This is a genomic window from Bradyrhizobium sp. WSM1743, from assembly GCF_000473065.1.
Classification (GTDB): Bacteria; Pseudomonadota; Alphaproteobacteria; order Rhizobiales; family Xanthobacteraceae; genus Bradyrhizobium.
Genome location: NZ_AXAZ01000023.1, coordinates 54,686 through 111,498, shown reverse-complemented (window position 1 = coordinate 111,498; position 56,813 = coordinate 54,686). Strand labels below are relative to the sequence as shown.

Sequence of the window (56,813 nt, the reverse complement as noted above, 5' to 3'; positions counted from 1 at the left end):
AGTTCCCGCGCCCAGTAATGCGCCCCGCCGCAGGCTTCCATCCCGACCTTCGTCGCCGGCAGCCGTGCGAAGAAGGCCAGCATGTCACGCCGGCGCAGTTTCTTGCGCAGCACCGGTTGCTCCGCTGCGTCAACCCCATGCAGCTGGAAAACACTCTTGGACGTATCCACTCCAATTCGGATAACCTCGCTCACGGACGGCTCCCTTGTCTGAGATCTAAACCGACCTCATTCTGGCACACTGATGCCGTCGGGGGGCCGTCCACCCCAACAGGAGCACGGGCCCCGGCTCTGCGTCGCCATAGCGCGTCGAAGACGCGCGTAAACGCGCTTACGTCACGCTGCGCCGCGTCCGGGCACGAGACCTATGACTTCTCCGCTAGCGGATGCAGATCCCGCACCAGGCTCTTCAGCCGCTCCTCGACCACATGGGTGTAAATCTGGGTCGTGGAGATGTCGGTGTGTCCGAGCAGGGTCTGCACGATGCGCAAGTCCGCGCCGTTGTGCAGCAGATGGCTGGCGAAGGCGTGGCGCAGCACGTGCGGGGAGACCAGCCGGGCCTGCAGGCCGGAGGCAACCGCAAGCTCCTTGAGGTCGCGGGCGAAATGCTGCCGCGTCAGATGCCCGCTCTCGCCGAACGAGGGGAACAGCCATTTCGAGGCGGCCACGCTGTTCTTCTTGTCGGCCTTTGCAGCCTCGGTCGCGGCGAGATAGTCCGCCATCGCCTGCCGCGAGGCGTCGTTGAGCGGCGCCAGGCGTTCCTTATTGCCCTTGCCGCGCACCACGATCATGCGGGCGTCGCGCTTGGCCGCCGAGCGCGGCAGCGCCACCAGCTCGGAGACGCGCAGGCCCGTGGCATAGAGCACCTCCAGCAGACAATAGAGCCGCAAGGCGCGCAGCCGTTTCGAGGGCGAAGCATCTTCCGCCTCGCTCAACTCCTTGGCGCGGCGGAGCATGCGGTCGACATCGGCGATCGACAGCACCTTCGGAAGGCCGCGGCCGCGCTTGGGCCCGGACAGGATCGCCGCGGGATCGTCGGTGCGGATGCGCTCGTTCAGCAGGAAGCGGTAGAGATGCCGCATCGCCGACAGCCGCCGCGCGACGCTGGTGGATTTGAAGCCGCGGGTATCGAGATCGGCGAGGTAGTCGCGCAGGATCTGCGTCTCCGCGTCCGCGAAACTATGGCCGACGCGGCCCAGAAATTCCGAGAAATCAGTGAGGTCGCGCCGATAGGCGTCGAGCGTATTGGGCCCGGCGCCCTGTTCCGCGGCGAGCATGTCGAGGAACAGGCCGGTGAGCTTGGTGTCGGAGGGCTTTGCGCGCATTCCCTGGAGGCTAGCTCCTATTTCTTGAGAAACTTATCCGGCGGGATCGTCACCGTCATTTCCCGCGGCTTCGGATTGACGAAGTTCGCCAGCGCGAAGACCACGCCATAGACGATGCCGGCGATCACGGCGACGACCGTCAGGAAGCGGAACAGGCTGGGCATCGTTCTGGGGTCTCTGTACGGGACTTGGCCGGCAAATTAACCAATGAAATCATCCAACATGTTCGCCGTTTCGTGGCAAGAGTCCACTGGCGAGGGCCCCTGCGGGGTCGTATAGGTGGCCAAACCATGCCGCATTCGGCGGCAGTTCGAGCGAGATCCAATCGAGCGAGACAATGTCCGACGCCGCGTTGCCGATTCCTGCTTCGCCTGAGGCCGACATCCTGTCGGCGCTCGGTGCGCGCTCGATCGTGCTCGTCGGCATGATGGGCGTGGGCAAATCCACCATCGGCCGCCGCATGGCGCTCAGGCTCAAGCTGTCCTTCGTCGATGCCGACACCGAGATCGAGGCGGCGGCCGGCATGACCATACCGGAAATCTTCGAGCGCCACGGCGAGACGCATTTCCGCGACGGCGAAGCCCGCGTGATCGCGCGCCTGCTCGAGGGTGGCCCCGTGGTGCTGGCGACCGGCGGCGGCGCCTTCATGCGCGAGGAGACACGGACCCGCATCGCCGCCAAGGCGGTCTCGATCTGGCTCCGGGCGGACCACGACGTCATCATGCGCCGCGTGCGCCGCCGGGCCGACCGTCCGCTGCTTCGGACCGCCGACCCCGAGGGAACCGTGACGCGCCTCCTCACCGAGCGCGAGCCGGTCTATGCCAATGCCGACCTCACGATCGCCTCGCGCGACGTGCCGCACGACAAAATCGTCGAGGAATGCATCGCGGCGCTGCACGCCCATCTCTGCGGCGGACAGGCCGCCCAACCACCTGCCGACGTTGCGAGTGCCGTACGATGACTGCGCCGTTGAAACATTCCGATCCCGTCAAGGTCGACGTTGCGCTGGAGAATCGCGCCTATGACATCGTCATCGGCCGCGGCGTGCTGTCGTCGCTCGGCGAACGCGTCGCAGCCTTGCGCCCCGGTGTTCGCACGGCCATCGTGACCGACCGCACCGTCGCAAAACACTGGCTTGAGCCGACCGAAGCGTCGCTCGCAGCAGGCGGTATTCCGACCTCGCGCATCGTCGTCGAGGAAGGCGAGATCTCGAAAACCTATGCGGGTCTGGAAAAGGTCAGCGAGGCCCTGATCGCCGCCAGAATCGAGCGCAACGATCTCGTCATCGCGCTCGGCGGCGGGGTGGTCGGCGATCTCGCCGGCTTTGCCGCCGCGATCCTGCGCCGCGGCGTCGATTTCGTGCAGGTGCCGACCTCGCTGCTGGCGCAGGTCGATTCCTCGGTCGGCGGCAAGACCGGCATCAACTCGCCGCAGGGCAAGAATTTGCTCGGCGCCTTCCACCAGCCGGTGCTGGTCGTCGCCGACACCGCCGTGCTCGACACGCTGTCGCCGCGCCAGTTCCGCGCCGGCTATGCCGAGGTCGCCAAATATGGCGTGCTCGGCGACGAGGCCTTCTTCACCTGGCTGGAAAAGAACCATTCCGACATCTTCAAGGGCGGCTCCGCGCGCGAGCATGCGATCGCGACCTCCTGCCGCGCGAAGGCGGGAATCGTCTCGCGCGACGAGCGCGAGACCGGCGAGCGCGCGCTGCTCAATCTCGGCCACACCTTCGGCCATGCACTGGAAGCGGCGACCGGTTTCTCCGACCGCCTGTTCCACGGCGAGGGCGTCGCCATCGGCATGACGCTGGCGGCGCAGTTCTCGGCGAAGCTCGGCATGATCGGCGAGGAGGATGCGGCGCGCGTCGAACGCCATCTCATCGAAGCCGGCCTGCCGACGCGCTTGCAGGATATCGCGGGCTTTGCGCAGGAAGGGCTCGCCGATGCCGACGCGCTGATGGCGCTGATGGCGCAGGACAAGAAGGTCAAGCGCGGCAAGCTCACCTTCATCCTGCTGGAGGCCGTCGGCCGCGCGGTGATCGCCAAGGACGTCGAGCCGGCGCCGGTGCGCGACTTCCTGAAAGAGAAGCTCGCGCAAAAGGCCTGATGCGCGGCTGAGCTTTATTTCGCCAAAGCGTTTTCGAGCGAAGTGGATACAGGTCGCGTCAGGAAAACGCGTCAAAAGTAACTAGAGTGGTGCATGGACTGGCTCGGATTCACCATCGTCGTCCTCTGCCTGCTGGTCTCGGCGTTCTTCGCCGCGAGCGAGACCGCGCTGACCGGCGCCTCGCGCGCCAGCATGCTGCGGCTGTCCAAGCAGGGTAATCGCGACGCCGACGTCGTCTCGGACCTGCTCGACATGCGCGAGCGCCTGATCGGCGCGCTCCTGCTCGGCAACAACATCGCCAATATCGGGGCATCCGCGCTCGCCACTGCCATCTTCACCTCCTGGTTCGGCGATGTCGGCGTGCTCTACGCCACCGGCGTGATGACTGCGCTGGTCGTGATCTTTGCGGAAGTGCTGCCGAAGACCATTGCGATCAACGCGCCGGATCGCATGGCGCTCGCGGTCGCGCGCCCGATGCGGCTGACGATGTACGTGCTGGGGCCGCTGCTGCGCATCGTCGAGGTCATCGTGCGCCTGCTGATGCGGCTGTTTGGCTTGGCCGGCGAGCATCAGGCCATTCTGTCTCCGACCGAGCGCCTGCGCGGCGCGGTCGACCTGTTGCACCACGAAGGCAAGTTCGAGAAGCAGGACCGCGACATGCTCGGCGGCCTCTTGGACCTGCGCGAGCTCCAGGTGTCCGACGTCATGATCCATCGTACCGAGATGATGATGATCAATGCCGATCTGCCGCCGGAAGAGCTGGTGCGCGAGGTGCTGGCGACCGAATACACCCGCATTCCATTGTGGCGCGAGAAGCCGGAGAACATCATCGGCGTGCTGCACGCCAAGGATTTGCTGCGCGCGATCCGCGCCTCCGACGGCGATACCTCGCGCATCGACGTCTCCACCATCGCGCTGCCGCCGTGGTTCGTGCCGGAGATGCGGCCCGTCTCCGAGCAGCTCAAGGCGTTCCGGCGCCGCAAGACCCATTTCGCGCTCGTCGTCGACGAGTACGGCGAGGTTGAAGGCCTCGTGACGCTGGAAGACATCCTGGAAGAGATCGTCGGCGACATCTCCGACGAGCACGATGTCGTGGTCGCCGGCGTGCGCGCCCAGCCGGACGGCTCCGTCGTGGTCGACGGCTCGGTGCCGATCCGCGATCTCAACCGCGCCATGGACTGGCACCTGCCCGATGAAGAGGCGACGACAGTCGCGGGCCTCGTCATTCACGAGGCGCGCTCGATCCCCGACCGCGGCCAGAGCTTCACCTTCCACGGCTTCCGTTTCCGCGTGCTGCGCCGCGAGCGCAACCGCATCACCGCGCTCCGCATTTCACCGGTGCCGCGCGAGGCCGAGCTGGAAGAGGCAAAGCCAAGAAGGGCCGGGACGTCGTTTTAGTCTGCTTACATTGCTGACTTGCATCGTCATTCCGGGGCGCCCGAAGGGCGAACCCGGAATCTCGAGATTCTCAGGGGCGCAATTGCGCCCCGTAGTTCGATGCTTTGCATCGCCCCGGAATGACGGAGGCTACCCTTCCCCCGGCGCCTGCGCATTGATCGCGAGCGCGTGCACGCCGCCGGAGAGTTCCGCGGCCAGCGCCGAATTTATCATGCGATGGCGGTCGACCCGGCTCTTCCCTTTGAAGGCGGCAGACACGATATATACACGGAAGTGCGTCTCGCCGCCCGGCCGATGGCCGGCGTGGCCCTCATGCAGATGTGACTCGTCGACGACTTGCAGGCTTTCAGGCAAGAAAGCTTCCTGCAACTTGTTGCTGATGGTATCTTTCATAGCCATGTGTGCCATTAAGGTGCGCGATCGCGACCCGTCAATACCCGGACGTCCGAGGTAAGAGCGACCGGGTGCTCAGCGAATTGCAATGTCAAGACTTGAAGGTTTTTGCATTGCGTAGTCAAAGTCAGCCATGCCGATCGATTCATCAAAGTTCTTCGACTCCATCCGCGTGAAGCCGCGGGGCAAGCAGCCCGAGGTGAAGCCGCGCGACACCGTGGTCAACTGCGAGTGGGCGGGCTGCGCGAACAAGGGGTCGCATCGGGCGCCGAAGGGACGCGAGAACCAGCGCGAGTACTGGCACTTCTGCCTGGACCACGTGCGCGAGTACAACCAGAACTACAATTTCTTCTCCGGCATGAATGCCGAAGCCGTCGCGCGCTATCAGAAGGATGCGCTGACCGGCCATCGCCCGACCTGGAAGATGGGCGCCAATGGCGGCAAGAAGGGATCGGAGGCCGAGATCGATGGCGCCTTCGATCCGTTCAGCATGTTCTCCGAGATCAACGGCCGCGCCAGCTGGCGCCGCGGCCCCGAAGCTCAGCCCAAGGCCGAGACGCGCAAGGTGATGAACGCCGAGCGCAAGGCGCTCCAGGTCATGGGCCTCGGCCCCGATGCCACGCTCGCCGACGTCAAGACCAAGTACAAGGCGCTGGTCAAGCAGCACCACCCGGACGCCAATGGCGGCGACCGCTCCACCGAAGACCGCCTGATCGAGATCATCAAGGCGTATAATTATCTGAAGACGGTGGTGCGCGAGGCGTAGGCCATCTTGCCGCAGCTAGCTCCACGCGCTCGGTCTCCACTTCTCCCCTTGTGGGAAAGGTGGCGCGAAGCGCCGGATGAGGGGTTGCTTCCGCAAACTTCACTGTAAGAGTTTCACTCGCGGACAGAACCCCTCACCCGTCTCGCCGCTGAAGCGGCGAGCCACCCTCTCCCGCAAGGGGAGAGGGAAAGTACGCCGCTCCATCCTGGCTTCCTCACGCTTCCGGCATCGCCCCCACATAGGACGAGCTCGGCCGGATCAATCGTCCCGTGCGCTGCTGCTCGCGCGCGTGCGCGGTCCAGCCCGCGGCGCGTGCCATCGCGAAAACCGGCGTGAACGCCTGCCGTGGAATCGCCAGCGCATCGAGCAGGATCGCGGTGAAGAACTCGACATTGGTCTCCAGCGGCCGATCTGGATTCTTCTTGCGCAGCGCGCTACGGATGTAGGCCTCGACCTCGCCGGCAAAGGGCAGGTCGGCGCCTTCAGCTGAAAGCCGCTCGATCGCGGCCTTGAGCACGTCGGCGCGGGGATCGCGCACGCGATAGACGCGATGGCCAAAGCCCATCAGCCGTTCGCCGCGCGCCAGCGCCGCATCCACCCATGGCTGGATGCGCTCGCTGGAGCCGATCGCATCGAGCATCTCCAGCACCGGCTCCGGCGCGCCGCCATGCAGCGGACCGGTGAGTGCGCAGTAACCGGCGGTGACGGCGGCGAACAGGTCGGCCTGGGTCGAGGCCACCACGCGCGTGGTGAAGGTCGAGGCGTTCATGCCGTGATCGCAGACCGTGACGAAATAGGCATCGAGCGCGGCGACTTCGCGCGGCTCCGGCGCGGGGCCGCGCAGCATCCGCAACGTATCGGCCGCATGGCTCGCATTCGGATCAGGCGCGACCGGCGGGAGTCCCTTGGCGCGACGAACCAGCGCGCCCGCAATCACCGGAAACGCACCGACGATGGTCGCCTCGTGCTCGAGCCCGTTCTCCGTGCGAAGCCCGGCGACCGCGGCGCGGAACCCGTCGACAATGCCCATGCCGTGCGTCGCGGGTAACAGGTCGGGCAACCGCGCAAAGGCGCGCTCGCGCGCCACGCCGAGGCTTGCCCGCACATTGGCTTCGCTCAAGCCGGTCTTGCGCGCGCCATTCCAGAGCCGGGCGGTGACGCCCTCGAAACTCGACTGGCTTGCCAGCCGGCCGACATGCTCGCCGGCGACGATCAGCTCGCCGCGCTCGCCGTCGACATGGCTCAGCACGGTCTCGGCCGCGGGAACGCCGTCCAGCCCGATCTGGCTTTTGGCGAGGTGGATGTTCATGGCCTGTCTCCTTTCACGGTGGAAAGGTCGGACGTCTCGACAGATTGATCAATCTTGATTACATAAATCAATATGAAAAATTCCGATGGGCTGTACCTCTCCGCCCGGGAAGCCGCCGCCGAGCTCGCGATCTCCCCGGCCACCCTCTATGCCTATGTCAGCCGCGGCCTGATCCGCTCCGAGCCGACGCCGGACTCGCGCAAGAACCGATATCGCGCCGAGGATGTCCGGGCGCTGAAGGAGCGCCGCGTGCCGTCGCCGGAGCCGCGCGGCCTGCGCAGCTTCGACGCCGACCTGCCGGTGATGGACACCGAAATCTCGACCATCACCGAGGAGGGCGCGATCTATCGCGGCGTCAATTGCGTCGATCTTTCCGAGAGCGACACGCTGGAGCACACCGCGACGCTGCTCTGGGACGTCTCCGGCGTCGATCCGTTCGATCCGGACAATCAGCCGGAGATCTCCGAGGAGATGCGCACGATCGCAGCGGCCGCGCGCCGGGCGGCGCCGATCGACCGCGCCATCGCCGTGCTGGCGCTGGCCGCGAGCGCCGATCCGCGCGCCTTCACCCGTGCACCTGATGGCCGCGCCATGGTCGGCGCGCGCATCGTCCGCCTGCTGGTTGCGACCATGCTCAATGCCGAGCCGTCGGCCGAGCCGCTGCATCAGCAGGTCGCGCGCGCCTGGGCGGCGGACAACAAGCACGCGGGCGATCTGATCCGCCGCGCGCTGGTGCTGCTCGCCGATCATGAACTGAACGCCTCGACCTTCACCGCGCGCTGCGCGGCCTCGACCGGCCTCAATCTCTACGATGCCGTCATCGCCGGGCTCGCCGCGTTGAAAGGGCCGAAGCATGGCGGCGCAGGCGTCTTGGCCTCACAACTCGTCAAGACGCTGGTCGACCGCGACGTCGAGCCGATGGTGCGCGAGCGCGTCGCGCTCGGCGAGCGTTTCGCCGGCTTCGGCCATGGCGTCTACAAGCGCGGCGACCCCCGGGCGCAATCGCTGCTCAACGCCCTATCGCGCGCCGGCGCGCCGCGCAAATTCACCCGCGAGGTGCCGGAGCGCATCGCGGAAGCGACCGGCGAATTCGTCAACATCGACTATGCGCTCGCCGTCCTCGTGCACGCGCTGCGGCTGCCCGCCGGCAGCGAGCTCGCGCTGTTCGCGATGGCCCGCAGCGTCGGCTGGATCGCCCATGCCAGCGAGCAATTGCAGTTCGGCAAGTTGATCCGGCCGAGAGCGAGGTATGTCGGACCGGCGCCGGGACGGAGGGCGGGGAGTTCGTGATCGCTCCCGCTTGCGGCCCGGTTCACGGCGGCAGCAGGAGCGCTTAATTGCTTTCCGTCGCGTCCACCTCCGGGCACGCTTGCAGCACCTTCGATCTTCTCGGGAGCCATTTGTGTCGCAAGCCGCCGCCCTAACTCGCCGCCGCCGCCCCCTTCGCACCTCGGCCGAACTGAGCTCGGCGATCGCGACGGCATATGAGCGCATCGAACGTGACCAACACCGCAATTGCTGGATCTATGTGAGGCCCATGGAAGAGGCGCTGGCGGAGGTCGAGGCTCTCGCACGGCGAGGCGCACAAGGCGAATTGCTGCCTTTGCTCGGTGTGCCTTTCGGCGTGAAGGACAACATCGACGTGGAGGGCATGCCGACCTCGGCGGCCTGTCCGTCCTTCACCTATGTTGCGGAGCGATCGGCCCGGTGCGTCGAGCGCCTCGCCGCGGCCGGCGCAATCTGTCTCGGCAAGACCAATCTGGATCAATTCGCAACCGGGCTGTCCGGCGCCCGGTCACCTCACGGTGCCTGCCCAAGTGCGGCCGATGATCGCTATGTCTCGGGCGGATCGAGCTCGGGCTCGGCCGTCGCCGTGGCGGCCGGTCACGTTGCCTTTTCACTTGGCACCGACACTGGCGGCTCAGGCCGGGTGCCGGCAGGTTTCAACGGCATCATCGGAATCAAGCCGACGGTCGGACTTGTCTCGTCCCGCGGGCTGGTTCCGAACTGCCCCACCCTCGATTGTCCGTCGATCTTCTGCAATTCCGTCACCGAGGGCAAATTGTTGCTGGAGCTCATCGAGGGCTTCGACGAAGAGGATCCCTACAGCCGCGAAGCGCGCGGCCCGTCATCCGCTGTCCCCAACGAATTCCGCTTCGGGCGCATTTCCGCCCGTCAGCTCAATTCATTCGGGTTGCCCGAATGCGACGCGCTTTACGAACAGGCTTGCGAGGGGCTGGTGGGACTGGGAGGCGAGGCCCTCGAGATCGACTTCACGCCTTTCGCCGAGGCCGGCGAAATGCTCTTCTCGGGGCCGTGGATCGCCGAACGCTACGCAGCGGTCAGCAAGCTTTTTGACATCGATCATGGTGATCTGCTGGAGGTTACGCGCAAAGTCCTGCATTCTGCAGCGCAATTTTCAGCGGCCGACGCATTCGCGGCGCAACATCGTCTCCTGAAGTTGCGGCGCCAGGTCCAGCTCCTCTTCAAGCGGATCGACGTCCTGGTCGTGCCGACTGCGCCGCGTCCTTTCATCATTGCGGAAATGCTGAAAGACCCCATCGCGCTCAATACGCGTCTTGGTCACTACTCCTATTCCGTCAATCTTCTGGATCTGTGTGCGGTGGCGCTTCCCAATGCGACGCTCACCAGCGGCATGCCGATGGGCGTCACCCTGCTGGCACCCGCATGGCACGACCACGCTCTCCTGGACTTCGCCTCGCGATGGCAGCGGGACGATGGCGGCGCTCTGTTCGGGCTGAACGTCTATTCGCGTACCTTCAGCTAAAGCATGACGAGATGAGGCTTGATCGCGGCAACGAGGCCAGTGCACTCCCTCTCCCGCTTGCGGGAGAGGGTTGGGGAGAGGGTGCTTCGGCAATCGAGAACCCCCGTTTGGACAGAGCCCTCACCCGGCGCTTCGCCATAGCCGAGGCTTTGCCTCGGCGTCTTTTGAGATGACGGCCGCCGGAGGCGGCCTACGCCTCTCCCGCAAGCGGGAGAGGTGAACGACCGCCGCGGCAATCATTCAATCTAAAACCATTCTGCTTTAGACGATTTCGAGGTCGAGCGCGCGCAAATTCAGAATGACGATCAGGCCCCTGTCGTAGCGGATGATGCCTCTCGCCTGCATGCGAGAGAGCTGTACCGTCACCCATTGTCGCGTCGCTCCGATCAGGTTGGCGAGATCGCCATGGGTGAAAGGAATGCCGAGCACGATCTCGCGGCCGTGCTGCGAGCCATAGATATTCGAGAGAAAGATCAAAAGACGCTGCAACCGCTCGGTCACCGATCGTGTGCCGAGCATTTGCGCCATGGCCGAGTAGCACCTTGCCTTGAAGGCCAGCGCATCCAGCAGCGCCACCGCGATGGTCGCCGACTGAAGCGCAAGCTCGCGCAGCGTGGGGCCAGGCAAAAACAGGAGCCGGCTGCGCTCGATGGCAACTGAAGACCACATATGCGCTCCGGAGCCGAAGAGGTCGGGCCCGCCGACGAAATTGCCGCCGAACCAGTAGGCGAGCGTCACCTCACGCCCCGAAGGTGCTGCGTAATAGCTGCGGATCCGGCCGGATTCGATCAGATATATGCCGTTCTGCGTGTCTCCCTGGCGCCAGATATGCTTGCCGGTATCCAGAACCTCGGGGCGACCGATTGCCAGCACACGATGCCGGTCGGCCTGGCTCAGATGGTCGAGCAAGCCTGGCAGCGATCTGACCAAAGCGTCCGACTCCGCCAGCATGATCCCCGCTGTCGTCTTGAGAGTTGCCGCTGACATCTGCCCGCTCCCTCGTAGCTGGGGCAGATCCATTCAAGAGCTATGCCAGCCTTCGCAACGGCCAAATTGGAGCGAGCCCATCGCGCTTTAGGTCACCGCTTCCATTTGCTCGAACGCCTTGCGGCCTTCGGTCCGGATCAGGTCAAGGCAATCCCGCTTGAGCGCGAGATAGGCGGGGTCGGTCAGAATAGCGCTGGAGCGCGGGCGCGGCAGGTCCACGGAAAGATCCCGCAGGATGCGGCCCGGCCCGGCGCTCATGATCAGCACGCGATCCGACAGGAGAATGGCTTCGTCAATGTCATGGGTGACAAAAACGATCGTGGCGTTGATCCGGTCGCGCAGTTCGAGCAGGTTATCCTGCATCACGGCCCGGGTCTGCGCGTCCAAAGCACCGAAGGGTTCGTCCATGAGCAGCACACGCGGCTGGTTCGCGAGGGCGCGAGCAATCGCCACCCGCTGCTGCATGCCGCCTGAAAGCGTATGCGGATAGGCGCTCGCGAATTTTGTCAGCCCGATCATGTCGATCAGGTCGTCGGCGATTCGAAGCGCCTCCGTTTTCGACTTGCCGAGCGCGCGCGGTCCGTGAGCGATGTTACGCCGCACCGATTTCCAGGGGAACAGATGCGGTTGCTGGAAGACCATCCCGATATCCGGTCGAGGTGCCAGCATCGGCTTGCCGGCCACCGTGACCTCGCCTTCGAACGGCCGCTCGAGGCCCGCCATCGCGTTCAAGAGCGTAGACTTGCCGCAGCCCGACGGACCAACCAGCGAGACGAACTCACCCGGCATCACGGCCAGGGACACCCGGTCCACCGCAATGACCTCGCCGCGCGGCACATCGAACACGATGCTCAAATCCTCGACCCGGATGATCGCTTCCGGCACTGCCGATGAAGGCTCCGGCACAGCGTCCACGAGCCGGAGCGGTGAGGTCGGGCGAAGCGGGTTGTGCATCATCGCCACCATACGGCGCGCTCGGCAATGGCCGCGAAGGAACGATCGGCGACGAAGGAGAGCAGTCCGAGTGCCGCCAGCCCTCCCATGACCTGTCCGGTCTGCATGTTCTGTTGCGCAATCTCGATCCGGTAGACGATGCCGGCGAACGCGCCTGCCAGCTCGGCGGCGACAAGCGTGTAAAAGGAGATGCTGACGGCGGTGCGCAGGCCGACAACGATGTAGGGAAGCGCCCCGAGCAGGATGATTTCCGAAAGCATCTGCCGACGCGGCGTGCCGAGCATCAGCGCGGCGCGAATGAGGCCGCGATCGACCTTCTGAACGCCGATATGGGTCGCGAGCCATACGGTGAAGAACACGCCCCAGACGACCAGAAAGAGTTTGCCGGCCTCCGACAAGCCAAACCAGAGGATCACGATCGGCACGAAGGCGATCGGGGGGATCGGGCGAAGGATATGAAACAACGGCGAGAGCAGGCTCGAGAGTAGCCGGAACCGGCCCGTCAGCACGCCGAGCATGATCCCGCCCGTCGTCCCGATCAGAAAACCCACGGTGACGCGGAACAGGCTCGCTGAAAGGTCGCCGAAAAACTGGCCGCTGTGGATCCAGTCAAGGACGGCGACAGCGACCGTCGACGGCGGCGGGAAGAGCACCGCGTTGACGATCCGCGAGCGCGCGATCAATTCCCATACGCCGACGAAAGCCGGCACGGAGAGCGCGCCGACAAGCACGCTCAGGCGTCCGGCCATCGTCGCACGGTTGTGCCCGCCGGTGCTCATGGATTGGCCGACAGTGTCACACGCGCGGGATCAAGCGCCTTCAGCGGCGCCGCCGCAATGACCTTCGAGAAATCAGGCATCCCCGCCCCCGGCGGGTGATTGCCGGTCTCTAGCCGCCAGGCCGCGTGCGTCTTCAGCGTCTCGAGCAGCTTGTCGTCGAGGCGCACGTGATAGACGTAATCCGACCAGATCGGCGCCAGCTCGTCGCGCTTCATGCCGGTTGCGGTGGCAACAATGTCGATCGCTTCGTCCGGATGGGCCTTCACCCAGCCTTCCGCTTCAATGAGAGCCGCCAGGAATTTGCTGACGATTGCCGGGTTTGCCTCCAGATAGGGCCGCGTCACGACGATGTTGAAGGTCTCCGAGTAGAGACCCCTGGTATCGAGCAGGACGGCCCCCTCGCCGAGCGCCTTCTTTGCATTGGCCAGGTGCGGCTCCCAGGTGTCGAACGCCTCGATGCTCCCGGCCGCCAGTGCGGGAAGCATCTCCTGGGGGCGAAGGTTGACGAGCGTGACGTCCTTGGCGGTCAATCCCGCCGCCTTCAGCAAAGCAGAGGTATAGACCTCGCTCCCCGTGCCGGCTGTGAAGCCGATGCGTTTGCCGCGCAGATCCGCTTTGGTCCTGATCGCGGCGGACGCGGCCGTCATCGTCTTCAGATCCGAGTACTCCATGCCGGCGACGAAGGCGATCGGCTGCTGGGCCATTGCGGCCGCCGTGACCGGGGCTTCGGCCGTGGTCGCGATATCCGCTCCTCCTCCCATCACCGTGTCGAGGCACTGCTTTCCGCTGGTGAAATTCGAGACCGAGATATCGAGTCCCTGCTTGCCGAACAGGCCGTTCGCCTTGGCGACAATCGCGAGGGCCGAGATCGGTGCGAGGTTCTGCGCAAGCCGTGCCTTAAGGACCTCTTCGGCTTTGGCCTGGGAAGCCGGATTCAAGATGCCCGCACAGGCCGAGATCGCAAACGAGACCATGCGAAGAGCTGTTTTCGCGCGCATGCAACCACCTCCGGTCATGTCGGCGGCCGCAACGGCCAGCCTGTGATTGGAGGGTCATCCGAAGCCAATGCGCCGTGAAGCAATTAATCGACAACGTGTCCCGCTGACGAACATTTGCGCATCGCGGATCCGTAGCGGATCGCAATTTGAGCAAGGGAGAGCTCTGTTTGCCCGCCTCTTGTGCGTGCTGGCCGGCCTGCGGTCCTCATCCAACGCCGGCTATTCGGCTGTCGTGCTTGAGAGGAGCAAGGTCGAGGCCGCGACCGGACGCCGGGCGTCGCGCCATCAGGCCCGTGGTTTGGCTTCCGCGACCGCGCTGCCGTGCCGGCGGCGGATGGTCCAGATCGCAAGGCCGACTACGATCGCAACCCCCACCACGGTCAAAATCCAGATGTGCTTGCCCACATGTCCATGATGATGCAGCCCGGCATATTCGTGCAGCGCCGAGATCGCCAGCACGCCCGGCAGCACATGCGCCGGCGCCCAGAGCAGGATCGCGGGAACGTTCACCGCGTAGAATTTCGCCGGCGCCATGCCCAGCGCGCCGGCGGTAACAGGCACGAAGGCGCGGATCGGCGGCACGAAGCGGGCGAAGAACACGGCCCAGGTGCCGAAGCGGTTGAAGAAGCTTTCGCTCTCCGCGACCACGCGCGGATAATTGGTCAGTGGCCAGGTGTTGAGGATCTCGCGCTGCTGCCGGTGCCCGATCCAATAGGCCGATCCGTCACCCAGCACCGCGCCCAGCGCCGCCGCCAGGAGCACCCATGGCAGCTGCAGCTCGCCGCCCGGCACCAGGGCGCTCAGCGCCAGGATGATGGTCGAGCCGGGGATCACCGATCCCACCACCGGCACGGCTTCGAGCAGCGCCGCCAGGAACAGGATCAGATAGGCCAGCCACGCATGGGCCGAGACGAAGGAGATGAGGGGATCGAGGAAGGACGTCACGTCGTCTCTGTGGCGGGCTGGCGTGCGGGGCTTTGGACCTTACATAGATAAGGAGAGCCGGCGAAAGTGCCATTCGCGTAGGCTGGGCCGTTCCCCAGGTGCGAAATGCGGGCGTGATTCGCAAGGCAGCCCTCCAAAATCTGCGTTCCTTGCCTATCTAAATGAAAAGACAATGGAACTTTGATTGGAGGGCGGGCTTCTGCCCGCCACTTGTCTCTGATAGGTTGTTTTCCAGCACCCAGCCGCAGCCAACGTGCGAATAACTGGTTTCGGGACCGCCCGGGACCTCGGAGGATTGATGACGACCGCCGCCCTGTCCAAAGTTGAGGAAGTTTCCGGTCAGCCCGACATGAAAGTGTCGGTGCGCCAGGTGTTCGGGATCGACAGCGATCTCGAAGTCCCGGCCTATTCCGAAGTCGATCCTCATGTGCCCGAAGTGGATTCCGATTACCGCTTCGACCGCGCCACCACGCTCGCCATTCTCGCCGGCTTCGCCAAGAACCGCCGCGTGATGGTGACCGGCTATCACGGCACCGGCAAATCCACCCATATCGAGCAGGTCGCCGCCCGCCTGAACTGGCCCTGCGTGCGCGTCAACCTCGACAGCCACATCAGCCGCATCGACCTCGTCGGCAAGGACTCCATCGTGGTCCGCGACGGCAAGCAGGTCACCGAATTCCGTGACGGCATCCTGCCCTGGGCGCTGCAGAACAACGTCGCGCTGGTGTTCGACGAATACGATGCCGGCCGCCCCGACGTGATGTTCGTGATCCAGCGCGTGCTGGAAGTCTCCGGACGCCTGACGCTCCTGGACCAGAACAAGGTGATCAAGCCGCACCCGGCGTTCCGCCTGTTCGCGACCGCCAACACGGTCGGCCTCGGCGACACCTCGGGCCTCTATCACGGCACCCAGCAGATCAACCAGGGCCAGATGGACCGCTGGTCGATCGTCACCACGCTGAACTATCTCAGCCATGACGAGGAAGTGGAGATCGTGCTGGCCAAGGCCAAGCATTATCGCAGCCAGGAGGGTCGCGACATCGTCAACAAGATGGTGCGCCTCGCCGACCTCACCCGCAACGCCTTCGCCAATGGCGACCTGTCGACGGTGATGAGCCCGCGCACGGTGATCACCTGGGCGGAGAACTCCGACATCTTCGGCGATATCGGCTTTGCGTTCCGCGTCACCTTCCTCAACAAGTGCGACGAGCTCGAACGTCCCCTGGTCGCCGAGTTCTACCAGCGCTGCTTCAATGCGGAGCTGCCGGAATCGGCGGTGAACGTCGCGCTGAGCTGAGCTTTGAGATGTCGTCCCGGCCTTCCGGGACGACGGACAGGGTGAGATGACCACCTCCAACTCCAAATTCCGCAGCAACAAGGAAGCGCCGACCGAGCCGTTCAAGCGCTCGGTCGCCTCCTGCCTCAAGGCGATCGCGAAATCGCCCGAGCTCGACGTCTCCTTCGCCGCCGAGCGCCCGGGCCTTGCGCCGGGCAAGGCGCGGCTGCCCGAGCCGGCGCGCAAGATGACCAAGCGTGATGCCGCGATCGTGCGCGGCCACGCCGATTCCATCGCGCTCAAGCTCGCCTGTCACGATCCCAAGGTTCATCGCAAGCTGATGCCCGGCAATCCGCAGGCGCGCGGCGTGTTCGAGGCGGTGGAGCAGGCTCGCGTCGAGGCGATCGGCGCGCGCCGCATGGCCGGCGTTGCCAAAAACCTCACCGCGATGCTCGACGACCATTTCCATCGCGGCAAGTTCGACGAGATCACCGACCGTGCCGACGCGCCGCTGGCGGACGCGCTGGCGATGCTGGTGCGCGAGCGCCTGACCGGCATGGCGCCGCCGACGGCGGCGAAGAAGATGGTCGACCTCTGGCGTCCCATCCTCGAAGACAAGATCGGCAGGCGGCTCGACCGGCTCGACGGCGTGCTCGAGGACCAGACCCGGTTCGGCGACGCCGTGCACGATCTGTTGTCGGCGCTCGAGCTCGGCGACGAGCGCAACGCCGACAGCGAGGACAATGACGAGAACGACGAGAACCAGGACGGCGACAACGATCAGTCCGGCGCCGAAGGCTCGCCCGATTCCGACGCCGCGCAGGAGATGAGCGCCGACCAGGCGCAGGCAACAAGCGAGGAGATGAGCGAGAGCGCGATGGAAAGCGCGCAGGCCTCGACCTCGGATACGTTCGACGACGGCGAGCTCGGCGACGACGAGACGCCGGGCGAGGCGACGCGTCCGAACGCGCATGGCAGGAACGAGCCGCGCGGGCCGGAATATCACGCCTTCGCGCCCAAGTTCGACGAGGTCATCGCGGCCGAGGATCTCTGCGATCATGACGAGCTGGAGCGGCTGCGCGCCTATCTCGACAAGCAGCTCGCGCATCTGCAAGGCATCGTCGCGCGCCTCGCCAACCGGCTGCAGCGCCGCCTGATGGCGCAGCAGAACCGCGCCTGGGAGTTCGACCTCGAAGAGGGCATCCTCGATCCCGCGCGCCTGTCGCGCGTCGTCACCGATCCCTATCACCCGCTGTCCTTCATGCACGAGAAGGAGGCGACGTTCCGCGACACCGTGGTGACGCTGCTGCTCGACAATTCCGGCTCGATGCGCGGCCGCCCGATCACGGTCGCCGCGACCTGCGCCGACATTTTGGCACGCACGCTGGAGCGTTGCGGCGTCAAGGTGGAAATTCTCGGCTTCACCACGCGCGCCTGGAAGGGCGGGCAATCGCGCGAGGCGTGGCTTGCCGCCGGCAAGCCGGCCAATCCCGGCCGCCTCAACGATCTCCGCCACATCATCTACAAGTCGGCGGATGCCCCCTGGCGCCGTGCGCGAAAAAATCTCGGCCTGATGATGCGCGAGGGCCTGCTCAAGGAGAACATCGACGGCGAGGCGCTGGACTGGGCGCACAAGCGCCTCTTGGGCCGGCCCGAGCAGCGCAAGATCCTGATGATGATCTCGGACGGCGCGCCGGTCGACGATTCCACGCTGTCGGTCAATCCCGGCAACTATCTCGAGCGGCACCTGCGCCACATCATCGAGGAGATCGAGACCCGCTCGCCGGTCGAGCTGATCGCGATCGGCATCGGCCATGACGTCACGCGCTACTACCGCCGCGCGGTGACGATCGTGGACGCCGAGGAGCTCGGCGGCGCCATCACCGAAAAGCTCGCCGAGCTGTTCAGCGAGACCAACACCGCACCAACACAAGCGGCCGGTCGCCCGCGACGCAAATTGCATTCGTGAGCACGCTTTCATCCCGCCGCAGCTTTCTTGGGCACGCAGCGGCGGGATTCTCCACTCTCGCGCTCTCCCGCCTCGCGCAGGCGCAAGCGGCGACCGAGCCACGCGAGCTCCAGGTCGAGCACGCCGTCGCCGCGCCTCGCAGCGTCGAGGTCAACGCGCGTCCGATTCCCAATTTCGAACCGCGCGACCGCACGCGCACGCGCTTCGGCTCGCTGGAATATCGCAGCGGCCTGGTGTTGACCTCGTCCTATCGCGGCTTCGGCGGCCTGTCCGGCATCCGCTTCCTCGACGGCAAGGGTGAGCGCTTCGTCGCGATCTCCGACCAGGGCGGCTGGTTCACCGGCAGCATCCGTTATTCCGGCCGCGACATGGTCGGGCTCGCTGACGTCGAGGCCGCGCCGCTGCTCGGCGCCGAAGGGCGGCCGATCACGGACAAGCACCTCTGGTGGGATTCGGAATCGATCGCGCGCGACGGCAACCTCGTCTATGTCGGGCTCGAGCGCGTCAACCAGATCCTGCGCTACGATTTTGCCAAGGGCGGCACCCGCGCCCGCGGCGAGGTGATCAGTGTCCCGCCGGCCTTGCGCAAGCTGCCCTCCAACAAGGGGCTGGAGGCGATGGTGGTCGTGCCGAAAGGCAAAGACCAGAACTTGCCGCTCGCGGGCACGCTGATCGCGTTCTCCGAGCGCGGGCTCGATGCCGACGGCAACCTCCTCGCCTTCCTGATCGGCGGTCCCGCGCCCGGCCAATTCAGCGTGCGCCGCACCGAGAAATACGACATCAGCGATGCCGTGCTGCTGCCCTCCGGCGAGCTCTTGATCCTCGAACGCAAATTCTCCTGGTTCACCGGCGTCAACATCCGCATCCGGTCGATCCCCCTCAAATCCATCGCGCCGGGTGCGCTGGTCGACGGCCCCGCGCTGTTCGCCGCCGATCTCGGCCACGAGATCGACAACATGGAAGGCATCGACGCCCACGTCACCGCCGACGGCGAGACCGTGCTGACGCTGGTGTCGGACGACAATTTCTCGATGCTGCAGCGGACCTTGCTGCTGCAATTCACGCTGGCGGAGTAGGGCAGTCGCTCTCCCCGTCATTGCGAGCGCAGCGAAGCAATCCAGAATCTTTCCGCGGAGGCAGACTGGATTGCTTCGCTGCGCTCGCAATGACGATGGGGAGGCTGGCTCGCCTCACACCGCCATTGCGGAAATGCACGCCGAGGCGACCCGCTATTCCCCCGCGCGCCTAGCAATCCGCGCGTCGCTCACTACACTCCCTGCATTGCCCCTCCATCTCCCGGAACTCCCCGCATGAGCACCCTGTTTAACCCGATCAAGCTGCGCGGCCTGACCTTGAAGAACCGCGTCGTGGTGTCGCCGATGTGCCAATATTCGGCCGAGGACGGCGTCGCCACCGACTGGCACTTTACCCACATCAACAATCTCAGCCTGTCGGGCGCTGCGATGTTCTGCATCGAGGCGACGCATGTCGAGGCGATCGGCCGCATCACGCCGGGCTGCCTCGGGCTCTACAGCGATGCCTGCGAAGCCGCGCTGAAGCAGATCCTCAGCTCCGTGCGCAAGCATTCCTCCGCGGCGGTCGCGATGCAGCTCGCGCATGCCGGCCGCAAAGGCTCGAGCGCGCGGCCCTGGGACGGCGGCCAGCTGATTCCGGAAGGGCAGGGCGGCTGGCAGACGGTGGCGCCGTCAGCGGTGCCGCACAAGGAAGGCGAGGCCGCGCCGCTGGCGCTGGATGCGGCAGGCCTGAAGCGCATCCGCGAGGCCTTCGTCGACTGCACCAAACGCGCCGCGCGGCTCGGCATCGACGCCATCGAGGTGCATGGCGCGCACGGCTATCTCCTGCATCAATTCCTGTCGCCGATCTCCAACCGGCGCACCGACGAATACGGCGGGTCCTTGCAGAACCGCATGCGCTTTCCGCTCGAAGTGTTCGACGCGGTGCGCGCCGCGTTCCCCGCTGACAAGCCGGTCGGTATGAGGGTGTCATCGACCGATTGGGTCGAGGGCGGCTGGGATCTGGCGCAGACGATCGAATTCGCGAGAGCGCTGAAAGCCCGCGGCGTCGACTGGATCGATGCCTCCTCCGGCGGCGTCTCGCCGCTGCAGAAGATCCCGCTCGGCCCCGGCTATCAGGTGCAGTTCGCGGAGACCATCCGCCGCGAGACCGGATTGCCCACCATCGCCGTCGGCCTGATCACGGACGCTGGGCATGCCGAGGAGATCGTGGCATCCGGCAAGGCCGACATGGTCGCGCTCGCCCGCGGCATGCTCTACGACCCGCGCTGGGCCTGGCACGCCGCCGCCGCGCTCGGCGGCGAGGTCGAAGCGCCCCCGCAATATTGGCGCTCGCAGCCCTCGACGCAAAAGGCGCTGTTCGGCAAGACCACGTTCGGCGCGAGGTGATTTCTTCGGGACTTAGTTTGGCGCGACAGCGGCCCTCCAATCTCCGCTATCGTCCCGGACAAGCGTCGGCGCAGATCCGGGACCTCCGCGCGCGCTTGCGCTCGTCGCCATACCGCGTGATCTATCGATCGTGGAAGGTAAGCGTAGCGACGAGTCTTCACCAAACGCCTCCCTTGGCTATGGGTCCCGGATCGGCGCGCGCTTTGAGGCGCGCTTGTCCGGGACGACAGCGTTTATGTGGCGCGACCACCGGTCCAGCCGCCTCACGCATCCGTAAACCACCTCGCCTTCCACCCACCGCAAAACTGGCCTAACCTCCGTTGCTCAACGCCTCACGGAGGCCGGCCATGCGTTTTGGTATCCGCAAAACTGCCCATGTGTTCGAGCGCGTGGCTCTTGCGATGGCGGGGGCGGCGTGTGGCCTGTTCGTCGGCGCCTATGTGGGATCTGCGATCCCCACGCTCACCACGCAGGGATTCCTGCTGCTGATGATGGCCTTGGGCGCGGTCGGCTTCTATCTCGGCATCGACACGCCGCAAATGCCTTTCGACGACGCGCACAGCGAGATCGACGCCGCGGAATTTCTCAGTTCAGCCGGCACGCTCTGCGCCACGCTGACTGCGCTCGCCTCCGTCGCCGTGATCGTGCTCCGGCTCGATCCGCACCTGGCCTGGACCTGGCTCGTCTTCGCCGGCTGGATCGCCGGCGTCGCCATGCAGATCGTCGCCGGCACCAAGGCCAGGATGCGGACGTAGCCTTCTCTTACCCTCCCCTGGAGGGGGAGGGTCGATCGCGCGCAGCGCGAGCGGGGTGGGGTGATCTCTCCACACAGGCACCGCTTCGGTGGAGAGACTGTCACCCCACCCCGTCACGCAATCTCGCTTTGCTCGATCGCGTGCCGACCCACGGGCGAGCTACGCTCGTCCCGGACCCCTCCAGGGGAGGGTAAGCAACCAGCCCACAATATCCCTAAAACACCACGCCCACCCGCGTGCCGCGCTTCCACGCAATCCGGCAGCGCTTCCTGGTGTTGACGTGCAGCAGCTCGAAGCGATCGGGAATCTTCACCTGGCCGCCGAGATCGACGCAGGCCCCGCCGGGCGAATAGTCGATCAGCGTGCACGGGATCACCGGCGCGCGCGGGTCGGTGATGATCTTGGCCTGCCGCGACACCAGCCCTGCGGGCTTCACGCGGACATACTTTCGCGGATGCATTGGCACGTCTCCTCCAATTCCGCAGGTATCGCGGCGGGTGGTTTGTCCCAATGATGGAAAAGAGAAGATGCGATCAGACTAAGGTTGGCTGGAGAATTTTAATGAAAAGTGTCGGCAAATAAAGAAAGCGGCGGTAGCGGGATCCCACCCTCCCCTGGAGGAGGTCCGGGACGAGCGTAGCTCGCCCGTGGTCGATCGCGCGCAGCGCGAGCGGGGTGGGGTGATCTCTCCACACGGGCAGCGCAGCCGTGGAGAGACCGTCACCCCACCCCGTCTCACATGTCGCTCCGCTCCATGTGAGCCGACCCTCCCCCTCCAGGGGAGGGTGGCAGCGAGTCCTCCGCCGCCTCCGCCTGCTGCGGCCCCACCGGCATCGGCACAGTCACGAAATCCTTCGGCAGATTCACCGGCCGATACCCCGGCTCCACCGCCATTCGCTTCAACACGCTCTCATGCACATGCGCGCCTTCGGGGATGACGCGCGGCTCGCTGTCGGGGATGTAGAAGCCGAGCACCACCTTCCGCTCCGGCCATTCCTTGTACTTTGCGCTCTTCGGCACGTACTCCAGCACGCGCCAGGCCGTATTCATCGAATTGTGCAACTCGCCCGTCTTCCCGGTAAAGGCGGGCTCCACGTATTTGAACGGCGAGTTCTTGCGCTGGATGCCCCAGGCGAGCTGGTTCACCGTGCGCGGGTTGAATTTCAGCCCGGCCTTCTCGGCTTCGTCGATCATCCAGAGCAGCGGATATTTGGACTGCCCGCTTTCGGCTTCCGCATAGCCGCCGCCGACGTCGCAATGCACGCCGGCGAACCACACCTGCAAGACATCCTGCGGCACCTTCTTCTCGTCGGGCACATAGCGGTTGCTCCAGAACTCCTGCGGCTCCCAGTACTGCTTCAGGCGGAACATGCAGCGCCGCTCGTCGATCGCGATCGCCTGCCGGAAGATTTTTACGCTGGGATTGCGCAGCGTGAAGGCGAGCTCCTCCAGGCTGAACAGGAAGAAGAAATTGTCGCGTCGCGGCACGATCACGCTCGCCACCGTGTCCCAGACGCCGATGAAGTGGATGGTCGGCCAGCGCGTCGAGGTGATGCGCGCGAATTGCGCTGCGAGGTCGAATTCGTTCTTCGGCAGCGGCCCGCTCTCGTCGATCGCGATGTCCTTGAGGTCCTCGATATCGTTGCCGCGCCCGGTGCCGGAATATTGCTTGTAGGCAATGAGGCCGCTTCCTGCGAGGTTCGCCTGCTCCGGCGAGATCAGCCCAATTTTGTGGATCAACCCCGCCAGCACGCGAACCGTGTAGGCCCCGCGCGAAAAACCGAACAGGTAAATCTTGTCGCCCGGCGCATAATGCTGAACCAGGAAGCAGTAGGCCGAGAGCACGTTGTCATCGAGCCCATAGCCGGTGGCGAGCCCCAGCACCAGGTTGACGTTGGCCTTGAGCCGGTGCCACGTCGTCGGCTCCGTCACCGTGCCGACGCCGGGATCGTAAAACACCAGCTGCCGCGGCTGCGTCTTGTCCGTCTTGCGCAGGCAGCGATAGAGCTTCAGGACGTTGGAGATGTTCTCCGAGATCTCGTTGCCGGTGCCGTCACAGCAGATGACGAGGTTCTTGCCGGCGGGCTTGTGGTCGGTGTTGGCTGCGGACTCCATGGGATGCGCCTCCGGGTGATGCTACCGGGGCGAGTATAGCGGAAATGGACGGCAGCTAGGAGACGAAGGCGACGTCGCCGGCATGGTGCCCCATCTATCATCTGTTGACATTAACAACTTGTTAACCATGCCGTCGCCTAATGTTGACGAGTGGGGGATCACCATGTCGGCCCATGTGACGCGACCGAAGTTGATGCCTGTTTCGGCCGACCCAGCCTTCCGTTTGCTTGCCAGGCTGGCGGTTCGCGCCAAGGCCGTCCTGCAGACCAAAACGGCTGTCGTACGGAGCAAAGCCATGTTTGGAAAGGACGACTTAGTGGACAATCTCAGCCGCGATCTCGATCGCGCGCGCGGAAGACGCGATGCACTCGCATCAGAAGCCACGACCCTGACGGCTCAGATCGCCGAAATTGAAGCCCGCCTTTCGGAGGAGAAGAAAAGACGGGAGCGTGAGCGCGTTTTGGTTGAAATCGAAGCGATAAAGGCGCGAATCAAGCAAGCCGCCGGTGCCTTTGCACCCGTCGTCGATGGTCTTTCCAAGGCGATCGAGTCGGCTGCGGCAGTCGTGCCCGAGGCGCGCGAGCTCAACAGTTTCCTGGTGTCGGTGGCGACCGAAATCGACAGCGTGCTCGATCCCCTGTTGCGCGAACTCGATCAGCGCGCCGATGCGGTGCGAGCAGGACAGGCAGTGCTGGACCTGCCGAGTCCGGCCAATGAAGCGCCGCCCATCGAGCTGCCGAAAGACACCAACGAGCGCCTGCTTCGCTTCCCGGCGTGGTTGTCCCGTGACAAGGAGGCGGACAAGCAGGAAACCGCAGAGAGCCCGCGGAGCACGGCCGCGTGAATTCGCTGCGTTGTGCAGCTCGGGAAGCTCGTCTTAAGTTTCCACAGCGTCATGGCCGGGCTTGACCCGGCCATCCACGTCTTTCTTGCTTAGTTGGAACAAAGACGTGGATGCCCGGCACAAGGCCGGGCATGACGGGCTTCGCGGGCTACATCTTGAGTCAGACGGCTCCCGCCGCCGCTCAGTTGGCGGCGCGGCGCAGGAAGGCCGGGATATCGAGAACGGCATCATCCGGCGCGTTGCGCGCAGCCGCGCGGCCGTAAGGATCGAGCGGCCGGTCGGCCGCCTGGCGTGCATAATCCAGACCCGGCCTTGCCGGTGGCCCCACGGGGTGGTGCGGCTGCGGGCGGAGTGGCGGGCTTTCCACTTGCGGAAGGGAAGCACTGCGCTCAATCCGATCGGCGATGCGGCGGCCGTCGTTGCGCAGCCTGCCGGCGAGCTGCGTGAGCGCGGTTTCGACCGGTTGCGCCTGCGGCGCCGGGTCGAGATTGTCGATTCCGGTCGCTACCACCGAGACGCGGACGATGCCGTCGAGTCTGTCGTCAAAGGATGCGCCGACGATGATGTTGGCGTCCGGGTCGGCCTCGTCGCGAATGCGGGTCGCGGCTTCGTCGACCTCGTACAGCATGAGATCCTTGCCGCCGGTGATGGAGATGATGAGGCCACTGGCGCGCTTGATCGAGGGATTCTCGATCAATGGATTGGAGATCGCCGCAACAGCGGCGGCAAGCACGCGCTTCTCGCCGGACGCCTCGCCCCGTCCCATCATGGCCTTGCCCTTCTCCTTCATGACGGAGAGGACGTCGGCAAAATCGAGGTTGATCAGCCCTTCCTTGACAATGAGATCGCTGATGCAGGCCACGCCCGAATAGAGCACCTGGTCGGCAAGGGCGAAGGCATCGGCGAATGTGGTCTTCTCGCTGGCCACCCGGAACAGGTTCTGGTTCGGGATGATCAAGAGGGTGTCGACCGTCTTCAGCAGCTCATCGATGCCCGCTTCGGCAAAGCGCATGCGGCGCTGGCCCTCGAAGTAGAACGGCTTGGTGACCACGCCGATCGTGAGAATGCCGAGCTCGCGCGCGGTCCTGGCGACGACGGGTGCAGCCCCGGTGCCGGTGCCGCCGCCCATGCCGGCCGTCACGAACACCATGTGTGCGCCGGTCAATTGATCGCGGATCGTATCGATCGCCTCTTCGGCTGCGGCGCGTCCCAATTCCGGCTGCGAGCCGGCGCCGAGGCCCGCGGTCACCTTGGTGCCGAGCTGGATCAGGCGCTTCGCCTTCGACATGGCCAGCGCCTGCGCGTCGGTATTGGCGACCACGAACTCGACTCCTTGCAGCCCGGCCGTGATCATGTTGTTGACCGCATTGCCGCCGGCGCCGCCCACCCCGAACACGACGATGCGGGCCTTCATTTCCTGGATATCGGTGATGGCAGTCATGCTTACCTCGTGATTGATCCGGCAAGCCGGGGATGGAGATGAGTCTCGAGTGCTACCTGCATGCCGCGCGGTCTGCTTCCACGATCGCGGCGGCCAGGTGTCCCAGTCGACGCGCGGCGTGTGCCGCGATCGCGCCGCCCGCCCGGCGACCGGTCCGCAGAACCGCGACTTCGTCTTCCAGTCGTGCCGCCCACGCATTGGCTGCCGCCGTCTCTGCGGCCGCCTGCATCAGCTCGACGGCGAGGCGATCGGCACGTTCGCGCTCGCGCTCGAAATCGGCCCTTGTGCTGGCTACCAACATCTCGAGCCGCGCGACCTCCGCCTTGAAGGCCTCCATCTTGACGGCCTCGATCTTTGCCAGGGAGGCATCGATCGGGTCGGCCCGGCGGCCGCGTCGTGGGCGGGGCGTGTAGCGGAGCTCGGAGAAATCAAGGCTCACCAGGGCCTTGCCGTCCGTCGACCGCGAACGCGGCAACCCGCGGCGTCTCGCCAGCGAACGCGCGGCCTCTCGGGAGATATCGAGGCGGGCACTGAGATCAGCATACGTCAACAACTCAACGCACATCGGCGCTTCTCCTGGAGCGAACCGGGAAGGCATTTCGAGCTAGTGATGGCTGGACGATTGCAGCAGGCTAGGCTGCGTTGGTTAATGGAGGGTTAACGCGCACGGCGCCCCGTTTACGAATGCCGTCACCGCGCCGATCCCGGGATCGAAAGACACCATCTGCCGCGCCGGCGTCCGGTCCGGCTCGCGCAGGCAGCGACAGAGCTTCAGGACGTTGGAGATGTTCTCCGAGATCTCCTTGCCGGTGGCGTCACAGCAGATGAGAGGTTTTTGCCGGTGGGTTTGTGGTCGGTGTTGGCTGCGGACTCCATGGGATGCGCCTCCGGGTGATGCTACCGGGGCGAGTATAGCGGAGATACTGAAAGAAGCGAGGTTACGCTGAGGAAGCATCTACGGCTAAGAATCAGTCCCGACGGATTGCAACTCTTCGATCGATGATGGGTCAGGTTCGTCAGAGTTTGGCGACGCCAAGAGTTCTGCCGTCTCGACTTCGGGCAGCATTTCGACTGAGCGTAGCTTGCGGTCAATCGCACGTTTCCGAGTCGAAACTTTATCGATGGTGTTCGAAGCCTCTTGCAGCTTCTTTTGCACGCTATCGATGATTGTGCCGTACTTGTTGAATTCGGTCTTTACGGCACCAAGAATTTGCCAAACCTCGCTAGATCGCTTTTGAATGGCGAGAGTCTTGAAACCCATGCGCAAGCTATTCAAAAGAGCAAGCAGGGTTGTCGGTCCGGTTACGAGTATTCGATTCTCGCGCTGAAGATAGTCTGAAAGGCCCGGCCTTCTGATGACCTCAGCGTATAAGCCTTCAGTGGGCAAAAACAATATCCCAAAGTCGGTGCTGAAGGGCGGATGTATATACTTGGTTGCGATGTCGTTTGCCGCATGTCTGATCCGTGTCTCCAATGCTTTACCGGCCAAATCGACCACTTCCACGTCGCCCCGCTCCGAAGCATCAATTAGCCGTTCATAATCTTCGGTCGGAAATTTCGCATCGATTGGCAACCAAAGCGGGCCGCCTTCGCCCCCTGGGAGTTTGATTGAAAATTCGACCCGTTGATTACTCGCGGGTCTTATTTCGACGTTCTTTTCATATTGATCGGGCGCCATTGCCTGCTCAAGGATGCTAGCTAGCGTAACCTCTCCCCAAGTGCCTCTGGCTCTTACATTTGTCATCATGCGCTTGAGGTCACCGACGCCAGTGGCCAAGCTCTGCATCTCTCCCAAGCCACGGAAGACTTGCTCAAGCTGATCGCTGACCTGCTTGAAGCTATTGTTGAGCCGCTGCTCCAAAGTGTCGTGAAGCTTTTCATCGACAGTCGCCCGCATCTGTTCAAGCTTCGCGGCATTGTCGTTTCGAATTGCTTCAAGGCGGGCCTCCACGGTAGCGCGAACTCCTTCTTGCGCCTTTTCAAGTCTTTCAGTGAGCGATGACAGGGTGTCATTTACATTGCCCAGACGTTCACTCTGCAACTGGCTAGATTGAGCGAACGAGTCATTTACGCTCGCCCCAAGCCGATGAAAGCTGTTGCTGAGTTCATCTTTCAAAATTCGGGCCGTGTCCGCGTGCCCCGTCAAGTTCTGATCGAGCTTTTGTTCGATTATGCCTCGTAGATTGTCTCGGTTTGCGACCGCCTCCGATCTCATCTTCTCGATATCGGCGTCCAATTTGGATGCGATGCCGTCAGCCCGTGTCTCAATCGATAGAATTCCGCTATCGAGTCGAGATGAAAACTCTTTGATCTGCTCGTTGATGCCCCGTCCAAGGCTGCCGAAGCCGACAATGATCGCTTCTTGAAATTTAGCTAGCAGATTTGCGAGTTCTTCCCTTACGCCTCGTGATTGATCTTCAGTTGCCCGCCGAAGCAGTTCGGTTTCGTCGCGAAGCAATTTGCCTAACGACACCAACGAAAATTCATGAGCCAATCGACGATTGGATAGATAAGCCAAAAGCGAGAAAACGGCGCCGACGAGACTGGTTCCGCACGACGCTAACAGTAGAAAGTGACTCAGATCCATGTGCCCCCCGAAAGAAAAAACTAACGCGCGACTTCTATCCAATTCTCTCTGTCACGCTTTCCAACGCAGATGCGTCCGATAATCGTGTTGGTTGAAATATCGTACAGTGCGCCGACTTGATAGACGCGGAAACCAAACATCGCTTTTGATTTTGACGACGTTGCTAAGAGCCGATTGTCCGGCGACATCACCGCGGCTTCTACTTGATACTTTCCTCCGTTCTTAACTGACGTGAGTTGGCCGGCAATCTCAGGCCATCTTTCAACTGCATCTGTATTTCGACGAATGCCAATGAGTATTTCGACTAGAGCCTTGAGCCGATAAGGTGCTTGTGGCGTCAGGAATTCGAAGTGGATGGAGAGTCCCGTTAGGTCGCAAGTACGAATATCATCAGGGTGGGCAGCGCGGCCGCTCCACGCGCACGTTTGACGTTCTGAGGGTGCGCAAAACGTTCCGGTTGATGATCGTTGAGCTATTTGCTCCAAGAGCCTGCGACCGGACAGGCTGCTACTCACGAAGTAGCGCTTCAGTGCTCGTTTGCCGGTTAACGAACACGCCTCGAGACCGATTGGCAGAACCATTTTGCCGGTTAGTTCGCATCTTTCAAGAATTCCAGCTCTAACACGATGACCAGTGATCTCGCACCTTTCTGCTTCGTCTAGGGCTATGGGACGTCGCGTCTCATGACAAAAGATGAACTCTTGCTTATGCCCCGTCCTTTCCGAAACCGATGACTGCATCGCTTCGTCCGACCTGAATTCTTTACCCGAGATTTCGCTGGCAGCGAGTTCGTCGATCAGAACGTCAGACTTGGTGAAGGCGCACGTTCGGAAATGCTCGGCCTCGGCCTTCTTGCCGCTCACTGCTGAGGTCTTGAGAAACTCGGCCGAGACCAGCTTTCCGGTCACAGCTGATAACTCGGCCTCCTCACGGAGAATGCGCTTGCCGCTATGTCCACATAAAATTGTGAATTCCGGAAGGGCGAGACGGCCAGTAATTTCTGATTTTCTAAGAAGATGACGGAGCGCGTAGGCGCCGGTCACGTCGCATCTAGCCAGGCACTGGTCAGGGACAGACTTGCCAGATTTAGAGCACAGGCCGAGTTCGGGTGCTCGAATAAGCGATTTGTCGTATGGTCGAATGACAATGAGGCTCTCGTATTCATCCTCTGAGTCAATGGTGTACCTTACCTTTACGCCGATCTCTCTATGCAGTCTTCCGTCCAGTCCAACGAGCGTCATTTCCACTCGAGGTGTGAACTCGTCTTCCAGTTTCTTGCGCTTACGCACATCGGACGCACGTGCGGTCTCATGTTCCCGGCGCTCTAGATAGAAGCGCGAGAACTCGGAAATGCCGTCATCGGACAGCGCCGCTCTTTGAAGTCTGTCGATATCGATGCCAAGAGATTGAGGTTTGTCGAATGCTTTTGGAATTGGATTGACCGCCGACTTGCTCCGATCGGTCCGGTGATCTTGGTTGTTGCAGTCGACGCCCACAAGGCGTTCGTAGCTGTCATGAGCCACGGTGGCTCGAACGCGCAGGAGAGCTGATCCATCGAACAATCGGATGCCATCAGTCACTTCTGAGGACGAATAATGTCCACCGAATTGAGTAACCCAGGTTTGTGCGACCTCTCGCGTCGCTCGGGTTGGATCCGGGTCGAGGTCGTCTACTTCATGCAATCCGCTCGCAACTACGCGATTCACAAGGCGTTCAAAGGCGGGCGTCCCCGGCGCGTATAGTGTGGTTCGTTTGGCTGTATCGGCGGGGTCCGCGAATCTGATGTACTCGCGTCCTCCATTCTCCTCAGCGCAAAGAAGTCCATTGGGCTCCTCAGTGAGTTGGACTTTGAGGAGTTTTAGCGCCGCTGCCGTGAACTCGCGAGCATCTAGCGACCGTTCATTTTTGGGGAGTGTTGGAGTGCGTGGACCGTCATATTCGGCTTCCTCCATCCCTCCGAGCATGGAGTTAATGTTTGCCTCCTCGCGTTCGAGCTCTAGCTTGGCATCCTCAATGCTTTTCTCGGCGAGCTTGGTGGCTTTTTCGACGTCTTTTCCTGCCAACGCGGCCAGCACAAGATCCAAGATTTTGTCTTCGAACCCTGAACCACCATCTTCGTCTCCATCGGCGACGTCCGCTCCTTGCAGAAGAGCCTCGACGTCGCCGACGGCATGAGATGCCATTTGAAGTTTTTCCATCAATCTACCGACGATGTAATCTTCAAAGGTGCCTTTTAGAGTGACATTGTAGATGCTCACAAATGCATGCGTCGATGCGAGGCGCTGCACGCGACCGATTCGCTGTTCGACAATCATCGGATTCCAAGGCAGGTCGTAATTGACCAACACATTCGCGTCTGAAGGTTGACGCCTTCGGAGCCCGCTTCTGTGGATACAATGACTCGATAGCGCGGGGGCGTCTCACGGAAGAGCTTAATGGTCTCCTGATTCCGCTCCCCTGAGTCACCATTGATGACGCCGACTTTCAGCCCGTGGCCTTCAAGGAAGTTCTGGATTGTAGTTTGCGTTTCTCGTCGGATCGTGAATACGACGAGTCTCCAACCTTCGGGGTTCTCCTGCTTGAGTTTTTGTATGAGTTTGTCGAGACCGAGAAGCTTTGCTGTTAGTGGCATTTCGGCCACGATGCCCTTAACTGTCGCGGCAAGGTCAGCCGGAGCAGTTCCGTTCCGGGCCATATTGTCCAACTGTGCCGATAGCGCCTCGGGGCTGCTCGTCAACGCCTGTAGGATCGAGATTTGAGTAAGCCGATTGAGCTTTTGAATTGGCTTTGCGATCGCTCTGATAAGCTGAAGTTCTGCCGCGGTAGGATCTACCTCGTGTCGCAAAACCTTTCTTTCGGGGAAGTAAAGCTTGGCATCGCCTCGGCGTACGCGGGACATGTAGCCGTAGACGATTGATCGAAATTCGTCCCTGGCTTCTTCTTTTAACTGACGTGCTCCGTCCCGGGGATCCGCAACAAATTTGCGGATGAACATGCCTTCGCTGCCGAAGGGGTTGTCATGCCCACGAGCGATGGTCAGCAGGTCAACGAGGGAGTACAGGTCCCATAGTCGATTCTGGATTGGTGTGGCAGTCAGCATCAGGACGTAGGGAAATCTTCGTTGCTCTAGCGCCTTGCGAAAGCGCTTCGCGACCTGTGGAGTGTTAGGGACACCGTAAAGATTTCTGAGCTTGTGCGCTTCATCCAAGACGAGCATTTGGAAGCGGTCTTCCGGAAGCTTTTCGAGATACAATCGAGCTGAGTTGTATGTCGTGATTACCGCACCGACTTCCTCAGGTTCAGCCGTAAGTAGGTCTCTCCCAAAAGCAACAATTCCGGGAATATCGAATTTGGCCTCCAGTTCTTCCTTCCATTGCTGGGCGAGAATTTTTGGGCAAACGATCAAGACTTTGGACAGTCTAGATCGAACGACAAGTTCGCTGATGATCAGGCCTGCACTGATCGTCTTTCCAAGGCCAACGTCGTCCGCCAGCAAGGTCACTGGAAGACGACGGCAAAATGTGATGAGGTTGGTTACTTGGTGATGGTACGGAGTAAGACGATCGCTCCATCTCGGAGTCGACTTAAAGTCTTCCGCCCGGTCAATAACAATGGGATCGGTCAGATCCCATTCGAGACCTGCTCGGTAAATTCGATATTCTTCGGGCTCTTTGCTCCGGCTAAGTATCTTCGACTTAAATTCAGTGGCGACGTCCATCCTCCCGCCCCAGCCTGAGAGGTCTCAACCGCAGGATGCTCGGTTCTACCCTTGCGGGCAAGTACACTTTCGTCACTGCGCTACTGACCTACCGTCTCACCACAAACAAAAACGGCCGGATCTTCCGATCCGGCCGCTACTCAAACTCTACTGGCTAAGCCTACGCCACGCGACGCAACTTAGCCCCCGCCCAATTTCCGAAAATCTCAGCTCGCCTGCTTCGCAGGCTGGGTGTCGCCGACCTTCTTCTGAATGGCGCGCTTCAGCTCGACCGCGCGCGGGGAGAGCGCATCGGCGTTGGCCTTGAGCAGGAAGGCATCGAGGCCGCCATTGTGGTCAACGCTCTTGACCGCGTTGGTGGAGACGCGCAGGCGCACGTTGCGGCCGAGGGCTTCCGAGATGAACGTCACGTTGACGAGGTTCGGCAGGAAGCGGCGCTTGGTCTTGATGTTGGAGTGGCTGACCTTGTGGCCGACGAGGGGGCCCTTGGCCGTCAGTTCGCAGCGGCGAGACATGGCAAAATTCCTTATCCTGAACCCCCAACGATCTGCGGCCGCCATTTTGGGCGCCACGGGGGCAAATTCTTTCGTCCTTGCAGGGAGCGGGCGGACGTATAGGGGGGAAGGGGCCTTGCGTCAAGTTTTTGGGCGGGGATTCGTGGCCCGCGCTATGCCCCACGCGAGGTGTCATCGCCCGGCTTGACCGGGCGATCCAGTACGCCGCGGCAGCGCGGCTGACCAGAGGGCCGCGGCGTACTGGATGCCCCGGTCCCGGCTCCGCCAAGGCTACGCCGAGGCCCACAGGGGTGCTCGGCCCGCCGAAGCTTCAGCGAAGGCGGCAAGCCGGGGCATGACAGCGGAGATTGGGAGGGGGATGGGAGCCCGCGGCTACCGCCCGATCACAAAAACGGCAATGTTTGTCGCGCCTTACCATCACATAAAGGGCGTATTCGCCGCCGAGATATCCGGTGGAGTTCCCAGGGCTCAGACGCCCCCACACATTGTTTGCCGCGGTTTTTGGCTTAAGTAACAGCGCATCGCGCCCCGATTGGATTGTTTCGTGCTGACAACGCCCCTTTTTGCCCGTCTGCGCCTGGCCGGCTGGCTGGCTGCCTTGTGCATGCTGGCCCTGGCGTGGGGCGTGGCGCCGGCCGCGGCGCAAGGCAAGCTCGAGGCGCAATATGAGGCCTCGCTATCAGGCATTCCCGTCGGCAGGGGCGCCTGGAACATCGATATCCAGGACGACGTGTTCTCGGCCGCGGCCTCCGGCGGCACCACGGGGCTTTTGAAGTCGTTCACGGGCGGGTCGGGCACCGGCGCGAGCCAGGGGCGCGTCGTCAACGGCGCGCTGGTTGCGACCGGCTATCAGGCCTCCACTACCACCCAGAAGAAGACCGAAGAGATCCGCATCACCCTCGACAAGGGCAATGTGAAGGATTTTGCCATCCTGCCGGAGCCGCCGGTCGATCCTGACCGCATCGTCGTCACTGACGCGCATCGCCGCGGCGTCTGGGACCCGATGACGGCTTCGCTCCTGCGCGTGCCCGGCACCGGCGATCCGGTTTCGCCGGAGGCCTGCCACAACGCAGCTCCCGTGTTCGACGGCCGCATGCGCTACGACCTCAAGCTCGATTTCAAGCGCATGGAGAGTGTGAAGGCGGAGAAAGGGTACAAGGGCCCGGTCGTGGTCTGCGCGCTCTATTTCGTGCCTGTGGCGGGCTACATCCCCGACCGCCCCGTGATCAAATACCTCGCCGCCCAGCGCAATATCGAGATCGCCTTCGCGCCGGTGGCCGGCACGCGCATCCTGGTCCCGTTCTGGCTGAAAGTGCCGACGCCGCTCGGGCCGGCCATGCTGGAAGCCACGAGCTTCATCACTTCGCCCCAGCCGCCAAGGGTGGCGAAGACGCAGTAGCGCTCTTAACCCTCCCCTGGAGGGGAAGGGTCGATCGCGCGCAGCGCGAGCGGGGTGGGGTGATCCCTCCACACGAACAGTGTCCGTGGGAGAGATCACCCCACCCCGTCTCACATTCCGCTTCGCTTCATGTGAGCCGACCCACGGGCGAGCTACGCTCGTCCCGGACCCCTCCAGGGGAGGGTGAAGAGATCATGCAATATCAATCACTTACCTACTGTGCATGGGGTTGTTTTCGGAGTTTTTGTTTGGGCAGGGTCCGCAGCCGGGGAATCCATTTGACTCTGCCCCGATTCTGATTCGACTCCGCGCCATCCCCAGCTTTAACGAACCCGGTCGCTTGTGCGGCCGCGCAAAACTCCATCTAGTGCGCAACCAATACGAGTCCCGCGACATGTTGCGTGAACGGAACAGGACTCGTCAGGGAGTCAGCGATTCGGCCGCGATTCGTTCTAGAGTCGTTCCGAAGCTTAAAGCGAACGGGAAAAGCGTCGCAAAGTGAGACAGTTGCGCGGGATTTGGGGAGAGCGTGCCGCACTCTCCGCTGTCATGCCCCGGCTTGACCGGGNCATCCAGTACGCCGCGGCCTCTCGGCTCTGCCACAATCGCCGCGGCGTACTGGATCGCCCGGTCAAGCCGGGCGATGACAGCAGCGGGTGCGGTTACAGCCCAGCGTTCGGAGACATCACGGACGCCCAGCCCCCTCGCCGCCTCATCCAGCACTGACATTCGCCCAAATCGCCACTACCTAATCCCGAGACATGGCTTTTTCCTCCTCCCCCTTCGCCTCCGAGCGCGCACTTTCCGATCGAGTGCCTGGCGCGGGCGTCACTGCGGTGCTCGGGCCGACCAACACCGGCAAGACCCATCTCGCCATCGAGCGGATGCTCGCGCATCCCTCGGGGATGATCGGCCTGCCGCTGCGCCTGCTCGCGCGCGAGGTCTACAACAAGATCGCCGACCGGGCGGGCGCCAACAGCGTCGCACTCGTCACCGGCGAGGAGAAGATCAAGCCGAAGAATCCGCGCTACTGGGTGTCGACCGTCGAGGCGATGCCGCGCGACATCGACGTCTCCTTCCTCGCCGTCGATGAGGTCCAGATCGCCGCCGATCTCGAGCGCGGCCACGTCTTCACCGATCGCATTCTCAACCGCCGCGGCCGCGACGAGACGTTGCTGCTGGGCGCTGCGACCATGCGGCCGATCATCGAGCGGCTGCTCCCGGGCGTCTCCATGATCACGCGGCCGCGGCTGTCGAGCCTCGAATTCGCCGGCGACCGCAAGATCACGCGCCAGCCGCGCCGCACCGCCATCGTCGCGTTCTCGGCCGATGAAGTCTACGCCATCGCCGAGCTGATCCGCCGCCAGCACGGCGGCGCCGCGGTGGTGCTGGGCTCGCTCTCGCCCCGCACACGCAACGCGCAGGTGGCGATGTTCCAGAACGGCGATGTCGATTATCTCGTCGCCACCGATGCCGTCGGCATGGGCCTCAATCTCGACGTCGACCACGTCGCCTTCGCCTCCGACCGCAAGTTCGATGGCTACCAGTTCCGCCGCCTCACCCCGGCCGAATTCGCGCAAGTAGCCGGCCGCGCCGGCCGCGCCACCCGCAACGGCACCTTCGGCACCACCGGCCGCTGCGCGCCGTTCGAGCCCGAGCTCGTCAACGCGCTGCAGAACCACACCTTCGATGCCGTGAAGGTGCTGCAATGGCGCAACGCCAAGCTGGATTTCTCCTCACTCGGCGCGCTGCAGGTGTCGCTGAACCTCGCCCCCGGCCACGAGACGCTGACGCGCGCGCCGATCGCCGAGGACATGCGCGTGCTCGACCACGCCGCCCGCGACGGCGAGGTGCGCGATATCGCGCATGGCAAGGCGGCGGTGGAGCGGCTCTGGGACGCCTGCCAGGTGCCGGACTACCGAAAACTGTCGCCGGCCGCCCATGCCGAGCTGGTGACGACGCTGTACGGCTTCCTGATGCGGAAGGGCTGCATTCCCGATTCCTGGTTCGAGGCCCAGGTTACCCAGGCCGACCGCATCGACGGCGATATCGACACGCTGTCGGCCCGAATCGCCCAGATCCGCACCTGGACCTTCGTCGCCAACCGCCCGGACTGGCTGAGAGACCCCGAACGCTGGCAGGGAATCACGCGGGAGGTCGAAAATAAATTATCGGATGCGCTCCATGAACGCTTGACTGAGCGTTTCGTTGATCGCCGGACCAGTGTATTGATGCGCCGCCTGCGGGAGAACACGAGCTTGAATACTGAAATCGGCAAGACCGGCGAAGTCATCGTCGAAGGCCATGTCATCGGCCGCCTCGACGGCTTCACCTTTGCACCGGATGCGGCGGAAGCAGGCTCCGATGCGAAAGCCTTGCAGGCTGCAGCGCAAGCGGTGCTCGCCGGCGAGATCAACGCGCGCGCCGAGAAGCTGGGCAATGCGCCGGACGAGCAGTTCGTGCTGACCTCCGAAGGCATCATCCGCTGGACCGGCGATGCCGTGGCGCGGCTGTCTGCCGCAGACGACGCGCTGCATCCGCGCATCCGCATCATCTCCGACGAGCGCCTGACCGGCGCCCCCCGCGACAAGGTGCAGGCGCGGCTCGAGCTCTGGCTCAAGACCCATATCGAGAAGCTGCTCGGGCCGATGTTCGAGCTGTCCAAGGCCGAGGACGTCGCCGGCATCGCCCGCGGCATCGCCTATCAGCTGGTCGAGGCGCTCGGCGTGCTCGAGCGTCCGAAGATCGCCAGCGAGCTGAAGGATCTCGACCAGCCCTCGCGTGCCGTGTTGCGGAAATACGGCGTCCGCTTCGGCGCCTATCACATCTATTTCCCCGGCCTGCTCAAGCCCGCCGCGCGTGCGCTCGCCGCGCTGCTCTGGGCGCTGAAGCAGGACAATGTCGATCTCTCAGCGCTGTCGGGCGCGCAGCATCTGGCATCGTCGGGGCGCACCTCGTTCCCCGTCGACAAGCAGCTGCCGCGCGATGCCTATCGCGTGCTCGGCTACAAGCAGGCTGGCGAGCGCGCCGTGCGCGTCGATATCCTGGAGCGGCTGGCCGATCTGATCCGTCCGGCGCTGGCGTGGCGTGAGAACTCGCCCGGCGAAAAGCCCGCCGGCGCGTTCGACGGCCGCAGCTTCGTCGTCACGCAGGCGATGACCTCGCTCACGGGATCAGCCGGCGAAGACTTTGCCTCCGTGCTGCGCGCGCTCGGCTATCGCATGGAGAAGCGTCCGCCGTTGCCGCAAAAGCCCGTGGTCGCCGAGACGGTTCCGGCCGAGACGCCGCCCGCCGAGGGCAGCGCGGAGAACTCGACCGAGACCGCGGCGGAGGCCGTTGCCGGCCTGCCGGTGGAGGCGACTGCATCGACCGAAGCCGCGGCCGAATCCGTCACGGTCGAAGACGCGCCCGGCATGGAGCCGCACGACGAGCCCGCCCAACAGGAGGCTCATGAGGAGCCGGCGCTCGAAGCCTCTCCAGAAGCGCCCGTCACACCTGAAGATGCCCCCGGCATCGCGCCGCCCGCAGAAGCGGCGTCCACTGAGGCTGCCGGCCTCGAAGCTGCTGCTGCCGAGACCGCCGCAACGGAAGCTGCCGCATCGCCCGACGCTGCCGCGCCTGAGGCTGCGGCCGCGCCCGCCGAGCCCGAGCTCGTCGAGGTCTGGCGTCCGGCCGGGCGTCACGAGGATCGCAAGCCGCGTCACGAGCGCCATCGCCACCAGCGTCACCACCATCAGCCGCGACCGCAGGCGGGTGCCGAGGCTGGCGCTGCACCCGGTGCGGCGAGCGCCGCGTCCGGCGAAGCTGCTGAAGGCGCGAAGCCGGGCCATCGTCACGGCGGGCATCGCAAAGATTTCCGCAAGGGCCGCGAAGAAGGCGGCGACCGCCGCGAGCAGCGCAGCGACAACAACCGCCGCTTCGAAGGCAAGGATCGTGATCGTGGCAAGGGCAAGCCCGGCGATCGCGACGGCGGCCGCGAGCATCGTGGCCGCGACCGCGACAAGGGCCGCGATCGTCGCGATCGCGAGTCCGGTCCCTCGCTGCGTCCCTACGCTTCGAGCGCGAATCCGCGCGAGCGCGATCGTCCGATCGATCCGAACTCGCCTTTCGCCAAGCTCGCCGCGCTGAAAGAGCAGCTGGGGCGGAAGGAGTAATCCCACGACGACGGAACGGCAGCGCCTCGACAAATGGCTGTGGCACGCGCGGGTGGTGAAGGCGCGCACCTCCGCGGCCGAGCTCGTCGTCACAGGCCATGTCCGCCTCAACGGCGCGCGCGAGACCTCGCCAGGGCATGCCATCAAGATCGGCGACGTGCTCACCATCGCGCTCGACCGCACGGTGCGCGTCCTCAAGGTGACGGGCTTCAACGAACGCCGCGGCGATGCCGCCTCGGCACGAGTGCTCTACGAAGAGCTCGGGACGCGCAATTAATTGCGCTTCCTATTCATTTCTTGGTCGATCAAACACACAAAGCCGTCATGATCGGGCCTTCCCGACCTTGCGGCGCCGGGCCATCCGCGCTAGGCAAGCCGCGACTCTTAAAAGAGCTTTTCGGAGCGTTGGATGACTTACGTCGTCACTGAAAACTGCATCAAGTGCAAGTACACCGACTGCGTCGAGGTCTGCCCGGTCGACTGCTTCTACGAGGGTGACAACATGCTCGTCATCCACCCCGACGAGTGCATCGATTGCGGTGTGTGCGAGCCGGAATGCCCCGCCGACGCCATCAAGCCGGACACGGAACCCGGCCTCGAAAAGTGGCTCCAGGTCAACGCCGACTACGCCAAGAGCTGGCCCAACATCACCCAGAAGAAAGAATCACCCGCCGATGCCAAGGAATTCGACGGCATGGAGGGCAAGTTCGAGAAATATTTTTCTCCGAACCCGGGTTCTGGGGACTAAATCGCGCCCAAACTTAACCCTAATAGCGGCGTTGCCGGCGAAAACCAGCCCTCAAGACCCCTAAATCATTGATTTTTGCGGGAAATGTGCTATATTGGGCACATTAAGCCGAACCCGTCAGCCCCGTTGGCCCCTCTGGGTTCCCGTGAAACCAAATGTCGAACAGGGGCGTGGCAGTTTCCGCGCGCAGGCTGTGTCACAGAAAACGCGTAAAAAGAGTACTTCAGCGAGGGCTTCCCATAAGGAGGCCAAAAAAGTCGCCGCGGCCAGCCGTAGCGCATCCAAGGGTCGGACCGCGACGAAAGCGCCGGCTGCAAAGTCCTCGAAGAACAAAAGAAGCGCAATGCCTAACAAGACTGCCAAACCGGCCGCGAAAGCGACCGCTGCCAAGCCTGCTGCTGCCAAGCCTGTGACTGCCAAGCCCGTGACTGCCAAGGCCCCCGCTGCCAAGCCCGCGACGAAGGCCCCTGTTGCTGCTGCGCCTTCCAAGGCTCCCGCCGCCGCCAAGCCGGCCGCCAAGCCCGCTGCTGCGCCGAAGGTCGAGGAAAAGAAGGTCGTGACCCAGCGTCAGGGCTTCAAGGCCAACGAATTCGTCGTCTATCCCGCGCACGGCGTCGGACAGATCCTGGCCATCGAGGAGCAGGAGATCGCCGGTGCGAAGCTCGAGCTGTTCGTCATCAACTTCATCAAGGATAAGATGACGCTGCGCGTTCCGACCGCCAAGGTCGCCAATGTCGGCATGCGCAAGCTCTCCGATCCGGCGCTGGTCAAGAAGGCGCTGGAGACGCTCAAGGGCCGTGCGCGCGTCAAGCGCACCATGTGGTCGCGCCGCGCCCAGGAATACGAAGCGAAGATCAATTCGGGCGACATCGTCGCGATCGCCGAAGTCGTGCGCGACCTCTATCGCTCGGAGTCGCAGCCGGAGCAGTCGTATTCGGAACGCCAGCTCTATGAAGCGGCGCTCGACCGTCTCTCCCGTGAGATCGCAGTGGTGCAGCACTCGACCGAGACCGAAGCGGTCAAGGAGATCGAGGCCCAGCTCGCCAAGAGCCCGCGCCGCGCCAGCGCCAAGGCGGAAGCCGCCGACGGCGAAGCCGACACGGATGCCGAGGGCGATACCGACGATACCGATGGCGACGACACCACCGTCGCCGACGAGGCCGCGTAAGCGCCACGTCGCGTCGATCGCAACAGATCAAAAGCCCGGCCATTCGGCCGGGCTTTTTGTTTGATGGACGTCGCTTCGCAAGGTCAGCGAAAGCGTAGCCCAATGCCTCCTTCTCCGTTCAGAAAACGGGAGGACGGGCTGCTCTCACCCAATTCGCCTTCACGTCGACACCCATCGCGCAAGACAACGCGATGCCAGTGACCGCCTCGCGCGTGACCAACTCTGCTGCAGGAATTGCTGAGGTCGAGGCGCATTTCACTTTGCGGTGACGGAGAACGCTGCGAGTTCCGCAAACGCTTAGGTTGTGCTATGGCCTGTAACGCTACGGGGCCAAACCTAGTGGGGCAAAATCTAGGAGGTGCTACCCATGACAGGAAAACTGCTCGTCGCTCTCGCGATCGTTACTCTCTCGGCTTCTGCCGCCTCGGCAGCGCATCACCGTCATCACCACGCGGTGAACGCAAACGCCGCCACTTCCGCATCTCCGCCTCCAATGGGGTGGATGGGCGGTACGAACAGCGGCGATCACGGCATGTACCTGCAGAATCTCCACGACTCCGGCTACAACCCGAAGAATGACCGCGACGCCAACGGGAACGTGGCGGCGCAATAATAGTGCGAGCCACCCTCGATCGTCGTGTTGTTAGTGATGTCGTCTGCTGACGCTCGGACAGCGAGGGCGGAAGCGTAGGCCGCAATTGCACTCCCTCCGGGATCGCACGTGGCGGACTGCGTCTTCCGCTCACGCAGTTGGGCGGAGGATCGCGACCGGCTGGCCAGCGAAAACATCCTACTTCACCGGCCGCTTCTCGAGCTTCCGTGCCAGCGTCCGCCGGTGCATGCCCAGCCGTCGCGCCGCCTCCGAGATGTTGAACTCCGTCTCGATCAGGGTCTGGTGGATGCGCTCCCATTCCAGCGTCTTGATCGAGGTCGGCCGGGCATCGAGCGCGACCTCAGCGTTGCCTTCGGCCTTGTGAAAGGCGGCCTCGATGTCGTCGGTGTTCGATGGCTTTGCCAGATAGTGGCAGGCGCCGAGCTTGATCGCTTCGACGGCGGTGGAGATGCTGGCAAAGCCGGTCAGCACCACGATCAGCATGTCGGGATCGTGCGTGTGCAAGAGCTCGACACAGGCGAGGCCCGAGGCGCCGCCGAGCTTGAGATCGACCACGGCGTGGCCGAAGCTGCGCTCCTCCAGGACTTGGCGCACCTCCTCGATCGAGGCGGCGAGCACGACCTCGTAGCCGCGGCGCTCGAACGAGCGCTTCAGCGTGCGGGCGAAGCCGGCGTCGTCCTCGACGACGATGAGTGAACGGTCAGGCGTCAAAATTCCCTCCGATCGCAAGCGTTGCGAGCGGCAGCGTCAGGCGCACCGTGGCGCCGCGCTTCCTGTGGTTCTCGGCGGTCACGCTGCCACCCAGCTTGCGTACGACGTTCACCACCAGGAACAGGCCGAGCCCGCCGCCGGCGCGGCCCTTGCTCGACTGGTAGGGCTTGCCGAGCTGCGCCAGCATCTCCGGCGCAAAGCCGGGGCCGCGGTCGGAGATCGACAGCACGAGATTGTCGCCTTCGCGCTCGGCCATCAGCTCGACCCAGTCGCGCGAGACCTCATAGGCATTGTCGAGCACGTTGAAGATCACCTGCTTCAGCGCAACGTCGGAGACGATCGCGACGTCCTCGCCGAAGGTGTTGACGAAGTAGAGCGTGCGGGCCGAGCGCGCGTTGCGCCATTCGTCGACCAGCGCGGTGACGAAAGCCGTCACCGTCGTCGGCGAGGAGCCTTCGCCGCGCGCTTCGCCGGCCGACACCAGGATACCTGTGACGATCGACTTGCAGCGCTGCAGCGAGGTCTCCATCTCCGCGAGGTCCTCGGCCAGCTCCTGGTCGGCGGCGAGATCCGGCATGCGGCGCCAGTCGCTGAGGATCACCGAGAGCGAAGCGAGCGGTGTGCCGAGCTCATGTGCGGCGCCGGAGGCGAGCAGGCCCATGCGCACGATGTGGTCCTGCTCGGCGGCATGCTGGCGCAGCGCTGCCAGATGCGCGTCGCGCTCGCGCAAATTCCTGTTGATGCGGGTGACGAACACGACCAGCAATACGGCGTTGAGCACGAAGCCCAGGAGCATGCCGGCAATCGTGAGACTGTAGGTCTCGCTCAGCGGGTTCGGCGGCAGGTCGAGCGGCCGGTAGGCCAATGTCAGCCAGACGAAGCTCGCGCAGGTCAGCGCCACCAGCGACCACGTTGAGCGCGCATCGAGCAGCACCGCGCCGAGCGTCACCTGGAGCAGGAACAGCGAGGTGAAGGGATTGGTGGCGCCGCCGGAGAGATAGAGCTGCGCGGTCAGCGCGGCGACGTCCAGCATCAAGGCGACCAGGAGCTCGTTGTTGGTGATCGCGGCGCGATGGCGCACCCATACCAGGCTGGAGACGTTGAGCAGCACCAGCGCGCCGATCACCGCGCCCATCCGTTCCAGCGGCAGGGGAATCCCGAGGCCGAAATGCACGGCACCGATGGTAACGATCTGGCCGACCACCGCGGTCCAGCGCAGCTGGATCAGCAGCGCCATGTTCTTGCGGTTGGTCTCGTCGTCGGTCGGAGCCGGGCCGATCAGCTCGCTGCGCGCGTCCGCCTGCGATTGCAGCGTGACGGGCCCGCCGCCATGGGCAAGTGTTTGGGGAAGCGTCTTCCCGTCGTCAGGTCGGCTCGACGATCGTTCCAGCATCTGATCCCGTCCTGCGGGCGGCGGCATCCGAGCCGCCAGCCGGTTCCTGGACGAAGCGCCTGCGGCGGAACAGCCCGCCGCCGAAGGTGACGAAAAACCTGCCGGCCAGCATGAAAGCCAGGGCAAACCACGTCAGCGCGTAGATCAGGTGGTTATTGGGAAAGCGGATCACGGTCAATCCGCCGATCGGACCGCCGGCGATTTGTGATCCGGCGTCGGCGTCCACGAAGAAGGGCGCGACGTCATGAAGGCCGCGTGCCGTCGTGATGGCGGCGACGTCCCGCGAGTACCAGCGGTTGTGCTGGGGCACGTTGTTCCGGAGAAAACCGCCCTTCGGCTCCGTCACGCGGAGCAGGCCGGTGATCTCGACCTGACCGTCGGGATTGCCGTCCCTGCGCGTCGACACGTCGCGCCGCTCGGACGGCACGAAGCCGCGGTTGATCAGCACCAGTGTGCCGTCATCACGCTTGAGCGGCGTCAGCACCCAATAGCCCGGGCCCTCCTCGGTGACGGCCTGAACCAGCGTCTCGCGGTCATGCAGGAAACGGCCGCTGACGCTGACGTGCCTGTATTCGTCATTTGCGGCGCTGATGGTGGGCCACGAAGCGGGCGAGGGGATCGGTTGGGCCGGAGCGTGGACGCGCTGCTCGACGCGGTCGATCAGCGCCAGCTTCCAGGCGCGGCGCTCGATCTGCCAGACGCCGAGCGCGATCAGAAGTCCAAGGGCGATGAGCGAGAGGACCGTGAGCCACAAGGCGGGGGCGCGCACAGCCTCGCTGTGCGTCCCTCCTGTCTTGCTCATCACGGTCCGAATCTTGCTCACTCTAGAGTCTTGCTCACTTCATTCCCGTCATCTGGTGGACCGGCATCATGTTGCTGTTGAGGTGGCTCATCACCCACAGCGAACCGGACAGTGCGATCACAACCATCACGATGGTGAAGATCAGCGCCATCATGCTCCAGCCGTTCTCGGACGTCGTGTTCATGTGCAGGAAATAGATCATGTGCACGACGATCTGCACGATCGCGAACGCCATGATCACCAGCGCGGTGACCTGCTTGCTCGGCAGCGTACCGCTCATCACCAGCCAGAACGGGATCGCGGTGAGCACCACCGAGAGCACGAAACCGAGCATGTAGCTCGAGAACGTGCCGTGGGCGTGGCCGTCGCCGTGGTGATGATCGTGCGCGCCGGCTGCGTGGGTATCGGTGCTCATCGCAGAACTCCCAGGAGATAGACGAAGGTGAAGACGCCGATCCAGACCACGTCGAGGAAATGCCAGAACATCGACAGGCACATCAGGCGGCGGCGATTGGCCTCGATCAGGCCGAATTTTTGGACCTGCACCATCAGCGTCACCAGCCAGATCAGGCCGCAACTGACGTGCAGGCCGTGGGTGCCGACCAGGGTGAAGAAGGCGGACAGGAAGGCGCTGCGCTGCGGGGTGGCGCCCTCATGGATCATGTGGGCGAACTCGGTGAGCTCGATGCCGATGAAGGCGGCGCCGAACAGGCCGGTGATCGCCAGCCACATCTGGGTCTGGGCGATCTTGTTCTGCTGCATCGTCAGCATCGCAAAGCCGTAGGTGATCGACGACAGCAGCAGCATCGACGTGTTCACCGCGACCAGGTTCAGGTCGAACAGGTCCTTCGGCGCGGGGCCGGCGGCGTAGTTGCCGCCGAGCACGCCGAAGGTGGCGAACAGGATCGCGAAGATGAGGCAGTCGCTCATCAGGTAGATCCAGAAGCCGAGCGAGGTGCTGTAGCCTTCCGGATGCGGATGCTCGTCGGCGAGATAGAAGACCGGCTCGCCGGTTTGGGTGGGATTGACAGCGATCGTCATTTACTTGGCTCCGGCGAGCAGTTTGGTGCGCGCGTCCTCGGTCCGGATGACGTCTTCAGCCGGAATGTCGAAGTCGCGGTGATAGTTGAAGGTGTGGCCGATGCCGACGGCGAGCATCGCGATGAAGCTCACGGCGGCGAGCCACCAGATGTACCAGATCAGGCCGAATCCCATCGCGGTGGCAAGGCCGGCGAGGATGACGCCGGTGCCGGTGCTGCTCGGCATGTGGATCGGCTTGAACCCGGTGAGCGGACGCTGGTAGCCGCGCTTCTTCATGTCCCACCACGCGTCATTGTCGTGAACGACGGGGGTGAAGGCGAAGTTGTAGTCCGGCGGCGGCGAGGAGGTCGCCCATTCCAGCGTGCGCGCATCCCAGGGATCGCCGGTGACGTCCTTGAGCTGCTCGCGCTTGAGGAGGCTGACTGCGAACTGCATCAGCATCGAGAGGATGCCGATGAAGACGAAGACGGCACCGATCGCGGCGATGACGAACCAGATCTGGAGCGAAGGATCGTCGAACACGCGCAGGCGGCGGGTCACGCCCATCAGGCCGAGCACGTAGAGCGGCATGAAGGCGAGGTAGAAGCCGGTGACCCAGAACCAGAACGACATCTTGCCCCAGAACGGATCGAGCTTGAAGCCGAACGCCTTCGGGAACCAGTAGTTGATGCCGGCGAAGGCGCCGAACACCACGCCGCCGATGATCACGTTGTGGAAGTGTGCGATCAGGAACAGGCTGTTGTGCAGGACGAAGTCGGCCGGCGGCACCGCGAGCAGCACGCCGGTCATGCCGCCGATCACGAAGGTCAGCATGAAGGCGATGGTCCACATCATCGGCAATTCGTAGCGGATGCGGCCGCGGTACATCGTGAACAGCCAGTTGAACATCTTCGCGCCCGTCGGGATCGAGATGATCATCGTGGTGATGCCGAAGAACGAGTTGACGCTGGCACCCGAGCCCATCGTGAAGAAGTGGTGCAGCCAGACCAGGTACGACAGGATGGTGATGACGACCGTGGCGTAGACCATCGAGGTGTAGCCGAACAGCCGCTTGCCGGAGAAGGTCGAGGTGACCTCGGAGAAGATGCCGAACGCCGGGAGAACCAGGATGTAGACCTCGGGGTGGCCCCAGATCCAGATCAGGTTCACGTACATCATCGGGCTGCCGCCGAAGTCGTTGGTGAAGAAGTTGGTACCGACGTAGCGGTCGAGCGACAGCAGCGCGAGCACGACGGTCAGGACCGGGAAGGAGGCGACGATCAGCACGTTGGTGCAGAGCGAGGTCCAGGTGAACACCGGCATCTTCATCATGGTCATGCCGGGGCAGCGCAGCTTGACGATGGTGCAGATCAGGTTGATGCCGGATAACGTCGTGCCGACGCCGGCGACCTGCAGTGCCCAGATGTAGTAGTCGACGCCGACATCAGGACTGTAGCCGATGTTCGAGAGCGGCGGATAAGCCAGCCAGCCGGTGCGGGCGAATTCGCCGATGAACAGCGAGGCCATCACCAGCACCGCGCCGCCGACCGTCATCCAGAAGCTGAAATTGTTCAGGAACGGGAACGACACGTCGCGCGCGCCGATCTGGAGCGGCACGACGTAGTTCATCAGGCCGGTGACCAGCGGCATCGCCACGAAGAAGATCATGATCACGCCGTGGGCGGTGAAGACCTGGTCGTAGTGATGGGCGTTGAGATAGCCTTCGGAGCCGCCAAAGGCGAGCATCTGCTGGCCGCGCATCATCAGCGCGTCGGCAAAGCCGCGCAGCAGCATCACGATGCCGAGGATCATGTACATGATGCCGATGCGCTTGTGGTCCACGGTGGTGAACCATTCGCGCCAGAGATAGCCCCAGAGCCGGAAATAGGTGAGGCCGCCGAGCAGCGCGGCGCCACCGAGCGCGACCACCACGAAAGTGCCGACGACGATCGGCTCGTGCAGCGGCAGCGATTCGAAGCCGAGCCGGCCGAAGATGAGCTTGAGAAGTTCAGGAGACATGCGCGTTCTCTTTAGGAATCTGACTTCGGACGCAGTCCGAGGAAGAAGGACGAGGATTTCAGCGGCGTGAAGGTCGGCCGCTTCAATCCGGCGCCGGTGAGCGGCGCAATGTCGGCCGGGGCCTTGATCGACGCGGTGGTCTGGCCTTGCGGCGCATCCGGTGTGCAGGCGCCGGCGACGAAAGTCGGCTCCGGTCCGAGCACCGTGCCGCGGCGCGCATATTTGTCGTAAGTGAGCGGCAGGGTGTTGTTCAGGCCCTCATGGCCGTTGCCGCCCTTGGCGTCGATCGCCATCATCTCGCTCTGGCACATCTTGCCGGTCTCGACGCACATGTTGAGGATCAGGCGGTAGAGATCGGCATCGACCGTGCCCCAGCGACGCACCGGCTCGTTCTGGCTGGGCTTTTCGAGCTGGAGATATTCGGAGCGGCCGAGCGAACCGCCGGCCGACTTGGCGCTGGCGATCCAGGCGTCAAAGCCCTTGTCGTCGAGGCCCTGGAAGTTGAAGTGCATGCCGGAGAAGCCGGCGCCGCTGTAGTTCGCCGAGAAGCCCTTATAGGTGCCGGCGTGGTTCACGACGGCGTGGAGCTTGGTCTCCATGCCCGGCATCGCATAGATCTGGCCGGCGAGCGCGGGGATGTAGAACGAGTTCATCACCGAAGAGGCGGTGATACGGAAGTTGATCGGGCGATCGACAGGCGCGGCCAACTCGTTGACGGTCGCAATGCCGTAGTCCGGATAGATGAAGAGCCACTTCCAGTCGAGCGCGACCACGTCGACCTCGAGCGGGGCTTTGGACTGGTCCACGGCGCGCTCGGCATGGATGCGGCCGAGGGTGCGATAGGGGTCGAGCAGATGCGTGCCCATCCAGGTCAGCGCGCCCAGGCAGACGATGATCAAGAGCGGCGCCGACCAGATCACCAGCTCGAGCTTGGTCGAGTGGTCCCATTCCGGCTCGTAGCGAGCGGCCGTGTTGGACTGGCGATAGCGCCAGGCGAACAGCACCGTCAGCGCCATCACCGGGACGACGATCAGGAGCATCAGGACGGTGGAGATGATAACGAGATCGCGCTGCTGGGCAGCGATGTCGCCGGCTGGCGCCAGCACAACGTAGTCGCAGCCGCTGAGCGCGGCAGCCAGAGGTAGTAGTGCCAGGATCTTGAGACGAGACACGGGCCGAGCCTTTGAGAATGAGTTTCCTTTGCGGGGCCAACGGGTAGCTGCGGCGCAGCAATCCGGACATTGGACAATTTGTCCAATGTTGCAGTGCGGGAGGTTGGGTCAAACAGGGGCAGATTGCCTGGCGTCCGGCCGGGCGTTCGGCTTTGGTTTTCAGGACGTTAAGGGCGCACGAATGGCGACGGCACAGACCCCCGCAATGGCAGACCTCCACACGGGCGAGCACGGCCACGACCAGGCCAGTCCCGGCGAGATCGCCATCGGCGTCATCATCGGCCGCACCTCGGAATTCTTCGACTTCTTCGTCTTCGCGATCGCCTCGGTGATCGTGTTTCCGCGCCTGGTGTTCCCGTTCGCGAGCGAACTGACCGGCACCCTTTATTCTTTCATGATCTTCGCGCTGGCCTTCATGGCCCGGCCGATCGGCACCGTCATTTTCATGACGATCGACCGTGCCTACGGCAAAACGGCCAAGCTGATCTCGGCGCTGTTTCTGCTCGGCACCGCGACCGTGGCGCTCGCGTTCTTGCCCGGCTATCACGACATCGGCGTCGCCGCGATCTGGCTGCTGGCGCTGGCTCGTATCGCGCAGGGTCTGGCCTGGGGCGGCGCCTGGGACGGCATGGCTTCACTGCTGGCGCTGAATGCACCCGCTTCGAAACGCGGTTGGTACGCGATGGTGCCGCAGCTCGGCGCCCCGCTCGGACTGATTGTCGCGAGCGCGCTGTTCGCCTATTTCGCCGGCAACCTCTCGGCCGATGATTTCTTCGACTGGGGCTGGCGCTATCCGTTCTTCGTTGCGTTTGCCATCAACGTCGTGGCGCTGTTCGCCCGTCTGCGCATGGTGACGACCGAGGAATACGCCTCGTTGTTCGAGACCCGTGAATTGCAGCCCTCGCGCATCTCCGAAACGGTCGCGCGCGAAGGCCAGAACATCATGCTCGGCGCATTCGCGCCGCTGGCGAGCTTCGCGCTGTTCCACATGGTCACGGTGTTTCCGCTGTCCTGGGTGTTCCTGTTCACCCGCGAAAGCCCGGTGCGCTTCCTGATCATCGAGATCGTCGCCGCCGTGTTCGGCGTCGCCGCGATCGTTGTCTCCGGCATCATCGCCGACCGTGTCGGACGTAAATCGCTGCTGATGGGATCGGCGATCGCGATCGCGATCTACAGCGGCTTCGCGCCGCAACTGCTCGATGCCGGTGCATTCGGCGAGACCATCTACATGGTGATCGGCTTCATCCTGCTCGGCCTGTCCTTCGGCCAGTCCTCCGGCGCGATCGCCTCGAACTTCAGGCAGGCGTACCGCTACACCGCCTCGGCGTTGACCTCTGATATGGCCTGGCTGTTCGGCGCCGGCTTTGCCCCGCTGGTCGCGCTGCTGCTTGCCACCAATCTCGGCGTCATCGCCTCGGGTGCGTATCTCTTGTCCGGCGCGTTCTGGACCCTGCTCGCGCTCTGGCTCAGCGGCCAGCGCGAGAAGGGGGATATGGACACCGGGCGCTGATTGGCGCGCAGGCGGCTCCTCCTACTCAACTCGCCGATCCGGGACCCATAATCCCGGGGGAGGGGTTATGGAGCTGGCTGAGCACTCCGAGTCTTCGCCAAACCAAATCCTGCGGCTATGGGTCTCGGATCTGCGCTTACGCTTGTCCGGGACGACGGCGGAGTTTGCAGAACGAGATCCCGGATTCGCGCTAAGCGCGCCCCGGGACGACGACGGAATTCGCAGCGTCAATCCGCCACGATCTTCACGCGATCGCGCACCTTCACCTGCGCGGTGCGATCGAGTCCGTTCAGCACGCGGAAGCGCTCGGCGGGATGATCGACGCCGGCCATGCGGTGGGAGAGCGACTCCACGGTATCGCCGGGTTGCACGGTGATGACCTTGATGCGCAGCGGGCGCGCGGCCTGGATCTCGTCGAGCGTCAGGCGGCGGAACGAGTTGACGGTCTCGCGCGCGTTGCGCTCGCTCTCGGTCGACTTCTGCCTTGTCGCGAAGATGAAGCGATAGACGTCGCTGCCGAAGCGCAGCGCATAGACCTTGAACTGCCACTGATCGCCCTTGGCGGTGGCGGACGCCGCCGGGAAACCGTTGATGGTGATATCCTCGGTCGAGGCCTTCTCGACGCCTTCCATCCAGCCCGAATTCAGATAGTCGCCGAGCGACTGCTCGGCCGGCACGCGCACGACGTCGAAGCGCATCGCCTGTGCGCCGCCCTCGCGCACGCCGATCACGGCCTGCGCGGTGTTGTCGAGCGTGAAATTGTCCGGCGCCTGGAAGGTGAAGCCGAGCTTCGGATGCAGGAAACGCCGGCCGCGGACAAAACCCTCGCTGGGGTCTTCGCCGTAGACGAGGTTGTCGATCGCGGCGAGGTAGCTTTCGCGGTCGCGCTCGGCGCCTTCAGGCGCAGTGTATTGCCGCGCGATATTCTGCGCGTTCTGCACCCGTTCGGGGGTTGCCGGATGCGACGAGGTGAAATCCTGCGCGCGCGGATCGAGCGAGCTCTTGCCGGCCTTCAGCTCGGCATTGCGCTCCATCGCTGACAGGAAGCGCGCTGCGCCATAAGGATCGAAATGCGCCTTGGCGGAGATTCCGACGCCGATGCCGTCGGCCTCGAACTCCTGCTTGCGCGAGAAGCTCGCCATGGTGAGCTTGGTCTTGGCCAGTGCGAGCGCGGTGAGATCGGGATCGTTGCTCATGTCGGTGACGACGCGGGTGACGATCGCGGCCTGGCGGGCCTGGTCCTCGCGCATCGCCGCGTGCTTGGACAGCACATGCGCCATCTCGTGACTGAGCACGGAGGACAATTCGGAGGTGTCGCTGGCGAGCGCAAGCAGGCCGCGCGTGACATAGAGCTGGCCGTTCGGCAGCGCGAAGGCGTTCACCGCGCCGGAATTGAGGATGGTGACCTTGTAGCCCTGGTCGGGACGGTCGGAGGCTGCGACCAGCCGGTCGACGGTCTTGCTGACGAGCGCCTCGAGCTTGGGATCGTCATAGGTGCCGCCATAGCTCGCCAGGATGCGTTCGTGCTCCTTCTCGGTGGCGGGGGTTTGGGCGACGGCGGGCTTCGGCTTCGGCATCACGACGGTCGCCGGGGTCGCCGTGGTCTGGAACCGGCCCATATCGCCACAACCGGCGAGGGCCGTGCCCAGGACGAGGCACAGCGCAGCCGGCGCCGCCCGCAGCCGGCGGCGTTCACTCCGTACGTGCCGTTCTAGCACCCCATCCACGTCGCTTAACCCGTGCCTGGCCTGTCTTAAGGCCTTACCCCTGTCGGCTCGTTTGCGCCCAGCAACTCGACCTGCCCCACGAGGCGCACAGCGATGCGCGGCCCCGTATTCCCCTCCACCCAGCCCCGAACGCGAATACGTTTATTTTCCAAGGACTTAAAGGCGATGCCAGCCCTTCGAACGCCGGTAGCGTGCGCTTTGAAATAGTCACGGCAAAGCCACGTGTCCAGTTCCGTCCGAAGTTGAGGTAGGTCATTGCCCCAGCTTGCCGGACTGACAGGACTTTGCCCTCGATTACCGCAAAGCGCCCGATCTCCGCCAAAATATCGTCCGGACTTTCCGCGTTTTTATGGCCGACGGGTCAGCCCAGCTGCCCATTTTTTGGCGTCGTGCCGCGGCCTCGGACGCCATCAGGGCGGCCGCGCAGTCCTTGTCCACGATCTCGGCCGAGACCATGGCGTCGCCCCGGGCCAGCAGCGTGGCCTGCGCAGAGCTGTCGCTTTCGCCGATGAAGACCAGCGCACCCTGGCGGCCGTACCGGTCGGGCGTGTCGTCGGGGCTGCGCAGCGTCACGTCGCGGCCGGTGAGCAGCGAGGCCAGCGCCTGCTTCGTGGTCGCCGTCGGCTCGATGCCGGTCAGGCGGATCTCGCGCCCATCGTCGAGACGGACGCTGCGCGCATCGATGATGGCAGCGACGCGGCCTTCGCCTTGCGACTCGAATTGGCAGGGTGTCGCGAGCGCCGAGTTACTCGCGACAAGAAGACATGCGACGATGAAGTGAAACCGTTGTGTCACGTGACCCGGAGAGGTTGCGTTGCGTGCCAACCATAGCTCATGCGTAGTGGGTCGCGAAGAGGCTTCGCCATACTCCGTCATTGCGAGCGCAGCGACTTGTCCGCCGAAGCCTTTGGCGAAGGCGGAAGCAAATCCAGGCTGCCACCGCGGAGGGATTCTGGATTGCTTCGCTGTGCTCGCAATGACGTGGAAGCGTTTGTCCGCGTCTTACCATTCCGCTTTGCGGAAAACATGCGCGGCAATCGTGCACACACTGCGCGCCCCGCGCTTGCTGCCCCCTTGCGCATGCGGCATGATTGCGGCAACAGCGATCACCAAGAGCAATAACCAAGCCGCCATCAGAGCACGGCGCGATAAGGGAGGTCTTTTTCATGAAGAGTATTTTGTCGGGCATTTTTGCTGCGTCGCTTGCCCTCAGTGCGAGCGCGGTGCAGGCTCAGGACAAGCCCCCGCTGAAGATTGGCGGCATTCTCGACATGTCGAGCCTCTATGCAGATATCACGGGCCCCGGCAGCGAGACTGCGGCCAAGATGGCCGTCGAGGATTTTGGTGGCGAGGTGCTGGGGCGCAAGATCCAGGTGCTGGCGGCCGATCATCTCAACAAGGCCGATCTCTCCGCCAACATCGCCCGCGACATGCTCGACAACCAGGGCGTCGAGATGATCTACGACGTCGCGGCCTCCGCGACCGCGCTGGCCGCCGGCGAGATCGCCAAAGCGCGCAACAAGATCATCATGTTCAACGGCCCGGGCTCGATCCGTCTCACCAACGAGGCCTGCGGTCCCTTCACCATCCACTACGTGTTCGACACCTACGGCCAGGCCAATGTGACCGGCCTTGCGGCCGTGAAGTCGGGCCTCGACAGCTGGTTCTTCCTCACCGCCGACTACGCCTTCGGCCAGGATCTGGAGAAGGACACCAGCGCCGTCGTGACCAAGACCGGCGGCAAGGTGCTCGGCGGCGTCCGCCATCCGCTCAACACGTCGGACTTCTCGTCCTTCCTGCTCCAGGCCCAGGCCTCCAAGGCCAAGGTGATCGGGCTTGCGAATGCCGGCGGCGACACCATCAACGCCATCAAGCAGGCGGCGGAGTTCGGCATCACCAAGGGTGGCCAGAAGGTCTCGCCGCTGCTCGCCTTCGTCACCGATATCGATTCGATCGGGCTGGAGACCGCGCAGGGCTTGCTGCTCGCCGAGGCGTTCTACTGGGACCTCAACGACGACACACGTGCATTCTCGAAGCGCTTCATGGAGCGCACCAAGCGGGTGCCGACCTCGGCGCAGGCCGGCGTCTATTCCTCCGTCACGCATTACCTGAAAGCCGTGAAGGCAGCCGGCACCACCGACGCCGCGGCGGTGATCAAGGTGATGAAGGAGACGCCGATCAACGACTTCTTCGCCAAGGGCGGCAAGATCCGCGAGGACGGCCGCATGATCCACGACATGTACCTGTTCGAGGTGAAGAAGCCCTCGGAGTCCAAGGGCCGCTGGGACGATTACAAGCTGCTCGCCACCGTCCCCGGCAGCGAGGCGTTCCAGTCGCTCGAGCAGTCGCGCTGCCCGCTGGTGAAGAAGTGACGGCGTGACGTAAGTCACGACGTCATTGCGAGGAGCTCTTGCGACGAAGCAATCCAGACTGCATCTGCGGAAATATTCCTGGATTGCTTCGCTTCGCTCGCAATGACGGTGTGGTGATAGCTCGGCTAGATAACAACCAGGGAGACGCCCCATGAACGACATGGTCCTGCAAAAGCTCGAAGGCGGGCTGCTCACCATCACCATGAACCGCCCGGAGCGGAAGAACGCGCTCAACCCCGAGATGGTCGCCGGGCTGGTCGAGGCGGCCCAGCGTGCGGCTGCTGATCCCGAGGTGCGGGCGGTGCTGTTTAGGGGCGCCGGCGGCTCTTTCTGCGTCGGCGGCGACGTCAAGTCGATGGCAGCAGGCCGCGCGCCGCTGCCGTTCGAGCAGAAGCTCGCAAACCTCCGCCGCGGCATGGAGGTCTCGCGCATCCTGCACCAGATGCCGAAGCCCGTGGTGGCGCAGCTCGATGGCGCGGCGGCCGGCGCCGGCCTGTCGATGGCGCTATCCTGCGATCTGCGCATCGCCTCCGAGTCCTGCAAGATCACCACCGCTTTTGCCAAAGTCGGCTTCTCCGGCGATTACGGCGGCACCTATTTCCTCACCCAGCTGCTAGGCAGCGCGCGGGCGCGCGAGCTCTATCTGATGTCGCCGGTGCTCACGGCCAGGGAAGCGCACGCGATCGGCATGGTGACCAAGGTCGTGCCCGACGCCGAGATCGACGCCGCCGCGCACGAGCTCGCGCTGTCGCTGGCGCAGGGTCCCTCGATCGCGCTCGGCTTCATCAAGCGCAACATCAACAATGCCGAGCATCTGGCGCTGGAAGACTGTTTCGACGGCGAGGCGATCCATCACACCCGTTGTGGCGACACCGAGGACCACAAGGAAGCCGCAAAGGCCTTCGTCGAGAAGCGCAAGCCGACGTTCAAGGGCGCATGACGATGGCGCCCTATATCCGGCTGCGTCAAATCTGCCTGGTCGCGCCGCAGCTCGAGCCTGTGATCACGGATATCGCCAGGATCATGGGCCTTTCCGTCTGCTATCGCGACGGCAATGTCGCGAAATACGGTCTGGAGAACGCGCTGCTCCCGGTCGACACGATCCTGCTGGAAGTGGTGGCGCCCTTCAAGGACGGCACCACGGCCGGCCGCTTCATTGAGAAGACCGGCGGCCGCGGCGGCTATATGGCGATCTTCTGCTGCGATGACCCGGACGAGCGCGGCCGCAACGCCAACGCGCTCGGCGTGCGTACAGCTAACGTCATCGACCATGCGCCTTATCACGGTGTGCAGCTCCACCCCCGCGACTGCCGCGCCGCCTTCATCGAGTTCAACCACACCGAAGGCAGCGACGACATCCTGGGCGCCTATCCGCCGGCGGGACCCGATTGGCAAAAATTCATCCGCAAGGATGTGACACAAGCCCTGACGGCGGTGGAGATGCAGAGCCCGGATCCGGCGGCGCTGGCGGAGCACTGGGGCAAGATCATCGGCGTTGCGCCGCGCGATGCCGAATTGAGACTACCGAACGCAACCTTCCGCTTCGTGAAGGGCGCCAGCGAGATCATGAGCGCGCTGGAGTTTCGGGTGACTGACGTGGCGCAGGTGCTGCATACCGCAAAGGCGAAGGGCCTTGCGGTTGCGGGGAATGAGTTCTTGCTGGGCGGGGTGACGTTTCGCGTGAGCTGATCTGGTGCTTCGTTATCCGTCACCCTGAGGTGCTCGGCCTCTTCGGCGAGCCTCGAAGGGCGACGGCCACCGGCGCCGTTCATCCTTCGAGGCTCCCTGCACGGTGCTGTGCACCGTGCAGTTCGCACCTCAGGATGACGGGTCGGGGTACGCTACCGCCCTTTAAAATTCGCCACGCGCCGTTCCTCCGTGGCCTTCACGCCTTCCCTAAAATCCTCCGTCGCGCGCAGGCGCGTCTGCTCGGCGAGCTCGTGATTGGTCGCGGCCATAACGCGGTCGGCGAGGCCGTTGCGCATCGTGGCGCGAGTCGAGAGCAGGCCGAGCGGGGAGCATTCGGCGATCTCGCCGGCGAGCTTCATCGCGGCCGCCTTGACCTGGTCCTGCGGCACCAGCTCGTTGGCGAGGCCCCACTTCACCGCCTCTTCGCCGGTGACGCGGCGGCTGGTGTAGAACATCAGCTCGGCGTTGTTCTTGCCGATCAGTTCGGGCAGCGTCACAGTCAGGCCGAAGCCGGGATGGAACCCGAGCTTGGTGAAATTCGCCGAGAAGCGCGCTTCCGGGCAGGTGACGCGGAAATCGGCCGACACTGCAAGGCCCAGGCCGCCGCCGATGGCCGCCCCCTGCACGGCGGCAACGATCGGCTTCTTGGCGCGGAAGATGCGCACGGCCTGGATGTAGAGATGGCTGATCGGCCCGAGATTGTCGGCCGGATCGCCTTTCTTGACTTGTTCGGCCTCGCGCGCTTCCTGTGCCTGCCGTGCCGGATCGCCGAAATTGGCGCCGGCGCAGAATGCCTTGCCCTGCGCCGACAGAACCGAGGCGCGGATCTCGACGTCGCGGTCGAACTCGTCGAGCGCATCCGCGATCTGGTTGATCAGCGAGATGTCGAAGAAGTTGAGCGGCGGACGGCGGATCTCGATGGTGCCGACGTGCCCGACCTTCTCGACGCCGATGTCTTTATACGTGCTCATGATGATCCTCGATTGAATTAGCGCAAGCCAAGCCCGCGGGCGATGATGCCGCGGAGCACCTCAGTGGTGCCGCCCTGGATGGTGAGTTTCGGTGCGGTCTTGATGGCGAAGTCGAGCTGCCGCTCCAAGGTCTCGCGGTTGGTCGCGGTCTCCTCGACGAAGGCGGCGAGATCGCGCACGCGGTGCGGCAGCTGCTGCTCCCACACCGTGCCGATATCCTTGACGATCGAAGCTTCGACCACCGGCTCCTTGCCGGCTTCCAGCATGCCGGCAACGGAGACCGACATGCGCCGCATGGTGTGGAGCTGCGCGACGAGGCGGCCGATGCCTTCGGCGCTGCGCGTATCCGGATTGGGACCGACCGCGCGCACCAGCTCCGTCAGCACGTAATACGTCTCGAGGAAACGCTCGGGGCCCGATCGCTCATAGGCGAGCTCGCTCGTCGCCTGCTTCCAGGCACCGTCGACTTCGCCGAGCACGTGATCATCAGGAATGAAGTGATCGGTGAAGACGACCTCGTTGAATTCGTACTGGCCGGTGATCTGGCCGATCGGGTTCACCTTGATGCCCGGCTGCTTCATCTTGACCAAGAATTGCGTCAGGCCGTGACGGCGGTTTTCCTTGGTCGGCGGCGAGGTCCGGAAGATCGCGATCATGTAGTCGGCGATGTGTGCCGACGAGGTCCAGATCTTGGTGCCGTTGATGAGATAGCCGCCGTCGGTCTTGGTCGCGCGCGTCTTCGCCGCGAACAGGTCGGAGCCGGAGTTCGGCTCGCTCATGCCGATGGCAAAGCAGATCTCGCCGCGGCAGATGCGCGGCAGGATCTCCATCTTGATGTGCTCGGGCGCGTATTTCAGCAGCACCGGGCCGCTCTGGCGGTCTGCGACGAAGAAGCGCCGCGTCGGCGCATTGGCGACGCGCATCTCCTCGGTCACCACATAACGTTCGAGGAACG

At 63.9% G+C, this 56,813-nt stretch carries 49 protein-coding genes and 3 pseudogenes (1 of these 52 cut by a window edge); 22 read left to right on the top strand and 30 right to left on the bottom strand.

The features are described 5' to 3' along the window. The 3 genes and pseudogenes from YU9_RS45770 to YU9_RS41585 form a co-directional block, all read right to left on the bottom strand. A pseudogene (locus tag YU9_RS45770) lies at positions 1-194 on the bottom strand (IS110 family transposase); the annotation flags it as partial. 170 nt (positions 195-364) lie between these two features. Next, positions 365-1,324, bottom strand: coding sequence for a site-specific tyrosine recombinase XerD (gene xerD, locus YU9_RS0116760; protein WP_027573895.1), 960 nt, complete (start codon positions 1,322-1,324; stop codon positions 365-367). Positions 1,325-1,341: 17 nt separating this feature from the next. Next, positions 1,342-1,488 (bottom strand): hypothetical protein, encoded by a 147-nt coding sequence (locus YU9_RS41585; protein WP_035669499.1) that lies wholly within the window; start codon positions 1,486-1,488, stop codon positions 1,342-1,344. Between the two features lie 173 nt (positions 1,489-1,661). Between YU9_RS41585 and YU9_RS0116750 the strand changes: the two genes are divergently transcribed. From YU9_RS0116750 to YU9_RS0116740, 3 genes are all read left to right on the top strand, one after another. Further along, positions 1,662-2,285 (top strand): shikimate kinase, encoded by a 624-nt coding sequence (locus YU9_RS0116750; protein ID WP_027573894.1) that lies wholly within the window; start codon positions 1,662-1,664, stop codon positions 2,283-2,285. Then, positions 2,282-3,430, top strand: coding sequence for a 3-dehydroquinate synthase (gene aroB, locus YU9_RS0116745; RefSeq protein ID WP_027573893.1), 1,149 nt, complete (start codon positions 2,282-2,284; stop codon positions 3,428-3,430). Before YU9_RS0116750 ends, aroB begins: the two co-directional genes overlap by 4 nt. A gap of 93 nt (positions 3,431-3,523) precedes the next feature. Further along, positions 3,524-4,828: an HlyC/CorC family transporter gene (locus YU9_RS0116740; protein ID WP_027573892.1), complete on the top strand. Its 1,305-nt coding sequence runs from the start codon at positions 3,524-3,526 to the stop codon at positions 4,826-4,828. Between the two features lie 129 nt (positions 4,829-4,957). On the opposite strand, the gene YU9_RS0116735 is transcribed toward YU9_RS0116740, so the two are convergent. Continuing rightward, complete coding sequence (locus tag YU9_RS0116735; RefSeq protein ID WP_027573891.1) at positions 4,958-5,227, bottom strand: BolA family transcriptional regulator; 270 nt, start codon at positions 5,225-5,227, stop codon at positions 4,958-4,960. Positions 5,228-5,354: 127 nt separating this feature from the next. Here YU9_RS0116735 and YU9_RS0116730 point away from each other — a divergent pair, with 127 nt between their 5' ends. Next, entirely contained in the window at positions 5,355-5,987 is a 633-nt protein-coding gene (locus YU9_RS0116730) for a J domain-containing protein (protein WP_027573890.1), read from the top strand. Between the two features lie 214 nt (positions 5,988-6,201). Here YU9_RS0116730 and YU9_RS0116725 read toward each other — a convergent pair whose 3' ends face one another. Continuing rightward, positions 6,202-7,296: a citrate synthase/methylcitrate synthase gene (locus YU9_RS0116725; protein WP_027573889.1), complete on the bottom strand. Its 1,095-nt coding sequence runs from the start codon at positions 7,294-7,296 to the stop codon at positions 6,202-6,204. A gap of 72 nt (positions 7,297-7,368) precedes the next feature. Here YU9_RS0116725 and YU9_RS0116720 point away from each other — a divergent pair, with 72 nt between their 5' ends. Both YU9_RS0116720 and atzF read left to right on the top strand, forming a co-directional pair. Beyond that, on the top strand, positions 7,369-8,586 hold the full coding sequence (locus YU9_RS0116720; protein WP_027573888.1) for a citrate synthase family protein: 1,218 nt from the start codon (positions 7,369-7,371) through the stop codon (positions 8,584-8,586). A 112-nt stretch (positions 8,587-8,698) separates the two neighbouring features. Next, positions 8,699-10,084, top strand: coding sequence for an allophanate hydrolase (atzF, locus tag YU9_RS0116715; protein ID WP_036017328.1), 1,386 nt, complete (start codon positions 8,699-8,701; stop codon positions 10,082-10,084). A gap of 261 nt (positions 10,085-10,345) precedes the next feature. On the opposite strand, the gene YU9_RS0116710 is transcribed toward atzF, so the two are convergent. From YU9_RS0116710 to YU9_RS0116690, 5 genes are all read right to left on the bottom strand, one after another. Continuing rightward, a complete protein-coding gene (locus tag YU9_RS0116710) occupies positions 10,346-11,071 on the bottom strand; it encodes a Crp/Fnr family transcriptional regulator (RefSeq protein WP_027573886.1) in 726 nt (241 codons plus the stop codon). Between the two features lie 87 nt (positions 11,072-11,158). Further along, on the bottom strand, positions 11,159-12,037 hold the full coding sequence (locus YU9_RS0116705; RefSeq protein WP_084298967.1) for an ABC transporter ATP-binding protein: 879 nt from the start codon (positions 12,035-12,037) through the stop codon (positions 11,159-11,161). After that, a complete protein-coding gene (locus tag YU9_RS41580; RefSeq protein WP_051380407.1) occupies positions 12,025-12,804 on the bottom strand; it encodes an ABC transporter permease in 780 nt (259 codons plus the stop codon). Before YU9_RS41580 ends, YU9_RS0116705 begins: the two co-directional genes overlap by 13 nt. Then, the gene (locus tag YU9_RS0116695; RefSeq protein ID WP_027573884.1) at positions 12,801-13,802 is read right to left on the bottom strand and encodes an ABC transporter substrate-binding protein; all 1,002 of its coding nucleotides are present in this window, start codon (positions 13,800-13,802) and stop codon (positions 12,801-12,803) included. Before YU9_RS0116695 ends, YU9_RS41580 begins: the two co-directional genes overlap by 4 nt. A 285-nt stretch (positions 13,803-14,087) precedes the next feature. Continuing rightward, a complete protein-coding gene (locus YU9_RS0116690; RefSeq protein ID WP_027573883.1) occupies positions 14,088-14,747 on the bottom strand; it encodes a DedA family protein in 660 nt (219 codons plus the stop codon). A gap of 298 nt (positions 14,748-15,045) precedes the next feature. Here YU9_RS0116690 and cobS point away from each other — a divergent pair, with 298 nt between their 5' ends. The 5 genes from cobS to YU9_RS0116665 all read left to right on the top strand — a co-directional run bounded on the left by cobS (position 15,046) and on the right by YU9_RS0116665 (position 21,170). Continuing rightward, positions 15,046-16,044, top strand: a complete 999-nt coding sequence (gene cobS / locus YU9_RS0116685; RefSeq protein WP_027573882.1) for a cobaltochelatase subunit CobS — start codon at positions 15,046-15,048, stop codon at positions 16,042-16,044. Between the two features lie 46 nt (positions 16,045-16,090). Continuing rightward, positions 16,091-17,992: a cobaltochelatase subunit CobT gene (cobT, locus tag YU9_RS0116680; protein WP_027573881.1), complete on the top strand. Its 1,902-nt coding sequence runs from the start codon at positions 16,091-16,093 to the stop codon at positions 17,990-17,992. Next, complete coding sequence (locus tag YU9_RS0116675) at positions 17,989-19,068, top strand: esterase-like activity of phytase family protein (protein ID WP_027573880.1); 1,080 nt, start codon at positions 17,989-17,991, stop codon at positions 19,066-19,068. Before cobT ends, YU9_RS0116675 begins: the two co-directional genes overlap by 4 nt. Before the next feature lie 234 nt (positions 19,069-19,302). Next, a complete protein-coding gene (locus tag YU9_RS0116670) occupies positions 19,303-20,415 on the top strand; it encodes an NADH:flavin oxidoreductase/NADH oxidase (RefSeq protein WP_027573879.1) in 1,113 nt (370 codons plus the stop codon). 347 nt (positions 20,416-20,762) lie between these two features. Continuing rightward, on the top strand, positions 20,763-21,170 hold the full coding sequence (locus tag YU9_RS0116665) for a hypothetical protein (protein ID WP_027573878.1): 408 nt from the start codon (positions 20,763-20,765) through the stop codon (positions 21,168-21,170). Positions 21,171-21,384: 214 nt separating this feature from the next. On the opposite strand, the gene YU9_RS0116660 is transcribed toward YU9_RS0116665, so the two are convergent. After that, complete coding sequence (locus YU9_RS0116660; RefSeq protein ID WP_027573877.1) at positions 21,385-21,630, bottom strand: PilZ domain-containing protein; 246 nt, start codon at positions 21,628-21,630, stop codon at positions 21,385-21,387. 275 nt (positions 21,631-21,905) lie between these two features. Next, a complete protein-coding gene (locus tag YU9_RS41575) occupies positions 21,906-23,285 on the bottom strand; it encodes a DUF2235 domain-containing protein (protein WP_051380405.1) in 1,380 nt (459 codons plus the stop codon). Positions 23,286-23,448: 163 nt separating this feature from the next. On the opposite strand from YU9_RS41575, the gene YU9_RS0116650 reads away from it, so the two are divergent. Further along, on the top strand, positions 23,449-24,129 hold the full coding sequence (locus YU9_RS0116650) for a hypothetical protein (protein ID WP_027573876.1): 681 nt from the start codon (positions 23,449-23,451) through the stop codon (positions 24,127-24,129). A 181-nt stretch (positions 24,130-24,310) separates the two neighbouring features. Here the strand turns inward: YU9_RS0116650 and ftsZ are convergent, their stop codons facing one another. The 7 genes from ftsZ to rpmB all read right to left on the bottom strand — a co-directional run bounded on the left by ftsZ (position 24,311) and on the right by rpmB (position 32,390). Next, positions 24,311-25,570, bottom strand: coding sequence for a cell division protein FtsZ (ftsZ, locus tag YU9_RS0116645; RefSeq protein ID WP_027573875.1), 1,260 nt, complete (start codon positions 25,568-25,570; stop codon positions 24,311-24,313). Between the two features lie 52 nt (positions 25,571-25,622). Beyond that, entirely contained in the window at positions 25,623-26,135 is a 513-nt protein-coding gene (locus tag YU9_RS0116640) for a hypothetical protein (protein ID WP_027573874.1), read from the bottom strand. 81 nt (positions 26,136-26,216) lie between these two features. Continuing rightward, positions 26,217-26,525, bottom strand: coding sequence for a phospholipase effector Tle1 domain-containing protein (locus tag YU9_RS51065; RefSeq protein WP_084298966.1), 309 nt, complete (start codon positions 26,523-26,525; stop codon positions 26,217-26,219). A 6-nt stretch (positions 26,526-26,531) separates the two neighbouring features. Next, complete coding sequence (gene rmuC, locus YU9_RS41570; protein ID WP_198028249.1) at positions 26,532-28,157, bottom strand: DNA recombination protein RmuC; 1,626 nt, start codon at positions 28,155-28,157, stop codon at positions 26,532-26,534. A 20-nt stretch (positions 28,158-28,177) separates the two neighbouring features. Further along, a complete protein-coding gene (locus YU9_RS49925) occupies positions 28,178-30,502 on the bottom strand; it encodes a hypothetical protein (protein WP_245266405.1) in 2,325 nt (774 codons plus the stop codon). Beyond that, positions 30,469-31,875: a DEAD/DEAH box helicase gene (locus YU9_RS49920; protein ID WP_245266404.1), complete on the bottom strand. Its 1,407-nt coding sequence runs from the start codon at positions 31,873-31,875 to the stop codon at positions 30,469-30,471. The genes YU9_RS49925 and YU9_RS49920 overlap by 34 nt, the downstream gene beginning before the upstream one ends. Before the next feature lie 206 nt (positions 31,876-32,081). Next, the gene (rpmB, locus tag YU9_RS0116625) at positions 32,082-32,390 is read right to left on the bottom strand and encodes a 50S ribosomal protein L28 (protein ID WP_027573873.1); all 309 of its coding nucleotides are present in this window, start codon (positions 32,388-32,390) and stop codon (positions 32,082-32,084) included. 589 nt (positions 32,391-32,979) lie between these two features. Between rpmB and YU9_RS0116620 the strand changes: the two genes are divergently transcribed. The 6 genes and pseudogenes from YU9_RS0116620 to YU9_RS47760 all read left to right on the top strand — a co-directional run bounded on the left by YU9_RS0116620 (position 32,980) and on the right by YU9_RS47760 (position 40,472). Further along, the gene (locus tag YU9_RS0116620) at positions 32,980-33,789 is read left to right on the top strand and encodes a DUF3108 domain-containing protein (RefSeq protein ID WP_027573872.1); all 810 of its coding nucleotides are present in this window, start codon (positions 32,980-32,982) and stop codon (positions 33,787-33,789) included. A 761-nt stretch (positions 33,790-34,550) separates the two neighbouring features. Then, positions 34,551-37,943 (top strand): helicase-related protein, encoded by a 3,393-nt coding sequence (locus YU9_RS0116610; RefSeq protein WP_027573870.1) that lies wholly within the window; start codon positions 34,551-34,553, stop codon positions 37,941-37,943. A gap of 13 nt (positions 37,944-37,956) precedes the next feature. Beyond that, positions 37,957-38,220, top strand: a pseudogene (locus tag YU9_RS0116605) (RNA-binding S4 domain-containing protein); the annotation flags it as partial. A gap of 132 nt (positions 38,221-38,352) precedes the next feature. Beyond that, on the top strand, positions 38,353-38,691 hold the full coding sequence (gene fdxA, locus YU9_RS0116600; RefSeq protein WP_018643465.1) for a ferredoxin FdxA: 339 nt from the start codon (positions 38,353-38,355) through the stop codon (positions 38,689-38,691). Positions 38,692-39,034: 343 nt separating this feature from the next. Continuing rightward, positions 39,035-39,859 carry a CarD family transcriptional regulator gene (locus tag YU9_RS0116595; RefSeq protein ID WP_084298964.1) on the top strand — a complete coding sequence of 275 codons (825 nt, stop codon included), beginning with the start codon at positions 39,035-39,037 and terminating at the stop codon, positions 39,857-39,859. A gap of 367 nt (positions 39,860-40,226) precedes the next feature. After that, positions 40,227-40,472 carry a hypothetical protein gene (locus YU9_RS47760; protein WP_156951934.1) on the top strand — a complete coding sequence of 82 codons (246 nt, stop codon included), beginning with the start codon at positions 40,227-40,229 and terminating at the stop codon, positions 40,470-40,472. A 177-nt stretch (positions 40,473-40,649) separates the two neighbouring features. Here YU9_RS47760 and YU9_RS0116585 read toward each other — a convergent pair whose 3' ends face one another. The 7 genes from YU9_RS0116585 to cyoA are packed head-to-tail and all read right to left on the bottom strand — an operon-like array spanning position 40,650 to position 47,589. Next, positions 40,650-41,183 (bottom strand): response regulator transcription factor, encoded by a 534-nt coding sequence (locus YU9_RS0116585; protein WP_027573867.1) that lies wholly within the window; start codon positions 41,181-41,183, stop codon positions 40,650-40,652. Next, a complete protein-coding gene (locus YU9_RS0116580) occupies positions 41,173-42,576 on the bottom strand; it encodes an ATP-binding protein (RefSeq protein WP_027573866.1) in 1,404 nt (467 codons plus the stop codon). The genes YU9_RS0116585 and YU9_RS0116580 overlap by 11 nt, the downstream gene beginning before the upstream one ends. Next, positions 42,548-43,399 (bottom strand): SURF1 family protein, encoded by an 852-nt coding sequence (locus YU9_RS0116575; RefSeq protein ID WP_027573865.1) that lies wholly within the window; start codon positions 43,397-43,399, stop codon positions 42,548-42,550. Before YU9_RS0116575 ends, YU9_RS0116580 begins: the two co-directional genes overlap by 29 nt. Before the next feature lie 13 nt (positions 43,400-43,412). Then, positions 43,413-43,793, bottom strand: a complete 381-nt coding sequence (gene cyoD, locus YU9_RS0116570) for a cytochrome o ubiquinol oxidase subunit IV (protein ID WP_027573864.1) — start codon at positions 43,791-43,793, stop codon at positions 43,413-43,415. Further along, positions 43,790-44,419, bottom strand: a complete 630-nt coding sequence (gene cyoC / locus YU9_RS0116565; RefSeq protein ID WP_027573863.1) for a cytochrome o ubiquinol oxidase subunit III — start codon at positions 44,417-44,419, stop codon at positions 43,790-43,792. The genes cyoD and cyoC overlap by 4 nt, the downstream gene beginning before the upstream one ends. Then, positions 44,420-46,417: a cytochrome o ubiquinol oxidase subunit I gene (gene cyoB / locus YU9_RS0116560; RefSeq protein WP_027573862.1), complete on the bottom strand. Its 1,998-nt coding sequence runs from the start codon at positions 46,415-46,417 to the stop codon at positions 44,420-44,422. 11 nt (positions 46,418-46,428) lie between these two features. Further along, on the bottom strand, positions 46,429-47,589 hold the full coding sequence (cyoA, locus tag YU9_RS0116555; protein WP_027573861.1) for a ubiquinol oxidase subunit II: 1,161 nt from the start codon (positions 47,587-47,589) through the stop codon (positions 46,429-46,431). Between the two features lie 181 nt (positions 47,590-47,770). Between cyoA and YU9_RS0116550 the strand changes: the two genes are divergently transcribed. Further along, positions 47,771-49,099, top strand: coding sequence for an MFS transporter (locus YU9_RS0116550; protein ID WP_027573860.1), 1,329 nt, complete (start codon positions 47,771-47,773; stop codon positions 49,097-49,099). A gap of 227 nt (positions 49,100-49,326) precedes the next feature. Here the strand turns inward: YU9_RS0116550 and YU9_RS0116545 are convergent, their stop codons facing one another. Both YU9_RS0116545 and YU9_RS41560 read right to left on the bottom strand, forming a co-directional pair. Then, on the bottom strand, positions 49,327-50,718 hold the full coding sequence (locus YU9_RS0116545) for a M48 family metalloprotease (protein WP_027573859.1): 1,392 nt from the start codon (positions 50,716-50,718) through the stop codon (positions 49,327-49,329). A 134-nt stretch (positions 50,719-50,852) separates the two neighbouring features. After that, positions 50,853-51,702, bottom strand: a pseudogene (locus YU9_RS41560) (thermonuclease family protein). Positions 51,703-51,992: 290 nt separating this feature from the next. Between YU9_RS41560 and YU9_RS0116535 the strand changes: the two are divergent. The 3 genes from YU9_RS0116535 (at position 51,993) to YU9_RS0116525 (ending at position 54,887) form a co-directional block, all read left to right on the top strand. Beyond that, the gene (locus YU9_RS0116535) at positions 51,993-53,198 is read left to right on the top strand and encodes an ABC transporter substrate-binding protein (protein ID WP_027573858.1); all 1,206 of its coding nucleotides are present in this window, start codon (positions 51,993-51,995) and stop codon (positions 53,196-53,198) included. 151 nt (positions 53,199-53,349) lie between these two features. After that, complete coding sequence (locus YU9_RS0116530; RefSeq protein ID WP_027573857.1) at positions 53,350-54,138, top strand: enoyl-CoA hydratase; 789 nt, start codon at positions 53,350-53,352, stop codon at positions 54,136-54,138. A gap of 2 nt (positions 54,139-54,140) precedes the next feature. Beyond that, entirely contained in the window at positions 54,141-54,887 is a 747-nt protein-coding gene (locus tag YU9_RS0116525) for a hypothetical protein (RefSeq protein WP_027573856.1), read from the top strand. Positions 54,888-55,039: 152 nt separating this feature from the next. Here the strand turns inward: YU9_RS0116525 and YU9_RS0116520 are convergent, their stop codons facing one another. After that, positions 55,040-55,858: an enoyl-CoA hydratase/isomerase family protein gene (locus YU9_RS0116520; RefSeq protein WP_027573855.1), complete on the bottom strand. Its 819-nt coding sequence runs from the start codon at positions 55,856-55,858 to the stop codon at positions 55,040-55,042. A 17-nt stretch (positions 55,859-55,875) separates the two neighbouring features. Continuing rightward, on the bottom strand, positions 55,876-56,813 hold the 3' portion of the coding sequence (locus YU9_RS0116515; protein WP_027573854.1) for an acyl-CoA dehydrogenase family protein. Its footprint extends 223 nt past the window's final position; only the last 938 of its 1,161 coding nucleotides appear in the window; the start codon falls outside the window, past its right edge — the gene reads right to left on this strand; its stop codon occupies positions 55,876-55,878.

Coding starts and splice junctions, on each gene's coding strand:
- xerD (WP_027573895.1), bottom strand. CDS start 1,324: ATGCGCGCAAAGCCCTCCGACACCAAGCTCACCGGCCTGTTCCTCGAC.
- YU9_RS41585 (WP_035669499.1), bottom strand. CDS start 1,488: ATGCCCAGCCTGTTCCGCTTCCTGACGGTCGTCGCCGTGATCGCCGGC.
- YU9_RS0116750 (WP_027573894.1), top strand. CDS start 1,662: ATGTCCGACGCCGCGTTGCCGATTCCTGCTTCGCCTGAGGCCGACATC.
- aroB (WP_027573893.1), top strand. CDS start 2,282: ATGACTGCGCCGTTGAAACATTCCGATCCCGTCAAGGTCGACGTTGCG.
- YU9_RS0116740 (WP_027573892.1), top strand. CDS start 3,524: ATGGACTGGCTCGGATTCACCATCGTCGTCCTCTGCCTGCTGGTCTCG.
- YU9_RS0116735 (WP_027573891.1), bottom strand. CDS start 5,227: ATGGCTATGAAAGATACCATCAGCAACAAGTTGCAGGAAGCTTTCTTG.
- YU9_RS0116730 (WP_027573890.1), top strand. CDS start 5,355: ATGCCGATCGATTCATCAAAGTTCTTCGACTCCATCCGCGTGAAGCCG.
- YU9_RS0116725 (WP_027573889.1), bottom strand. CDS start 7,296: ATGAACATCCACCTCGCCAAAAGCCAGATCGGGCTGGACGGCGTTCCC.
- YU9_RS0116720 (WP_027573888.1), top strand. CDS start 7,369: ATGAAAAATTCCGATGGGCTGTACCTCTCCGCCCGGGAAGCCGCCGCC.
- YU9_RS0116710 (WP_027573886.1), bottom strand. CDS start 11,071: ATGTCAGCGGCAACTCTCAAGACGACAGCGGGGATCATGCTGGCGGAG.
- YU9_RS0116705 (WP_084298967.1), bottom strand. CDS start 12,037: ATGGTGGCGATGATGCACAACCCGCTTCGCCCGACCTCACCGCTCCGG.
- YU9_RS41580 (WP_051380407.1), bottom strand. CDS start 12,804: ATGAGCACCGGCGGGCACAACCGTGCGACGATGGCCGGACGCCTGAGC.
- YU9_RS0116695 (WP_027573884.1), bottom strand. CDS start 13,802: ATGCGCGCGAAAACAGCTCTTCGCATGGTCTCGTTTGCGATCTCGGCC.
- cobS (WP_027573882.1), top strand. CDS start 15,046: ATGACGACCGCCGCCCTGTCCAAAGTTGAGGAAGTTTCCGGTCAGCCC.
- cobT (WP_027573881.1), top strand. CDS start 16,091: ATGACCACCTCCAACTCCAAATTCCGCAGCAACAAGGAAGCGCCGACC.
- YU9_RS0116670 (WP_027573879.1), top strand. CDS start 19,303: ATGAGCACCCTGTTTAACCCGATCAAGCTGCGCGGCCTGACCTTGAAG.
- YU9_RS0116665 (WP_027573878.1), top strand. CDS start 20,763: ATGCGTTTTGGTATCCGCAAAACTGCCCATGTGTTCGAGCGCGTGGCT.
- YU9_RS0116660 (WP_027573877.1), bottom strand. CDS start 21,630: ATGCATCCGCGAAAGTATGTCCGCGTGAAGCCCGCAGGGCTGGTGTCG.
- YU9_RS41575 (WP_051380405.1), bottom strand. CDS start 23,285: ATGGAGTCCGCAGCCAACACCGACCACAAGCCCGCCGGCAAGAACCTC.
- YU9_RS0116650 (WP_027573876.1), top strand. CDS start 23,449: ATGTCGGCCCATGTGACGCGACCGAAGTTGATGCCTGTTTCGGCCGAC.
- ftsZ (WP_027573875.1), bottom strand. CDS start 25,570: ATGACTGCCATCACCGATATCCAGGAAATGAAGGCCCGCATCGTCGTG.
- YU9_RS0116640 (WP_027573874.1), bottom strand. CDS start 26,135: ATGTGCGTTGAGTTGTTGACGTATGCTGATCTCAGTGCCCGCCTCGAT.
- YU9_RS51065 (WP_084298966.1), bottom strand. CDS start 26,525: ATGCTTCCTCAGCGTAACCTCGCTTCTTTCAGTATCTCCGCTATACTC.
- rmuC (WP_198028249.1), bottom strand. CDS start 28,157: ATGGATCTGAGTCACTTTCTACTGTTAGCGTCGTGCGGAACCAGTCTC.
- YU9_RS49920 (WP_245266404.1), bottom strand. CDS start 31,875: ATGGACGTCGCCACTGAATTTAAGTCGAAGATACTTAGCCGGAGCAAA.
- rpmB (WP_027573873.1), bottom strand. CDS start 32,390: ATGTCTCGCCGCTGCGAACTGACGGCCAAGGGCCCCCTCGTCGGCCAC.
- YU9_RS0116610 (WP_027573870.1), top strand. CDS start 34,551: ATGGCTTTTTCCTCCTCCCCCTTCGCCTCCGAGCGCGCACTTTCCGAT.
- fdxA (WP_018643465.1), top strand. CDS start 38,353: ATGACTTACGTCGTCACTGAAAACTGCATCAAGTGCAAGTACACCGAC.
- YU9_RS0116595 (WP_084298964.1), top strand. CDS start 39,035: ATGCCTAACAAGACTGCCAAACCGGCCGCGAAAGCGACCGCTGCCAAG.
- YU9_RS47760 (WP_156951934.1), top strand. CDS start 40,227: ATGACAGGAAAACTGCTCGTCGCTCTCGCGATCGTTACTCTCTCGGCT.
- YU9_RS0116580 (WP_027573866.1), bottom strand. CDS start 42,576: ATGCTGGAACGATCGTCGAGCCGACCTGACGACGGGAAGACGCTTCCC.
- cyoD (WP_027573864.1), bottom strand. CDS start 43,793: ATGAGCACCGATACCCACGCAGCCGGCGCGCACGATCATCACCACGGC.
- cyoC (WP_027573863.1), bottom strand. CDS start 44,419: ATGACGATCGCTGTCAATCCCACCCAAACCGGCGAGCCGGTCTTCTAT.
- cyoB (WP_027573862.1), bottom strand. CDS start 46,417: ATGTCTCCTGAACTTCTCAAGCTCATCTTCGGCCGGCTCGGCTTCGAA.
- YU9_RS0116550 (WP_027573860.1), top strand. CDS start 47,771: ATGGCGACGGCACAGACCCCCGCAATGGCAGACCTCCACACGGGCGAG.
- YU9_RS0116545 (WP_027573859.1), bottom strand. CDS start 50,718: ATGGGCCGGTTCCAGACCACGGCGACCCCGGCGACCGTCGTGATGCCG.
- YU9_RS0116535 (WP_027573858.1), top strand. CDS start 51,993: ATGAAGAGTATTTTGTCGGGCATTTTTGCTGCGTCGCTTGCCCTCAGT.
- YU9_RS0116530 (WP_027573857.1), top strand. CDS start 53,350: ATGAACGACATGGTCCTGCAAAAGCTCGAAGGCGGGCTGCTCACCATC.
- YU9_RS0116525 (WP_027573856.1), top strand. CDS start 54,141: ATGGCGCCCTATATCCGGCTGCGTCAAATCTGCCTGGTCGCGCCGCAG.
- YU9_RS0116520 (WP_027573855.1), bottom strand. CDS start 55,858: ATGAGCACGTATAAAGACATCGGCGTCGAGAAGGTCGGGCACGTCGGC.